This window comes from Acinetobacter bereziniae LMG 1003 = CIP 70.12 (genome assembly GCF_000368925.1).
GTDB classification, from domain to species: Bacteria; Pseudomonadota; Gammaproteobacteria; order Pseudomonadales; family Moraxellaceae; genus Acinetobacter; species Acinetobacter bereziniae.
Map to the genome: position 1 here is coordinate 78,125 of NZ_KB849756.1, position 57,671 is coordinate 135,795.

General features: G+C 37.0%; 61 protein-coding genes and 2 pseudogenes (1 of these 63 cut by a window edge). 23 read left to right on the forward strand and 40 right to left on the reverse strand.

Features of this window, described 5'->3' with window-relative positions; genetic code table 11:
• Window positions 1-404: 404 nt before the first annotated feature.
• Window positions 405-2,609, reverse strand: coding sequence for an OsmC domain/YcaO domain-containing protein (locus tag F938_RS10505; RefSeq protein ID WP_005031645.1), 2,205 nt, complete (start codon window positions 2,607-2,609; stop codon window positions 405-407).
• Window positions 2,610-3,234: 625 nt separating this feature from the next.
• Here F938_RS10505 and yddG point away from each other — a divergent pair.
• Window positions 3,235-4,161, forward strand: a complete 927-nt coding sequence (gene yddG / locus F938_RS10510; protein WP_004830705.1) for an aromatic amino acid DMT transporter YddG — start codon at window positions 3,235-3,237, stop codon at window positions 4,159-4,161.
• 193 nt (window positions 4,162-4,354) lie between these two features.
• Here yddG and F938_RS10515 read toward each other — a convergent pair whose 3' ends face one another.
• Window positions 4,355-5,410 (reverse strand): aromatic ring-hydroxylating oxygenase subunit alpha, encoded by a 1,056-nt coding sequence (locus tag F938_RS10515; protein WP_005031647.1) that lies wholly within the window; start codon window positions 5,408-5,410, stop codon window positions 4,355-4,357.
• A 289-nt stretch (window positions 5,411-5,699) separates the two neighbouring features.
• Between F938_RS10515 and F938_RS10520 the strand changes: the two genes are divergently transcribed.
• Complete coding sequence (locus F938_RS10520; protein WP_004830702.1) at window positions 5,700-6,632, forward strand: LysR family transcriptional regulator; 933 nt, start codon at window positions 5,700-5,702, stop codon at window positions 6,630-6,632.
• A 171-nt stretch (window positions 6,633-6,803) separates the two neighbouring features.
• On the opposite strand, the gene hpxO is transcribed toward F938_RS10520, so the two are convergent.
• Window positions 6,804-7,961, reverse strand: coding sequence for an FAD-dependent urate hydroxylase HpxO (gene hpxO / locus F938_RS10525; protein WP_004830701.1), 1,158 nt, complete (start codon window positions 7,959-7,961; stop codon window positions 6,804-6,806).
• A 212-nt stretch (window positions 7,962-8,173) separates the two neighbouring features.
• On the opposite strand from hpxO, the gene alc reads away from it, so the two are divergent.
• Both alc and F938_RS10535 read left to right on the forward strand, forming a co-directional pair.
• The gene (gene alc, locus F938_RS10530; RefSeq protein ID WP_005031649.1) at window positions 8,174-9,181 is read left to right on the forward strand and encodes an allantoicase; all 1,008 of its coding nucleotides are present in this window, start codon (window positions 8,174-8,176) and stop codon (window positions 9,179-9,181) included.
• Between the two features lie 4 nt (window positions 9,182-9,185).
• Window positions 9,186-9,680 (forward strand): ureidoglycolate lyase, encoded by a 495-nt coding sequence (locus F938_RS10535; protein WP_026040376.1) that lies wholly within the window; start codon window positions 9,186-9,188, stop codon window positions 9,678-9,680.
• Window positions 9,681-9,828: 148 nt separating this feature from the next.
• On the opposite strand, the gene F938_RS10540 is transcribed toward F938_RS10535, so the two are convergent.
• The 15 genes from F938_RS10540 to ureE form a co-directional block, all read right to left on the reverse strand.
• Window positions 9,829-10,551: an outer membrane protein OmpK gene (locus tag F938_RS10540; RefSeq protein WP_010591391.1), complete on the reverse strand. Its 723-nt coding sequence runs from the start codon at window positions 10,549-10,551 to the stop codon at window positions 9,829-9,831.
• A gap of 145 nt (window positions 10,552-10,696) precedes the next feature.
• The gene (gene uraH, locus F938_RS10545; protein ID WP_005031656.1) at window positions 10,697-11,017 is read right to left on the reverse strand and encodes a hydroxyisourate hydrolase; all 321 of its coding nucleotides are present in this window, start codon (window positions 11,015-11,017) and stop codon (window positions 10,697-10,699) included.
• Window positions 11,018-11,041: 24 nt separating this feature from the next.
• Window positions 11,042-11,548, reverse strand: coding sequence for a 2-oxo-4-hydroxy-4-carboxy-5-ureidoimidazoline decarboxylase (uraD, locus tag F938_RS10550; RefSeq protein WP_005031658.1), 507 nt, complete (start codon window positions 11,546-11,548; stop codon window positions 11,042-11,044).
• 66 nt (window positions 11,549-11,614) lie between these two features.
• Window positions 11,615-12,598, reverse strand: coding sequence for an allantoinase PuuE (puuE, locus tag F938_RS10555; protein WP_005031660.1), 984 nt, complete (start codon window positions 12,596-12,598; stop codon window positions 11,615-11,617).
• A gap of 80 nt (window positions 12,599-12,678) precedes the next feature.
• Window positions 12,679-13,734: a hypothetical protein gene (locus tag F938_RS10560; RefSeq protein WP_005031661.1), complete on the reverse strand. Its 1,056-nt coding sequence runs from the start codon at window positions 13,732-13,734 to the stop codon at window positions 12,679-12,681.
• 17 nt (window positions 13,735-13,751) lie between these two features.
• Window positions 13,752-14,333 carry a histidine phosphatase family protein gene (locus F938_RS10565; protein WP_005031663.1) on the reverse strand — a complete coding sequence of 194 codons (582 nt, stop codon included), beginning with the start codon at window positions 14,331-14,333 and terminating at the stop codon, window positions 13,752-13,754.
• 81 nt (window positions 14,334-14,414) lie between these two features.
• Complete coding sequence (locus F938_RS10570; protein WP_005031665.1) at window positions 14,415-15,008, reverse strand: lysozyme; 594 nt, start codon at window positions 15,006-15,008, stop codon at window positions 14,415-14,417.
• A gap of 144 nt (window positions 15,009-15,152) precedes the next feature.
• Window positions 15,153-16,853, reverse strand: coding sequence for an urease subunit alpha (gene ureC, locus F938_RS10575; protein WP_005031666.1), 1,701 nt, complete (start codon window positions 16,851-16,853; stop codon window positions 15,153-15,155).
• Entirely contained in the window at window positions 16,853-17,176 is a 324-nt protein-coding gene (locus F938_RS10580) for an urease subunit beta (RefSeq protein ID WP_004830685.1), read from the reverse strand. The genes ureC and F938_RS10580 overlap by 1 nt, the downstream gene beginning before the upstream one ends.
• Window positions 17,177-17,205: 29 nt before the next feature.
• The gene (gene ureA / locus F938_RS10585; RefSeq protein ID WP_004830684.1) at window positions 17,206-17,508 is read right to left on the reverse strand and encodes an urease subunit gamma; all 303 of its coding nucleotides are present in this window, start codon (window positions 17,506-17,508) and stop codon (window positions 17,206-17,208) included.
• A gap of 73 nt (window positions 17,509-17,581) precedes the next feature.
• Window positions 17,582-18,451: an urease accessory protein UreD gene (locus F938_RS10590; RefSeq protein ID WP_005031667.1), complete on the reverse strand. Its 870-nt coding sequence runs from the start codon at window positions 18,449-18,451 to the stop codon at window positions 17,582-17,584.
• A 50-nt stretch (window positions 18,452-18,501) separates the two neighbouring features.
• A complete protein-coding gene (locus F938_RS10595) occupies window positions 18,502-19,068 on the reverse strand; it encodes a HupE/UreJ family protein (RefSeq protein ID WP_004830681.1) in 567 nt (188 codons plus the stop codon).
• 51 nt (window positions 19,069-19,119) lie between these two features.
• Complete coding sequence (ureG, locus tag F938_RS10600; RefSeq protein WP_004830680.1) at window positions 19,120-19,734, reverse strand: urease accessory protein UreG; 615 nt, start codon at window positions 19,732-19,734, stop codon at window positions 19,120-19,122.
• A gap of 66 nt (window positions 19,735-19,800) precedes the next feature.
• Window positions 19,801-20,466, reverse strand: coding sequence for an urease accessory protein UreF (locus F938_RS10605; RefSeq protein ID WP_005031668.1), 666 nt, complete (start codon window positions 20,464-20,466; stop codon window positions 19,801-19,803).
• The gene (gene ureE, locus F938_RS10610) at window positions 20,453-20,935 is read right to left on the reverse strand and encodes an urease accessory protein UreE (protein ID WP_005031669.1); all 483 of its coding nucleotides are present in this window, start codon (window positions 20,933-20,935) and stop codon (window positions 20,453-20,455) included. Before ureE ends, F938_RS10605 begins: the two co-directional genes overlap by 14 nt.
• A 365-nt stretch (window positions 20,936-21,300) precedes the next feature.
• Between ureE and F938_RS10615 the strand changes: the two genes are divergently transcribed.
• Both F938_RS10615 and F938_RS10620 read left to right on the forward strand, forming a co-directional pair.
• On the forward strand, window positions 21,301-21,762 hold the full coding sequence (locus F938_RS10615) for a universal stress protein (RefSeq protein WP_004830675.1): 462 nt from the start codon (window positions 21,301-21,303) through the stop codon (window positions 21,760-21,762).
• A gap of 33 nt (window positions 21,763-21,795) precedes the next feature.
• Window positions 21,796-22,239 (forward strand): universal stress protein, encoded by a 444-nt coding sequence (locus tag F938_RS10620; protein WP_004830674.1) that lies wholly within the window; start codon window positions 21,796-21,798, stop codon window positions 22,237-22,239.
• 65 nt (window positions 22,240-22,304) lie between these two features.
• Here the strand turns inward: F938_RS10620 and F938_RS10625 are convergent, their stop codons facing one another.
• Window positions 22,305-22,538 carry a hypothetical protein gene (locus F938_RS10625; protein ID WP_004830673.1) on the reverse strand — a complete coding sequence of 78 codons (234 nt, stop codon included), beginning with the start codon at window positions 22,536-22,538 and terminating at the stop codon, window positions 22,305-22,307.
• A gap of 387 nt (window positions 22,539-22,925) precedes the next feature.
• Between F938_RS10625 and F938_RS10630 the strand changes: the two genes are divergently transcribed.
• Together F938_RS10630 and F938_RS10635 are read left to right on the forward strand one after the other, a co-directional pair.
• Window positions 22,926-23,405, forward strand: a complete 480-nt coding sequence (locus F938_RS10630) for a CinA family protein (RefSeq protein ID WP_005031670.1) — start codon at window positions 22,926-22,928, stop codon at window positions 23,403-23,405.
• 130 nt (window positions 23,406-23,535) lie between these two features.
• Entirely contained in the window at window positions 23,536-24,009 is a 474-nt protein-coding gene (locus F938_RS10635; protein WP_005031671.1) for a hypothetical protein, read from the forward strand.
• Window positions 24,010-24,152: 143 nt separating this feature from the next.
• On the opposite strand, the gene aroC is transcribed toward F938_RS10635, so the two are convergent.
• From aroC to F938_RS10650, 3 genes are all read right to left on the reverse strand, one after another.
• On the reverse strand, window positions 24,153-25,247 hold the full coding sequence (aroC, locus tag F938_RS10640; RefSeq protein WP_005031676.1) for a chorismate synthase: 1,095 nt from the start codon (window positions 25,245-25,247) through the stop codon (window positions 24,153-24,155).
• Window positions 25,248-25,259: 12 nt separating this feature from the next.
• Window positions 25,260-26,270, reverse strand: coding sequence for a 50S ribosomal protein L3 N(5)-glutamine methyltransferase (gene prmB, locus F938_RS10645; RefSeq protein WP_005031679.1), 1,011 nt, complete (start codon window positions 26,268-26,270; stop codon window positions 25,260-25,262).
• Window positions 26,271-26,384: 114 nt separating this feature from the next.
• Complete coding sequence (locus tag F938_RS10650) at window positions 26,385-26,768, reverse strand: lysozyme inhibitor LprI family protein (RefSeq protein WP_004830668.1); 384 nt, start codon at window positions 26,766-26,768, stop codon at window positions 26,385-26,387.
• A 211-nt stretch (window positions 26,769-26,979) separates the two neighbouring features.
• On the opposite strand from F938_RS10650, the gene F938_RS10655 reads away from it, so the two are divergent.
• From F938_RS10655 to gcvH, 8 genes are all read left to right on the forward strand, one after another.
• Window positions 26,980-27,285 carry a hypothetical protein gene (locus tag F938_RS10655; RefSeq protein ID WP_026040356.1) on the forward strand — a complete coding sequence of 102 codons (306 nt, stop codon included), beginning with the start codon at window positions 26,980-26,982 and terminating at the stop codon, window positions 27,283-27,285.
• A gap of 146 nt (window positions 27,286-27,431) precedes the next feature.
• Entirely contained in the window at window positions 27,432-28,805 is a 1,374-nt protein-coding gene (locus F938_RS10660; protein WP_004830666.1) for an ABC1 kinase family protein, read from the forward strand.
• Between the two features lie 247 nt (window positions 28,806-29,052).
• Window positions 29,053-30,339, forward strand: coding sequence for an acyl-CoA dehydrogenase family protein (locus F938_RS10665; protein WP_171067107.1), 1,287 nt, complete (start codon window positions 29,053-29,055; stop codon window positions 30,337-30,339).
• A 23-nt stretch (window positions 30,340-30,362) separates the two neighbouring features.
• Window positions 30,363-31,562 (forward strand): acyl-CoA dehydrogenase family protein, encoded by a 1,200-nt coding sequence (locus F938_RS10670; protein WP_005031685.1) that lies wholly within the window; start codon window positions 30,363-30,365, stop codon window positions 31,560-31,562.
• 116 nt (window positions 31,563-31,678) lie between these two features.
• The gene (locus tag F938_RS10675; RefSeq protein WP_005031686.1) at window positions 31,679-32,176 is read left to right on the forward strand and encodes a GNAT family N-acetyltransferase; all 498 of its coding nucleotides are present in this window, start codon (window positions 31,679-31,681) and stop codon (window positions 32,174-32,176) included.
• A gap of 234 nt (window positions 32,177-32,410) precedes the next feature.
• The gene (locus F938_RS10680) at window positions 32,411-32,860 is read left to right on the forward strand and encodes a MaoC family dehydratase (protein ID WP_004830661.1); all 450 of its coding nucleotides are present in this window, start codon (window positions 32,411-32,413) and stop codon (window positions 32,858-32,860) included.
• A gap of 93 nt (window positions 32,861-32,953) precedes the next feature.
• Complete coding sequence (locus F938_RS10685; protein WP_005031687.1) at window positions 32,954-33,985, forward strand: AraC family transcriptional regulator; 1,032 nt, start codon at window positions 32,954-32,956, stop codon at window positions 33,983-33,985.
• Between the two features lie 117 nt (window positions 33,986-34,102).
• The gene (gene gcvH / locus F938_RS10690; protein ID WP_004830659.1) at window positions 34,103-34,477 is read left to right on the forward strand and encodes a glycine cleavage system protein GcvH; all 375 of its coding nucleotides are present in this window, start codon (window positions 34,103-34,105) and stop codon (window positions 34,475-34,477) included.
• A gap of 81 nt (window positions 34,478-34,558) precedes the next feature.
• Here the strand turns inward: gcvH and F938_RS10695 are convergent, their stop codons facing one another.
• The 7 genes from F938_RS10695 to F938_RS10725 form a co-directional block, all read right to left on the reverse strand.
• Window positions 34,559-35,614: a 3-deoxy-7-phosphoheptulonate synthase gene (locus F938_RS10695; protein WP_005031688.1), complete on the reverse strand. Its 1,056-nt coding sequence runs from the start codon at window positions 35,612-35,614 to the stop codon at window positions 34,559-34,561.
• Window positions 35,615-36,072: 458 nt separating this feature from the next.
• Window positions 36,073-38,214: a sensor domain-containing protein gene (locus F938_RS10700; RefSeq protein WP_005031689.1), complete on the reverse strand. Its 2,142-nt coding sequence runs from the start codon at window positions 38,212-38,214 to the stop codon at window positions 36,073-36,075.
• A gap of 326 nt (window positions 38,215-38,540) precedes the next feature.
• The gene (locus F938_RS10705) at window positions 38,541-39,407 is read right to left on the reverse strand and encodes an MBL fold metallo-hydrolase (RefSeq protein ID WP_005031690.1); all 867 of its coding nucleotides are present in this window, start codon (window positions 39,405-39,407) and stop codon (window positions 38,541-38,543) included.
• Between the two features lie 6 nt (window positions 39,408-39,413).
• A complete protein-coding gene (locus F938_RS10710; RefSeq protein WP_005031691.1) occupies window positions 39,414-39,824 on the reverse strand; it encodes a DUF6691 family protein in 411 nt (136 codons plus the stop codon).
• Window positions 39,825-39,826: 2 nt separating this feature from the next.
• The gene (locus F938_RS10715; protein ID WP_010591261.1) at window positions 39,827-40,243 is read right to left on the reverse strand and encodes a YeeE/YedE family protein; all 417 of its coding nucleotides are present in this window, start codon (window positions 40,241-40,243) and stop codon (window positions 39,827-39,829) included.
• Between the two features lie 202 nt (window positions 40,244-40,445).
• Entirely contained in the window at window positions 40,446-41,198 is a 753-nt protein-coding gene (locus tag F938_RS10720) for an ATPase (RefSeq protein WP_005031693.1), read from the reverse strand.
• 7 nt (window positions 41,199-41,205) lie between these two features.
• Complete coding sequence (locus F938_RS10725) at window positions 41,206-41,463, reverse strand: hypothetical protein (RefSeq protein ID WP_005031694.1); 258 nt, start codon at window positions 41,461-41,463, stop codon at window positions 41,206-41,208.
• Between the two features lie 232 nt (window positions 41,464-41,695).
• Between F938_RS10725 and F938_RS10730 the strand changes: the two genes are divergently transcribed.
• The 5 genes from F938_RS10730 (at window position 41,696) to F938_RS10750 (ending at window position 46,473) form a co-directional block, all read left to right on the forward strand.
• The gene (locus F938_RS10730; protein ID WP_004830638.1) at window positions 41,696-42,007 is read left to right on the forward strand and encodes an ArsR/SmtB family transcription factor; all 312 of its coding nucleotides are present in this window, start codon (window positions 41,696-41,698) and stop codon (window positions 42,005-42,007) included.
• Window positions 42,008-42,124: 117 nt separating this feature from the next.
• Window positions 42,125-43,852 (forward strand): SulP family inorganic anion transporter, encoded by a 1,728-nt coding sequence (locus tag F938_RS10735; protein WP_005031695.1) that lies wholly within the window; start codon window positions 42,125-42,127, stop codon window positions 43,850-43,852.
• Between the two features lie 169 nt (window positions 43,853-44,021).
• Window positions 44,022-45,218 carry a serine/threonine transporter SstT gene (gene sstT, locus F938_RS10740; RefSeq protein WP_005031697.1) on the forward strand — a complete coding sequence of 399 codons (1,197 nt, stop codon included), beginning with the start codon at window positions 44,022-44,024 and terminating at the stop codon, window positions 45,216-45,218.
• 31 nt (window positions 45,219-45,249) lie between these two features.
• Window positions 45,250-45,924, forward strand: coding sequence for a YoaK family protein (locus tag F938_RS10745; RefSeq protein WP_005031699.1), 675 nt, complete (start codon window positions 45,250-45,252; stop codon window positions 45,922-45,924).
• A 15-nt stretch (window positions 45,925-45,939) separates the two neighbouring features.
• Entirely contained in the window at window positions 45,940-46,473 is a 534-nt protein-coding gene (locus F938_RS10750) for a DUF2058 domain-containing protein (RefSeq protein WP_004830633.1), read from the forward strand.
• Between the two features lie 263 nt (window positions 46,474-46,736).
• On the opposite strand, the gene F938_RS10755 is transcribed toward F938_RS10750, so the two are convergent.
• The 6 genes from F938_RS10755 to F938_RS10780 all read right to left on the reverse strand — a co-directional run bounded on the left by F938_RS10755 (window position 46,737) and on the right by F938_RS10780 (window position 51,187).
• Window positions 46,737-47,477 (reverse strand): adenosylcobinamide-GDP ribazoletransferase, encoded by a 741-nt coding sequence (locus F938_RS10755; protein WP_005031701.1) that lies wholly within the window; start codon window positions 47,475-47,477, stop codon window positions 46,737-46,739.
• Entirely contained in the window at window positions 47,474-48,085 is a 612-nt protein-coding gene (locus F938_RS10760) for a histidine phosphatase family protein (protein ID WP_005031703.1), read from the reverse strand. The genes F938_RS10755 and F938_RS10760 overlap by 4 nt, the downstream gene beginning before the upstream one ends.
• Window positions 48,086-48,109: 24 nt before the next feature.
• On the reverse strand, window positions 48,110-49,162 hold the full coding sequence (cobT, locus tag F938_RS10765; RefSeq protein WP_005031705.1) for a nicotinate-nucleotide--dimethylbenzimidazole phosphoribosyltransferase: 1,053 nt from the start codon (window positions 49,160-49,162) through the stop codon (window positions 48,110-48,112).
• A 71-nt stretch (window positions 49,163-49,233) separates the two neighbouring features.
• Window positions 49,234-49,755 carry a bifunctional adenosylcobinamide kinase/adenosylcobinamide-phosphate guanylyltransferase gene (gene cobU, locus F938_RS10770; protein WP_005031707.1) on the reverse strand — a complete coding sequence of 174 codons (522 nt, stop codon included), beginning with the start codon at window positions 49,753-49,755 and terminating at the stop codon, window positions 49,234-49,236.
• Window positions 49,743-50,411, reverse strand: coding sequence for a 2'-5' RNA ligase family protein (locus F938_RS10775; protein ID WP_005031709.1), 669 nt, complete (start codon window positions 50,409-50,411; stop codon window positions 49,743-49,745). The genes cobU and F938_RS10775 overlap by 13 nt, the downstream gene beginning before the upstream one ends.
• Window positions 50,412-50,512: 101 nt before the next feature.
• Window positions 50,513-51,187, reverse strand: coding sequence for an HAD family hydrolase (locus F938_RS10780; RefSeq protein WP_005031711.1), 675 nt, complete (start codon window positions 51,185-51,187; stop codon window positions 50,513-50,515).
• A 161-nt stretch (window positions 51,188-51,348) separates the two neighbouring features.
• Between F938_RS10780 and F938_RS23805 the strand changes: the two are divergent.
• Window positions 51,349-51,757, forward strand: a pseudogene (locus F938_RS23805) (hypothetical protein); the annotation flags it as partial.
• A 53-nt stretch (window positions 51,758-51,810) separates the two neighbouring features.
• Here F938_RS23805 and F938_RS10785 read toward each other — a convergent pair.
• The 3 genes from F938_RS10785 to F938_RS10795 all read right to left on the reverse strand — a co-directional run bounded on the left by F938_RS10785 (window position 51,811) and on the right by F938_RS10795 (window position 53,798).
• Complete coding sequence (locus F938_RS10785; protein ID WP_005031718.1) at window positions 51,811-52,038, reverse strand: hypothetical protein; 228 nt, start codon at window positions 52,036-52,038, stop codon at window positions 51,811-51,813.
• 38 nt (window positions 52,039-52,076) lie between these two features.
• On the reverse strand, window positions 52,077-52,871 hold the full coding sequence (locus F938_RS23455; protein WP_005031721.1) for a hypothetical protein: 795 nt from the start codon (window positions 52,869-52,871) through the stop codon (window positions 52,077-52,079).
• A 201-nt stretch (window positions 52,872-53,072) separates the two neighbouring features.
• Window positions 53,073-53,798 (reverse strand): DUF4145 domain-containing protein, encoded by a 726-nt coding sequence (locus F938_RS10795; RefSeq protein ID WP_005031724.1) that lies wholly within the window; start codon window positions 53,796-53,798, stop codon window positions 53,073-53,075.
• Window positions 53,799-53,990: 192 nt separating this feature from the next.
• Between F938_RS10795 and F938_RS24940 the strand changes: the two are divergent.
• Window positions 53,991-54,110: pseudogene (locus F938_RS24940) on the forward strand (DNA adenine methylase); the annotation flags it as partial.
• Window positions 54,111-54,477: 367 nt separating this feature from the next.
• Here the strand turns inward: F938_RS24940 and F938_RS10805 are convergent.
• Both F938_RS10805 and F938_RS10810 read right to left on the reverse strand, forming a co-directional pair.
• Complete coding sequence (locus F938_RS10805) at window positions 54,478-55,728, reverse strand: MFS transporter (RefSeq protein WP_005031728.1); 1,251 nt, start codon at window positions 55,726-55,728, stop codon at window positions 54,478-54,480.
• A gap of 130 nt (window positions 55,729-55,858) precedes the next feature.
• Window positions 55,859-57,671 carry the 3' portion of a TonB-dependent receptor gene (locus F938_RS10810; protein ID WP_005031730.1) on the reverse strand. Its footprint extends 443 nt past the window's final position, so 1,813 of the gene's 2,256 nt are visible here — the last part of the coding sequence; the start codon falls outside the window, past its right edge; its stop codon occupies window positions 55,859-55,861.

Below are 57,671 nucleotides of genomic sequence, written 5' to 3' on the forward strand. Positions count from 1 at the left end.
ACATAACGCCCAATACAATACGTTTTGGTTTTTTCTAAATTAATCATATTATTTCCAGTATTTTTTAATTCTGATTTTGCAAAGGTAAAATTTATAGCAAGCATACAAAACGTAAACATGACATAACAACGTAACTTACTCATGGATGCTCCCTTTTTAGCTAAACGCGCTCCTGTGTAAGCTTGACAATTCGACATAGTAAAAAGATGATTTAACTATTATTATGAAGCGCTTATTTTTAATTTAGGAAAACTTAACACAAAATATATATTTTCTCAAATATAAATGATCATTATTTTCATTTAAACTTTGACTATATAAAAAAATTAAAATAATACATTGATTTAAAATAAAAAAACCCAAGTCAAATCTTGGGTTTTTTAAAATGTTTAGACTCACATAATTTAATATGTATGAGCAACTGCTTGAGCACGTGCCTTATGCAATTTTTTATAACTGTCAATCAAACGTAAATGACGGTCTAAACCCTCTAGCTTCATACTGGTTTCTGTCAAACCATAAAAACGAATGCTTCCCTCTAGAGAGCCAATCACTGCATCCATACGCTCATCACCAAACATACGGCGGAAATTCGCTTCATAGTCATCCAGATCCATCTCGTCATCCAGTTCGACTTCGAGCATGACATTCATACACTGATAGAACAAACCACGTTCAACGGTATTGGTGTTGTATTGAAGGAACTGTTCCACCAAGTCTTTGGCTTCTTCAAACTGCTGTAAAGCAAGATAAATTAATAGTTTTAACTCAAGAATAGTGAGTTGTCCCCACACTGTATTATCATCAAACTCAATACCAATTAACGTCACGATATCGGTATAGTCATCAACCTCAACTTCTTCAAGACGCTCAACCAAAGCTTCAAGCTGATCATCATCCAAACGATGTAAATTTAAGATATCTTCACGGAACAACAAGGCTTTATTGGTATTGTCCCAAATTAAGTCTTCGACCAAATAAATTTCAGAATAATCTGGCACGATAATACGGCATGCAGTTGCACCTAAATGCTCATAGACCGCCATATAAACTTCTTTACCCATTTGTTCAAGAATGCCCATCATGGTTGCAACTTCATCAGCATTGGCATTTTCACCTGTACTGCTAAAGTCCCACTCGACAAAGTCATGGTCAGCTTGAGCACTAAAGAAACGCCAAGACACCACACCACTTGAATCAATAAAATGTTCAACAAAGTTATTCGGTTCAGTCACGGCATTACTGCTAAAGGTCGGCTTAGGTAAATCATTTAAACCTTCAAAGCTTCGACCTTGTAATAACTCAGTCAAGCTACGCTCCAAAGCCACTTCAAGCTTAGGATGCGCACCAAACGATGCAAATACGCCACCTGTACGCGGATTCATTAAGGTGACACACATCACTGGAAATTCACCACCCAACGATGCATCTTTAACTAAGACTGGGAAGCCCTGTTCTTCTAGACCTTTAATACCCTCAACAATACGTGGATACTTGGCTAAAACATCTTCAGGTACATCAGGAAGAGTAATTTCACCTTCCAGAATTTCTCGTTTAACTGCACGTTCAAAAATCTCAGATAAACATTGGACTTGCGCTTCGGCTAAAGTATTTCCAGCACTCATACCATTACTTAAATATAAGTTTTCAATCAAATTAGAAGGAAAATAAACCACTTCCTGATCAGACTGACGTACAAAAGGCAACGAACAAATCCCGCGTGCAGTATTGCCTGAGTTGGTGTCATAGAGATGCGTTCCCAACAATTCATTGTCTGGGTTATAAATCTCTAAAGTATATTCATCCAGAATTTCTTTAGGGAGTTCACCATTTGGACCTGGTTGAAACCATTTTTCATCTGGATAATGCACAAACTCAGCATTGGCAATCTCTTCCCCCCAAAACTGATCGTTGTAGAAGAAATTACAGTTTAAACGTTCAATAAATTCGCCCAAAGCCGATGCCAAAGCGCTTTCTTTGGTTGCACCTTTACCATTGGTAAAACACATAGGTGACTGTGCATCTCGAATGTGTAATGACCACACATTGGGAACAATATTTCGCCAAGAGGAAATTTCTATTTTCATGCCCAAACCTGCCAGAATCTCTGACATATTGGCAATGGTTTCCTCTAAAGGTAAATCTTTACCTTCAATATAAGTTGAACTTTCTTTTGCTAAGTTTGGCATCAGCAAAGCTTGCGCATCAGCATCAATGCTTTCAACTTCTTCAATGACAAATTCAGGATCTGTTTGAATGACTTTTTTAACTGTACAACGGTCAATCGAACGTAAAATCCCTTGGCGATCTTTGTCTGAAATATCAGCAGGAAGTTCGACTTGGATTTTAAAAATTTGTTTATAACGATTTTCTGGATCAACGATATTGTTTTGAGATAAACGAATGTTATCAGTCGGGATATTTCGTGCAGCACAATAAACTTTAACAAAATAAGCTGCACATAACGCAGATGATGCCAGAAAATAATCAAAAGGACCCGGTGCAGAACCATCACCCTTATAGCGAATTGGCTGATCAGCAATAACGGTAAAATCATCGAACTTCGCTTCTTGTCGAAGATTATCGAGATAATTAACCTTGATTTCCATGTGGGCACCTAAAGAATCTTATGTGTGAACACGGACACATAAATTTAAATATTGAAAATTAAGTCAAATAACACACAACAAATTGACTTAAAAAGAAACTAACATCAACGAATATTAGTCAGAATGGGCGCTATTATAGAATTATTTTATTAAATTGATAATGCTTGTCTGGCGTTAATCGAAAATCTATCTAAATCACCCTGTGTGAGCATCAAATATTTATCTGCTCAATACTGCATAGATCAGTTGAATTTTTTATTGAATAAGAAACCAATAAGTGATTTTTTCCAAAAATATTTTTTGTAATTTCCATCTGAAAGCGAGACCTAGTATGCCTTTTCATCGAATGTTTAAGTTATAATTACTTACATTATTTTACCTTTCATAAAATTCTGTATCAATAAGGGTCTGTTGAGTAATCGTCTATGTTTGTGACTACGCCTGTTGTTTAGGTGATATTCACACTGAATACGGAATCTAGTCATGCTATATGCTGAGGTGCATTGTTTAGCAAGCTAACAACGTTGTGACAAAAATACCACTCTCCCCGCTGTGGCTTGCGTTGTAAATAAACAACGAAAGCTTTTTATGAAAAATCAACAGCCCCTAAAATCTGAAGTTTGCTATGTCAAAAAATCTCGCTACACTGATTGGTTTCAGTGCAATTTTGCAGTGGTCATCCATCGTAGGTTTACTGAAAAAAATCAGTTTTAGTATGGGCGCAGATTTAGCAGTACTACTTATGTATAGCTTAAGTACATGTATTTTGTTGCTCTTCTTTAAAATTCCAAATTTAAAACTTATTTCAAAGAAATATTTAATCTTTTCAACTTTGCTCTTTGTGATTTATGAGTTGTGTTTTTCTTATGCAATCGCTCTAGCACAAACGGCTCAACAAGCGATCGAAGTCAGTTTAGTAAATTATCTTTGGCCTGGCTTAACGGTTGCCATGTTGATTCTATTTAAAGAAATCAAATTTAATATTTTTGTTGTGGTTGGTTTAGCTATTAGTTTAAGTGGCATTGTCATGATTCAAGCTGGACAAGGCGCTTTAAACTGGACAAATATTTTATCCAATATTCAAGCCAATCCAACCAGCTATATTCTTGCTTTCCTAGGTGCATCTTTGTGGTCGTTATATTGTGTTATTACCAAAAAATACAGTGATGGACACAATCCGATTTCATTCTTTTTTGTGGCGATCAGTTGTGTACTATGGGCAAAATATTTATGGTCACATGAATTTAGCTTTAATGTAATCCAGCATTTTGAACTGTCTACCTTTGCGCTGTTAGCGATGGTGTCTTTTGTGATGGCAATGGGTTATGCCGCATGGAATATTGGAATTATCAAAGGCAATATTACCATTTTGGTGACCTTGTCTTATTTTAGTCCAGTTATTTCAACCGTGATTTCCATGACGATTTTACAAACCCGTTTACCTACAGAATTTTGGTATGGTGTGATTTTAGTGACAGCAGGTTCGCTGGTATGCTGGGTTTCAACCAACTGGCAACAACTTAAAGATAAATTCCTCGCAGTCCTTAATTAAAATATTTTTAAATTTTTTGATTTAATAATGCATACCAATTTAGCAGAACCAAATGGTTTATAAGATTATTTCTATAATTGGAAGAAAGTTTAATAAACTGACACCTAAGCTGAAAGATTTTATAAAAGATGCTTTAAAGATTTATAAGGCATTAAAAAAGCACCCGAAGGTGCAAAGCACAAAACATTAAAAATTAAATAATATAGCGTTTACTTAAGCCCCACTCAGCGAGAATCCGACGGTACATGGTAGAAGAGCGGTCTGCTTCAAAGTGGGCTTCCATTGAAATATCTAATGGAAGTTCTTCAGGTTTTTGACTTTCGATCATGTCCTGATCTTCTGCAAAAATCTGAGCGTTGAAATCATAAACCGCCTGTAAATCTCCTGTTGTATCGAAGTTACGTGTGAGTGGGACAAATAAACGGGTTTTGTTAGATGAAACGGGACAACATGCATTTAAAATTTTTAATACACCTTGTCGTGGAAATTCAACTTTTAACACCGCCGAAAATGGTGGATAAACATCAAAAATACGTTTCCACAAAAATCCTTCTGGTGCTAAATGTTGTAAGCCATGCGGATAATTACTCACACCGCTGACATATTCAGTGTGTAAACCATAAAATGTTCGTTCAGTGGTGTATTTAGGAACGATCGGATTATTTGCATCTGCAAAAGATTGGTGATGCACCCATGCAAAATGTGCAACATCAATAAAACCTTCCAGTTGACGACCACTAGAGCCTGCAATATCAACAAATGGAGGCAATATTGCTTGATGCTCTGGATCATCCCATGTATCTAAAACAGGAAAATTTGCTAGCTGTTCATCACGGCTAAATAAACTGGTCCAGACCAAACCATACTTTAAAACCACAGGAAATTTTGTCAGGCTAAAACGCTCAGAAATTTTACTGAGTTCAGGCTGTGCTGGAATCTTGGTACATTGTCCTTTGGTATTGTAATGCAAGCCATGATATGGGCAAATAATCTCCTCACCCTCTACCCAGCCTTTGGTTAATGGTACGCCACGGTGAGGACAAATATCACGAACCAATTGAATTGCACCACTTTCTGTTTGGTAGAGTGCCATTTTCACATCTAACAACTGCACTTGTTGAGGTTGCATTGAGACATCTTGAATACGTGCCACTGGATACCAGTGTTGAGCAAGTATCTCCCAGTCTTTAGGTTCAAATGTACTACATTGCGGTTGGCTAAATAGTTGAAGAACTGGAATGGCGTTCATACTAAACTCACAAATTTTATATTTAACTTCATTAACCTATGCCATGATGCAGTACTGAATTTCAGTTAAGTGCTTAAGGCATACTTTAAAATTACAAATTTAGTTAAATTCTGTCTATTAGAAAGTTTAATGTCGATCATTCTAAAAATTAGAACACATTGAAAGAATATTATTTTTATTTTAGAACGAAAAATTGGCATAGAAATCGCTTAGCTTTTCACTGACCTTGTTATTTGCTTAACTGAAAGAATGAGCAAAATGTCATCCGTATCACCATGGACAGCGTTATATGCCAATAAATATGACTTTTTCTCGATTCTCTGATTATTTTATCGCTGTTGCAAAAACAGGGAGTTTAAGAAAAGCTGCGGATCAGCTGTATATTTCTGTTTCTGCAATACACCGTCAAATTGCTTTAGCTGAAGAAGAATTTGGAATCGATCTATTTGAACGCTTACCCAATGGCTTAAAGCTCACCCTTGCTGGAGAATTACTCTATGCAGATTTAATCAAATGGCAGAAAGAATTCCAACTTACCCGTAATCGTTTTGATGAAATACAAGGGCTTTCACGCGGAACCATTGACTGTGGGCTGATTACTGCGCTCAGTGATGGTTTTGTTCTCGATTCTATTCAATATATGTATGAGAACTATCCTTGGATCAATTTTAACTTTCATATTCAAGACAGTGAAAAAGTTTCAAATATGATTATGGACGCTGAGATTGATTTTGGCATTTTGTTGAATCCTAAAGGACATCACCAACTTGAGGTTTTAGCATTTGTTGAAATTCCAATCGGGTTTGTTTTACCTAAAGATCATCCACTCACTAAAACTGAAAAAATCCATTTATCAGATACCTTAAATGATCAACATTTAATTCCAAGTGCACCATTAATCATTCAGGATTATGTGCAAACACTGTATAAACATTATCAACTTGTACCGCAACACCAGTTAGAATGTAATGACATACGAATGATAATGTCATTAATTCAGAAAAATTTAGGTATAGGTTTACTTTCTTATATCGATGCCTATCCTTATTTAGAACGAGATGAACTTTGCTTTAAACCGATTCGTGAAAAAGGTTTGTACCCCCTAACACTGGCTTTATGTGTTGCACCAAAGCGACAGCTTTCTCGTGTTTCACAAGTCATGATTAAGCATTTGATTGAACAAATAGAGCGATTTAAGCTCAAATTGATTGATTATCAATAAGTGCTGTGGGGGGAATCTGATATAAATTTTCTTTTAAGATACGCAGCAGTCTGAAGCACATCTTGTCGCATATTGAAGTTAACGTCCTTGTCAGCACTCAATAAAAGTTGATAAACATCTAAGATGTCATTAATCCAAATCAACTTTGAATTAAACCGATATAACCATATATCAATCCAAAGGATTACCGACAATATTATTAATAATACCACGCATGATATGAGGACCTTGTTCACGACGCAAATCTGCATACCATTCTTTGGTTACAGTTTCATCTTTCATATGCGTGACATCACAACGTTTTCGCGCACGCAATACCAATTCATTGGCACGTTCATTGCGTTTGTTTTGATAACGTTTTAATGCATCTTCTAAACCTAAAGTATTGATCTGCAATGCTCTTGCCAAATAGATCGCATCCTCCATGGCTTGACAACCTCCTTGACCAATATCAGGAGTGGTACTGTGTGCAGCATCGCCCATGATCACTACACGCCCTTTATAAAATTGGGTAAAAGGTTCAATATCATGAATTTCTACACGATTGGTGGTTTCTACATCTATTGCCTCAATTAGGTTTTGTACAGGGGCACACCAATGCTGAAAATATTGCTTAAATAAAGTTTTATATTGGCTTTTGTTATTGTCTAAACCTATAGGTAATGGAACATCAAAGAAAAAGTAAAAGCGATTTTCAGCAATCGGCATCAACGAAACTCGTTTTCCATCACCAACAAATGTTGTCCATTGATCTGCTTGTGCCAATTGATCAGAAATTTCAACCAAACCATTCCAGTTGACATATCCCGCATAGCGTCGTTCAACCTGCTCACCCAAAACATACTGGCGTGTCAAGGAATGTGTGCCATCAGCACCAATCACCAATGCTGTAGTAATTTCAGTTCCATCTGCAAATGTAACCTGAACATGTTGATCGATTTGTTTTAACGCCACCATTTTTTTTCCAAGGTGAATATCGTCTCGACCAAATTCATCCATCAACATATTTTGTAAATCTGCACGCGAGACTGGATACGGACGTTGTCCAACCTCTTCAATTAATGGCAATAAACTAAATTGCGTCATTTTATCGCCAGTTAAACCATCGAAATAGGCCAAATGATCCATTTGACCACCAAGTTTGGCAATTTGTTCCGTTAAGCCCAAGTAATTTAAGCACTTCACACCATTTGACCATAACGAAATTGCTGCACCTACAGCCCTGATCTGCTCAGTTTGTTCGTAGATGGTGACCGTATGACCGAATTTTTTTAGTGCAATACCAGCGGTTAGTCCTCCCATACCTGCACCAATAATTGTAATCTCCATCTATTTCTCCTCTGATTGTTTTCTCGCACTGTTGCCTAAAATGCTAAAAACGTGCCATTTATATAAAAATCCATACATTTTCAGAGAAGAATTGGCATAGGCTGTGCATGATAAGTGCCATAAGATATTGTTTTTATGAGTGCTTATAAAATATTTGTCACTGATAACAACGCTTCTATTAATGTGAATAGTAATATGAATGGTAAATAAATATGGCAACTTTACTTGCACCAAATTTTGAACTTCCTGCACATTTACAGCGATATACAAATTTGGCAGATCCCCGAATTGGGGCAAAAGTACTTGAATGTTCAGATGATTTTTTTGCTGAGGCTTCACGAATGTTGCAATTCGATGCGCCTGTTTTCGTCGAAGATAAATTTGATGACCATGGTAAGTGGATGGATGGTTGGGAAACCCGCCGTAAGCGTCATTCAGGTTATGATTGGGCAATTATTGAATTGGGAGTTGCAGGTAAAATCAGTGCCTTTGACATAGATACTACTTTTTTTACCGGCAACTACCCTGCATCGGCTGCTATAGAGGCATGTTATGCACCAAATGGGAACCTGAATGATGCACTGTGGCACCCAATTTTAGCCAACTCTATACTTGGACCTAGCCAACATCATCTCTTCAATATGAAAAGTGAAGATATTTTTACCCATGTTCGATTAAATATTTTCCCAGATGGCGGCATTGCACGTTTTAGAGTTTATGGTGAAGTGAGTATTCAGATTCAAGACCAAACACAAACTTTAGACTTATTGGCATTGGAAAATGGTGGGCGGGTAATAGCTTATAGTGATGCCCATTTTGGACATCCTCGTAATTTGATCAATCCAGGACGTGGAATCAATATGGGAGATGGCTGGGAAACAAAACGCCGTCGAACCCCTGGCTTTGATTGGTGTGTTTTAGCACTCGGCAAAAATGGTTTGATTGAAAAAATTGAAATCGATACTGCACATTTTAAAGGCAATTACCCTGCTCAAGTCTCCATTCAAGCCACTTATATTGAAAATGCGACAGACCCGCAATTAATTCCACAAAGTATGTTTTGGTCGTATTTATTACATCCCCAAGATATGCAAATGGATCATATCCATCTATACATCGATGAAATTTTAAAACATGAAAAAATTTCTCATATCCGCGTCAACATGATTCCAGATGGGGGCATCAGTCGGATTCGTCTATGGGGGAAAATCATTGATTGATCTCATGAACTATATCCAAATTCAGCCACTCAGCAAAGATGCTTTTGCACCTTTTGGTGACGTGATTTCCTGTGAAGGCAATGATTTTTTTCCGATCAATAATGCGCTAACCGAACGTTATCATGCCTTAGCTTTAGCACAAACCAATACAGGACAAGTCGGTTTAAGTATTTTTCGGAATATTCAAAAAACAACTGTTCCCTGTACAATCAAAATGCTTGAACGCCATCCTCAAGGTTCACAAGCCTTTATTCCGATGCATGGTCAATCTTTTTTAATTGTCGTTGCAGCACAACTTGACCAAAATACGCCTGATCTAGCACACATTTATGCATTTATCAGTAATGGAAAACAAGCCATTAATTATCACAAAGGAACTTGGCATCATCCATTATTGACGCTCGAAGCACCGAGTGATTTTGTCGTGGTCGATCGTATTGGAGAGGGTCATAATTGTGATATCTTTCCATTCGAAGAAAATATTGTGTTAACTTTTTAATCATCGGCTTATTGCTAAACCATTGGGTTCAGTAATAAGCCAAAGTAACATAGATTTATGCGACACAAACGCTATAAAACCATAATTTAATTATCATAAAGACCAGTATCCTCGATTCCTTTTCTCAGGCTTCAATGCATTTAAATCATTAAAAATGATACTTAATCAATGCACTGACATTATTTTCATCTTTTCCTGAGATACCATATTTATTATTCCAAACCGAATATTCAACACCTAAATATAATTTAGTATTGGGTGAAATATGTTTGCCCGCATTCCATTTCCATTGTGTGGTCCAGTTTAACTCACTGGCATGGTCATCTTCAGCAGTTGACCAATCCAGAAAACCATCGATCAAGAAATCTTCAGATGCAACTGTAAATGGCACACCAAAGACGAAAGTCAATTGATAGTCATCATCTGTATTTTTATAATTGTCTGCTTTATAAAAATTTAATTGGGCATATTGAAAATATGGAATCGCCAAATCCACACCGATCCCATATAAGTAATTATTAAAACCTTCTCCACCTTCCCAAGTAGTTGCAATCAAAACATCTTTAATTGGACCAGCCTCTAACTTTCGCCCTGAAATCGCCCCTAAGCTCAAGCGTGGTGAAACTTCAAAATAGGTTTCATTACCAGAAACGTCATTATTGGTGCGGTCAGCAAATGCAAAAAAATCACCATATTTCAATTTTGCCGCGTACTCAAAAGTAATTGTAGACTGATCATCTTCTCGAGCAATTAGTTCATAGTTTTTACCGTATAACCCTGTAATACTAAAATCTTGCCAGATTGGAGCAGCTTGTGTGCCAAAAGCAGTACATAGCAAAGTTGTGAACGCAGCAAACTGTGTCAATTTCATTTTATAAATTCCCCACAAGAAACAAAGATAAACACCACAATAGATAAGCAAAAATAAAGCCAATATTTTTATAATTGGTAAAAAACACATAAAAAAAGCTCAAATAAATGAGCCTTAAGTCCTTGATAAAATTTATTTTTATATTTCAACTTCCACGATATGTAGAATATGCAAAAGGACTGATTAATAAAGGAATATGATAATGCTGATTAATATCGTTTACAGAAAAGTCAATCACAACTTTAGGAAAAAAAGTATTTAAATCAAAGCGATTAAAATAATCTGCAGTATAAAATACTAAACGATATTGCCCCGTTTGTATTTCACTTAAATTAAAATCTGCAACACGCCCGTCATTGTTCGTTTTAGACTCAGCAATCAACTGCTCCTGTGCATCAAATAATTTGATCACAACATCTGTTGCAGGTTTTCCCAAATGTGTATCTAAAATATGGCTACTAATCATCGGATTTCCTTTATGACTCAAATTCTAATGTTCAGACAATGCCTGCGTTAAACGTAAAATTGCGATTTCACTCAACTGTTGTTTCACGATACGTTGTTCTGTTTCAACATCATTCAATAAACGGTATTTCAATGCCTGTAAGATTTCACTGTGATCCAAACCTAATGCACGAATCAAAAACAGAAATCCAAACTTTTTTTCATAGGACAAATTGCCTTTTAATAAAGCATCTTCTACTTCGCTGCTGTGTTTTATTGCAGATTGTTCACGATTGGAAAATTCACGTTCTTGTTCAGTCAGATTCGCTTTAGCCTTTTTTTCACCAATTCGAGGATGATTGTTTAACGCTGTTAAAATCTCATCCCAAGTCCAAGTTAATGCCTGTTTTTTGGCATAATCCAAAAGGTCATCTAAACTTGTAAATGGACGTGTAGAAACAATATCTTGTGTCCAACGTGGAATCTGTACACAATGATTAAGCATTGCTTGAGCTTGTTGTTTTGAAATTTGATTAAATTCATTTAAATTCACAAGTTATACCTATCATTCAAAATGACTAAAGACTGAAGCGCTTTTTTAAAGCTTTTCTGCTCATTTTTAACATTGCGTTGATGCCTCTTGCGCTGGATGATATTTAAACCAATGTTCTGCAATATCTCCACGCCGACATACCCAAACATTGTCATGTGACTGAACATAATCCAAAAAACGTTGGAGTGCTTTAAAACGTCCCGGGCGCCCTAATATACGACAGTGCATGCCAATCGAAAGCATTTTTGGCGCTGTTTCGCCTTCCGTATAAAGCACATCAAAAGCATCTTTAAGATATTGATAAAACTGTTCTCCGCTATTAAAACCTGCTGGTGCACAGAATTTCATATCATTACTTTCTAAGGTATAAGGAATAATTAAATGAGGTCGGCTTTCACCATGTGCATTGGTTAAATTTGTCCAAAATGGCAAATCATCACCATAGTAATCACAATCATATTTAATCTGAGGAAATTCTGCCAATAATTGCCGTGTGTTGGGGCTATCTCGACCTGTATACCAACCGATTGGGGCTTGTCCAAATAATGCTTCAAGCACACTGATCGCTTGATCCATATGTTGACGTTCTGTGTCTATATCGACATTTTGGTAGTTGAGCCATCGTTGACCATGTGAAACCACATCATAATTGGCATTTTTAATTGCATTGACGATATAGGGATTGCGCGCCAATGCCATCCCGACTCCAAATATGGTCATGGGTAACTTTCGTTTTTGAAATTCATGATGAATGCGCCAAAAACCTGCCCGAGAACCATACTCGTACATTGAATCCATAGACATATGTTTATCTGGGAAGCTTGCAGCACCGACAATATCGGATAAAAATTGCTCAGAACCAATATCACCGTGTTCAATATGATTCTCAGCGCCTTCTTCGTAGTTCAGGACAAACTGTACTGCCAGTCGAGCTTGGTTGGGCCATTCCACTTTAGGAACTGAACCGTGATAACCAATCAAATCCCGTGAATAAGAAGCATTTTGAATTTGATCAATAAGTGCTTGACCACGTAAATAAGTTTTACTCACTCAAACCGCCTTTAAACTTTTCAATCATCATTTTTTAGTGTGAATGATTAAGCAGTTTTTATGCCAATTTCCGTGATGCGCTATTGCATGGGTTGAGAACTTAACTGCAAATGCTTTTTATCTCCACTAAAAATATATTGGTGTTTCCCAATTTGAAAACTGTAATTGCTCTGCTGATTTTTACCCAATTGATTCGGTACAATTTTTGAGTTATTTTCAGTAAATGCTTTGACTAAAAATTGATAAATTTTCTCAGTCATTTCTGGATCTAATAATTTATTCACGATTCTATTTTGAAGATATTGATCTAAGCGCTGAGTAAAAATTTCAATTAAATCTTTATCACTTGAATTAAAAATAGTTTTAAATTCATTCAATGTAGCAACATGCTTATCGAGTATTTTTAATCCTGTTGTTTGTATGGCATTCACTTCAAATTGATCTGTACGCTCAAAAACTGCATTTAGGCTTTTTTTAGCATCTGTAAAATTTGGATCCTGATCAGAATATTGCCGATAAATCTCGTCAAAAAGCTGCTGATATTTATATGAAATCGAAGCATAATCAGACAATCTAAAATATTGCTTTTGATTTAAATACACTAAATCATCTGAACATTTCTTTCCACATTGTGCTTTCTGTTGTTTGCTTATTGCACTTGTTTGGAGATACTGCTTATAAAAATGATCGGCATCATCAAGGTATTGTGGATTGTGCGTCCATTTGTATTTCACCAAACTTGCATCACCTGCGGCAAGATAAGTTTCATATCTCACCACTTTTCTATCCTTAGATAAGTCTTTCTCCCATAAATCACGATATTGGTTCAATATCTTAACGCCAGCAATGGTAAAGTCAGAAGCAGCTAAGGCACAATTTTTATTGTCTAGATAACCTAAAAAATCAGAAACAAAAATAACATCCATCTGATAAACATCTATTTTTTCTGAATTATCACTTTTTAAAAATTCACCCAACACTTTAAGAGGCAAATAATCAATTCCCTTACATTGTGTTTGCAGTGGTTGTGCAAGTTGAGTTAAATCCGCCTTTAAGGTCACAATATCTGCATATGTGGACAGCGATATACTCCCCAGTAATCCCAATAAAGCTATTTTTCTCATCATAGATTTCATGATGTTCTTCTCATGTTTTATTTGTAAATAAAAAACTCAGCATTGCCTAATTGATTATTGAGTAAATCATAGCGAAATTCACGCATCAATGTTGAGCTCAATGCTTGCTTCTGTGCCATCATGATTTTTAATAGTTGTAGAAACTGACCGTGACTAAAGACCAGCAAATGTTGATCGGTGTAAAACGATTTAAGTGCATCTAAATGTTGCATAAAATCTGTCACGCGGTGATAAAAATTGGCAAAAGATTCAGCATCATCACTTGTGATTAGATTGACATCGGCACGACTCCAATAGTCGTCTACCCATGGTTTACGTTCTTCTAAAGTGGTATTTCTACAACGTCGATCTGATAAATATGAAAATTCTTGAATATTCAAAACTTCAGGCGTAATTTGATCCCGAAGTAAAACAGGTTCGGCAGTCAGTCGTGTTCGCAAAAAAGGTGAAATATAGATTTGCTTGGCTTTTGGCAGAGTATTCGCCAGATTTTGAGCCTGTTGATGTCCATATTCTGTCAAAGGAATACTGGCATGCGATTCTACTCTTCCATTAACGTTTCCTAAGCTTTGCGCATGGCGAATTAAATAAATACTCATTTAAACTTTGCTCTACTTTGTTTTATTATAAAAAGTACTTCATATTTTTTTGATGTTCAGCATTTAAGCAAAAACATGCAATCAATGTTTTAAAAATAACGCTTTCTCGACCGCTCTACGGTTGACTAAACCTTGTACAGTTTTTCCACCTGCTTTAATCCATACATCGAATTGCTGAGCTGCAGCAATATAATCCAATGTATTTAGTCGCTTCAATAAGGTCGAATTTTGAAAAGCATTGATTCCAATGTTATACGCCAATGATACCAATGCATCAAATTGATTTTGACTCAATGGCACTTGAACAGCACGACTCACGGCTTGTTCAAAACGTTTCAGGTCAAATTGCATATAACTTTTAGCTTGTTCAATGCTACATTGATCACCATATTGAACAGCTTTTCCATTCGGATAACGGGTTGTGCCATAACCAATTGTAATTACACCGACTCCATCATCATAAGCTTTCAACTTTAAGCCCTCAAAGCTACAAATCAAATCAATACCTTTGGAACTTATCCGAGTGATTTTATCTTGGGCAAAACCAATGATATTGTTATCAGAGTCAATAGCGATACCGATATTTGAATTAGAGTAATCGGTCTTAGGTTTATTCGATTTATGCTGCGTTTTGTTAAATAAGACTTGAAACCATTTGGACCAAAAGTGAGACATGGAGAAGACTCTGAAAATTGATGAGACATAGCTTTGGTCTACATTCTATACAGAGCTTTGTGCTGAAATATAGTGGTGTTTGTCATGTTTTTTTAAAACTCCTTTTTGACTAAAAAGGAGTTTTAAGCTTTTTACCCATAATGATTAAAACAGAAAATAACGCTGTGCCATCGGTAAAACTTCAGCAGGCTCACAAGTCAAATGAACTCCGTCTGCACGAACTTCATAAGTTTCAGGGTGTACATCCATGACAGGACAATAACAATTATGTTTCATGTCATTTTTACTGATATTTCGGGTATTTTTACAGGGAGAAATCAGCTTTTTCAGTTGCAACTTTTCTGCAACACCCTGATCAATCGCAACCTGAGATAGGAAAGTAATACAGGTATTATGAACACCTCTTGGATATGCGCCAAACATCGGACGATAATGAACGGGCTGTGGCGTAGGAATTGAAGCATTAATATCGCCCATTGGCGCAGCAGCAATCATTCCACCTTTAATAATCATCGATGGTTTAACCCCAAAAAATGCAGGTTTCCACAACACTAAATCTGCCAACTTTCCTTCTTCAACTGAACCTACCTCATGGCTTAAACCATGAGTAATCGCAGGGTTGATGGTATATTTTGCAATATAGCGCTTTACACGATTGTTATCGTGATATTGATTATCACCCTCCAATGGTCCACGTTGTACTTTCATTTTATGCGCGGTTTGCCATGTTCTTAAAATCACTTCCCCCACACGTCCCATCGCCTGTGAATCCGATGACATCATCGAGATAGCACCGAGATCTTGCAAAATATCTTCTGCGGCAATTGTTTCCCGACGAATACGGCTTTCTGCAAAAGCGACATCTTCAGCAATTGCTGGATCTAAATGATGACAGACCATCAGCATATCTAAATGCTCATCAATGGTATTGATTGTATAAGGTCGTGTTGGGTTAGTAGAAGATGGCAAAACATTCGCTTGCCCAATGGCTTTTAAAATATCAGGTGCATGTCCACCACCTGCACCTTCTGTATGATACGTGTGGATTGTACGATTTTTAAAAGCGGCTAATGTTTCTTCAAGAAAACCACCTTCATTTAAAGTATCGGTATGAATCGCAACTTGTACATCATACTCATCTGCGACAGTTAGGCAATTATCAATTGCAGCTGGTGTAGAACCCCAGTCTTCATGAAGTTTCAGCCCAACCACACCGGCTTGAATCTGTTCTGCAATGGGTGCAGGCTGACTCAAATTCCCCTTGCCTAATAAACCGATATTCATAGGCAAGTCATCTATCGCTTGTAACATCGTCGCAATATGCCACGGACCTGGGGTTACAGTTGTGGCTGAAGTTCCTGCTGCGGGACCTGTACCACCGCCAATCATTGTAGTCGTTCCCGACATCAATGCTGTTTCGACTTGCTGCGGACAAATCCAGTGGATATGTGTGTCTATTCCCCCTGCTGTTAATATTTGCCCTTCACCCGCAATAACTTCAGTTGCCGCACCTAGTGGAATGATAATATCTGGCTGAATATCAGGATTACCTGCTTTGCCTATCTTCCAGATTCTACCATTTTTTAAGCCAACATCTGCTTTGATAATTCCCCACCAATCGACAATCAAAGCATTGGTAATCACGGTATCAGCAACCTGATCTGCCAACAGTTGTGACTGCCCCATACCATCACGAATGACTTTACCACCACCAAATTTAACCTCTTCACCATAGGTGGTTAGGTCCTGTTCAACTTCAATAAATAGCTCAGTGTCTGCTAATCGAACACGATCTCCTACTGTAGGACCAAACATTTCAGCATATGCGCGACGTGACATTTTCATTATTCATTATCCTGTTGGTCTAATTTGCCCATGACGCGACCTGCAAAGCCATATACTTCACGTTTACCTGCAAGTGCAACGATTTCTACATCACGACTTTGCCCCGGTTCAAAGCGTACTGCCGTGCCTGCGGCAATATTCAAACGAAAGCCTTTGGCACGCTCTCGATCAAATTGCAAAGCATCATTGGCTTCATAAAAATGAAAATGCGAACCGACTTGAATCGGGCGATCGCCTAGATTTGCTACACTTATTTTTAAGACTTCTCGTCCAACATTCATTTCAATATCACTATCAGGCGTGATCATTTCACCGGGTATCATCGTCTTGCTCCCAAATTTAGAATTTTATTTTATTCAATCGGTTGATGAACGGTGACTAACTTTGAGCCATCTGGAAAAGTTGCTTCAACCTGTACTTCAGCAATCATCTCTGCCACACCATCCATCACGTCTTCGCGACTGAGTAATGTCGTACCATAGTGCATCAGTTCGCTGACCGTCATGCCATCACGTGCCCCTTCAAGCAATGCTGCGGAAATAAAAGCAATCGATTCTGGGTAGTTCAGTTTTAATCCACGTGCTTTACGTCGTTCTGCAACCAAACCAGCGGTAAAAATCAGAAGTTTGTCTTTTTCTGTAGGGTTGAGTTCCATGATTTATTCCTAGCTAATTCATTTGTTGTACATGCAATATCTATGCAACAATATTGAGTATGATTGAAAATTTTCACGTTCGCCAAATTCTTGGAAATTCCTCATCTAAATCAAACCAAAAACGTCTTAATTTGGCACGAATTGCAGCAAAAGCATCATGACAATGTCGAACATCATCACCGAGATAACGAGCACAGACCACATCCCCCAGTAAGGTTAAAGTGACGGGCAGATTCATTCTCATGATCAATTCTCGGATTAAGTCGATGTGTTGATCCAAATAAAAACTCGAACGAAACTTTTCAGGGGCTACCGCCCAAAAACTCCCCATCACTGCATAATGATTCATTCCTAGACTAGAACTTAACCAACGATCATCGCCTCTAAAATGCAATGTATCTGCGACCAATAATTGTTCATTGCGTTTCAGTTTAAATTGATTTTTATAAGCACCTGTTTGAAATTTTTCTTCACGTGCCTGTCGCCCAATCACCAACATATCCCAACCAATGAAACTCGCCCGTGAATCAAGTTGAATAATGGTTTCTGAGCGCGCATTCGCACCATCAAACAACATGGTTTCTTGTGGCAACCATTCAAAAACTGCATCATTTTCTACGTGGATAAAAATATGTTGGAATGCCTGTTTGGCATTGGTTCGGTACCATTTCCCTGCGCCCGGCGTAGTGACCAATGCATGTGCGGAAGCACCCACATGAATATCAAAGGTTAAATGATCTCCGCCTGCAATACCCGCAGGCGGATGAACAATAATGGCATGACAAATTCCTGTTCTTTCTGGCCAAAGCATTTTTTGAACACGTACAGGACCATAATGCTTGCGATGACTCAGTACGGTTCGATCAGCCTGTACCTTAAAGCCCAATTCTAATTTGGCATACCACAAAGAATCATGGCATGGTTGGGTAATTAAATTTGTCATGACCATTTATACATTTTATACATCAAAGGCTTTTAAAGGTTTATTGAACATCAAGCCAATCCAATCACAGCGACTAATGCTGCCAATGTGCCAATGATCTGCTTGCCATAAGGCACATATTTTTTAATCAATGCACCAATGCCTAATCCACCTGCATAAATCAGTGCCATTGCTGTGACCATACCCAAAACTAAAAGACTGGCATGACCAGATTGACCTAATTCTGTGCCATGTGCGACTCCGTGAAAACTTGCCAATAACACAGCTGCAATCGGCAAGGCTTGATTGGATTTACTCCACAGCGCGATCGCCAATAAAACCAAAGAAGCGATAATGCCATATTCAGCAACTGATGACGGAATTAGATCTTGACTGCCAATCATAAAGCCTCCGACCATTGCGATGGCAAGACCAATCAAACCAAATAATTTCCAACGCTGGTTCGCTGTCCACATCAACACGCCAAAAGCGATTGCCATCATCAAATGATCCAAACCTGTAAATGGGTGAATAAAACCAGCCCAAAAGCCTGTATGATGATCATGTCCAGGATGAGCCAAAGCAAAAACAGGGATATATGCGATCAGTGTAATCAAACTTTTTTGAATTAAACGCATGTTAATTCTCCTTCAATTTTTATTAACTTTTTACAATATTTAATCTATGAATTAAGCTTTAAATAAGCCCTGTTTTTCAATAAACTCAATGATTTGATTTAAGCCATCTTGCGTTTTCATATTCGAAAATAAGAATGGTTTTTCACCCCGCATACGCTTTGCATCTTGATCCATGACGTCAAGATTCGCCCCAACCATCGGTGCTAAATCTGTTTTATTAATAATCAATAAGTCTGATTTGGTTATTCCTGGTCCGCCTTTGCGCGGAATTTTCTCACCGCCTGCAACATCAATTACATACAAGGTTAAATCTGATAATTCTGGGCTAAATGTAGCTGCTAAATTATCACCACCACTTTCAATAATAATCAGCTCCAGTCCATCAAACTTTTCACATAGATCATCGATTGCCGCAAGATTAATGGAAGCATCTTCACGGATTGCAGTATGTGGGCAGCCCCCAGTTTCAACACCTACGATTCGGTCAGGCGACATGGCTTCATGACGTGTTAAAAAGTTGGAGTCTTCTTTGGTGTAGATATCATTGGTCACCACAGCCATATTATATTTGTTACGCAATGCTAAACAGAGATTTAAAGTTAAGGCTGTTTTTCCCGAGCCTACAGGTCCACCTATTCCGACACGCAAAGGGCTACGTTCTGTCATGATTTTTCCTTTTTTTGTGTATGATACTGAGTTATCAAAAAGATACTTTAATCAGTATGTGTTTAACTATGATCTAAATAATCGTGAATATTGCGTTTCATGCGACATACTTAACATCGCATAGTTAGGTAAAGCACTGCTCAATTCATCATCTTCAAGTTGTAATGCTCGTTCTATTGCTTGAGGAATTAAACTGTGTAGATGCCATAAAATTCTTTGTCCACTCATTTGTCCAAGTGGAACAGTCTTTACCGTTGCAAGAACTTGGTTTTCTAAAACAGTGAATGTGTAAGCGGTCAGTACATCATGCAAATTCAGTTTTAGACTGCCACATAAATGTGCATAGACAGGGACAAAACCAAATTGCTTTTTCACTTCAACTTTTTGCAAAAGCACATCTCGAATCCATGCATTTAAGGAAAATGCCAATTGCTGTGATTCAGCCAACAATTCTTTGGATTCACGGCTCGCTCGATAAAAATTCGCCCAAACTAAAAACTGTTCATCATTCGAATAGTGTTGCATCAAGCGTTTTAAAATTGGCAATTCAAAACGCACCAACAACATCTCTAACACTTCATTAAAATAAGCAATACTTGACACTTCATCATGAATTAAGCCTTGCTCAATTGCACTTTCTACACCTTGCGAATAGCAATAGGTACCAATAGGCAAAGCTGTAGATGACAGCGTGAGTAAGCTGAGTAATTGCGTTGCATTAGTGATGGACATGGTGCAAAGCCTTAATTGGGCTTAAACGATGATCATGCTGATGTTGTGCATAAGCCCCACTTTCAGGCTCAAACGGATGTTCAACTTCATTCACTGTTAGACCAAGCCCTATAATCATTTCAGCGAGCACATGATCTGGTTCAAAGTAAAGTGCCGTTGGGGTCAGCATTAAAGGCACATGGCGATTACCCAGATGATAAGCCGCTTTTAATAAATCAAAACTATTCGACGCAATAACTTGCATCAACTTTTCAGGTTTTGCATCTATTCTCAGCACTTCTCCTTGTTCAGTTGCGATATAAGAGCCACTACGCAAAATACCTGTTCTTGGTAAATCTGCACCAATATCGTGCCCATTATTCAAAGTTGCACGAAAACGGCTCTTTTGCCGAGTATCAAAAGTGAGCGCTACACTTTCTACTGTCTTATCTGGGTGTATGCTTTCTAAACGTTGTGTATAAATTTTCATGCTCATCCACTTTGATTAGACATCACATTTAAAATGTTCCAAATTGATGCCAAAAATTTATTCATTCATATTGCTTTGCATTAAATTAATGCATTTATCATGCCAATTTTTGTTTTGTATAGATCAATGACAGCATATTTAAAACTTTAACGATAAAATGAAATTCATATTTTTTATAAAATTATCCAGTATTTTGAAATGAAAAGTTAAGATTACAAAATAAAACCATAAAAAAAATATGTGTATTTCACAAAATATTGAAATAACAGATATTTAATCAAATTTAAATGCAATTATCGAATTGCGACAATGGCTACAATGTGTTATCAATGAATCAAGAATCAGATAAAAAGGAGACACTAATAATGGCTTATCAACATATCCTTCTTGCTGTAGATGACTCTCCTATTTCTTATGCTGCAGTTGAACATGCTGAGAAACTTGCACTTGCTTTTAACTGTAAAATTACCGTAACCAGCGTGATTGCTGTCGACCCATTTAAGGGAGTCGACTTCTATAAAGTTGCGCCTGCGGTGACACAATATTTACTCGAAGCTGAGAAAAATGCGCTTGCACGTTTAAAAGATATTCAAGAAACATTACTGCACCATGGCGTGAGTGCTGTGGATACCAAAGTTGTTCGTGAAGTTCCTCCAGCAACCGGTATTTTGAATGCTGCTGATGAATTGAATGTAGATCTTATTGTTATGGGATCACATGGGCGTACAGGTTTCAAAAAATTCTTTTTAGGTAGCGTTGCTCAGGAAGTTTTATCGATTTGTCCACTGCCTGTACTGATTATTAAATCAACACTCAGTGAAGATTAGTATTTTCAAGCTCAATAATTAAAAGGTGAAATTATGTCTTATCAAAATATTCTTGTTCCAGTTGACGGTTCAGACATTTCTTTCTCAGCAATCAAGCATGCTGCATCTATTGCCAAAGCATTTGGCAGTAAACTTACTGCGATCAGTGTTGTTGCAGATGATCCATTTGCAGCAGCGGACTTCTATTATTCTCCAGATATGCTGAAAGAATATATTCAAGAAGCAATCAAAAATGCTGAGGAAGCTTTAAGCAAAGCGAGACAGCTGGCAGAACAACAAGGTGCACAAATCGAAACTCAAGTGGTGAGAAATTCGGTGTCTGCAGAAACCTTCATTAAGACAGCGGAGTCATTGAACACTGATCTGATTGTTATGGGATCACATGGACGAAAAGGCTTCCAAAAGTTTTTATTGGGAAGCTTCGCTCAAGACGTACTTGGACAAACTCAGTTGCCAGTGTTAATCATTAAACAATAAATTTAATTTGTTCAATATTAAAGCCCACGATATCGTGGGCTTTAATAATTAAAACGAATAGAAAATTATGTGATTGCAATCACTTTGACTAAAATGGTTTGCGACTCTTCGAAATCATCAAAAATTTGTTTTCGATTTAGCTCTTTTGACTTGACCTTGAATTCGTGATTTTGATAATGAATTACATCGGGTATTTGATCAAAATAATCACCTTCAGCTTCAATACTTTCTTCAAATAGAGGTGTGCCAAGCTGATATTCTCTGCTCTTTAAGACAACATATTTAACTGTTGTTTTCATTATTCACACTCCTTTTTCATATGCACTTTATTTTTATTTATATCACTTTTTTAGCTGTTTGAAAGATAAAATTTGATAATATTGAATAGTAATTCTCCAAATGGCATAAAAAGGAAAACCCACTGATTAAAAGTGGGTCGGCTGTAGATACAGACGTTTACGCTAATTATATTTTTAACTGATTTTGTAATTATCTTTTGTTTTTATTTTGTCTGAGTAAAGTATCGCAAAGAAATATGACAGTGTTATTTCAAAATCACGGAGGCACATTCAGACTGATTATTTTTTACTCACAATAGTACACTATTCAGCAGGTTGATAAAATTTGCTATTATTTCTGCATTCAACTGATTGAATACAATATAATTCATCAAGAGTTCAGAACCAATGTCTTTAGTACAGTGTTGTAACCTTCTCGAACAAAAAGGTTTAAAAGTCGCCTTTATTGAAAGTGCCAGTTCTGGCTATTTATGTAGTCAATTTTCAATTTATAAACATAGTGGTGCTGATATTTTATTGGGTGGATTAGTCAGCTATGATCCGTCTATTAAAGTTTCTGTGCTGAAAATCGCTCCTTCTCTTATCGAACAGTATACAGCTGAATCAGCTCAAGTAACTGAGGCAATGGCGGTTCATGGCAAGCAACTGTTTCCTTTGGCAGATATCATGGTGAGTTGTACTGGTTTGCTTAAACCAGGAGGTAGTGCAACGGCTGAAAAACCGGAAGGTACATTTTTTATTAGTATCCTTTATCAGCAACGAAAATACAGTTACCAATATTTCATCGATGCAACGCCTGTTGCTCGCTTAGAGCAATTAACCGCCAATGTCGCCAGAGAAATTTTGAATATTTTAACAACTGATTAACATAACTGCTTCAAATATAGGCGCTGTACAATTTACTGAAATATTTTAATTCACTTTTTTACTAAAAAGCGGTAAATTTTATATACATTATGAACAATCAATAACACGAATGAACTTATTAGGAAGCGTTATGAAACTTCAATTTGCTTTAATTTCTTCTTTAGCATGCTTAACTTTGGCAGGTTGTGCTGGTTCTTATCCAGAAAGAGTCGTGACCAAAGGACCTTTAATCTGTGAAGCAAATGAAGTTTGCCCTGAGCTTTCGATGCGTTGGAAAGATGAAATCCGTGATGGTTTTAAGATTACTGCAGAAATCGATAATCCAACCAAATATGATATTACTCAGTTCGTTTTCCTTGTTGATGGTCAACCTTATACCTACTCAACCATCAATAGCACACAATACGCTGGTACAGTGTCATCAAACTCAATCAATGTTCCAGTAAGTTTCCTAAACTCGTTCCGTAACGGTAAAGAAATTTCGCTTAAATTGGTTACTAATCAAGGTGATGTAGAACGTTCAATTTTAAAAGCTGATGGACAACAGTCTTCTGCTTACTTGACTTTCTTAAAAGGTTATACAGGTCAGATCGTTGAAAAATAATTAAATTTTCAATGCTTTGAATAAAAAACCAGACATCAAGTCTGGTTTTTTATGTATAGAAGTTACCATTTTTATGCAACTTCTCATACTTTTCAAAATCATAAGGGGTATTTTTAATTAAAAAATACCCCCGAATATTGAAATCATTTAGGCTCAATTGGCGCAAAAGGAGCAACGACATCCGCATTCTGTGCGCGATGACGCATAAAGTGATCCATCAACACAATTGCCAACATTGCTTCAGCAATAGGCGTTGCACGTACCCCCACACAAGGATCATGGCGACCTTTGGTTAATACATCCGTATCTTCACGATTCAAATTAATGGTTTTGCCAGGAGTCGTAATACTTGCAGTAGGTTTGAGTGCAATCGCGACACGAATGGTCTGACCAGAAGAAATTCCACCCAATATGCCCCCTGCATGATTGGCAAGAAAGCCATCTGTGGTCAACTCATCACGTGTTTCATGACCAAACTGTTCTGCAACAGCAAAACCATCACCAATTTCTACGCCTTTGACTGCATTGATTGACATCATCGCATGTGCAATATCTGCATCTAAACGATCAAATACAGGTTCACCCCAACCTACAGGCACTTTTTCTGCCAGGATCTCAAGTTTTGCCCCACAACTTGTGCCTTGTTCTCTTAAAGAAGTCACTAAGGCTTCAAAACGAGGCACTGCATTGATGTCACCACAAAAGAAAGGGTTATTAGGTACTTCATTCCAATCCAATGTTTCTGTTTTTTCAGTGCCGATCTGCGTCACATGCCCACGAATCACAATACCAAACTTTTCAGCAAGGAATTTTTTAGCAATCGCGCCCGCAGCAACACGCATTGCTGTTTCACGTGCGCTTGAGCGACCACCACCTCGATAATCACGGAAACCATACTTTTGCGTATAAGTATAATCAGCATGCCCTGGGCGGAAGGTTTGTGCGATATTGCCATAATCTTTGGATTTTTGATCTGTATTGCGAATCAATAAGCCAATTGACGTACCTGTCGTTTTACCTTCAAAAACACCTGAAATGATTTCTACTTCATCTGGTTCTTTACGTTGTGTAGAAAACTTGGAAGTCCCCGGTTTACGTCGATCCAGATCAATTTGTAAATCTTCGGCAGATAATTCCAATCCGGGCGGTACGCCATCCACAATTGCCATCAATCCTACGCCATGAGATTCACCACAAGTCGTTACACGGAAGAGCTGTCCAATACTATTACCTGCCATGTTTACAACTCCTTATGCTTGAATCGATTGAATAAATAAATCACGGAAATTGCGACACTGTTGAGCAGTAAGCGCAAATATGCCTGAACCACCTTTTTGGAACTGTAACCAATAGAAATCAATCGTATTAAAATTCTGTTTCATTGCCCATTCAGAATTACCGACTTCGATGACAATCAAACCATCTTCAGTCAAGTAATCTGCCGCTTGAGCCAACATTTTACGGACTAAGTCCAAACCATCCTGACCAGCTGCCAACGCCAATTCTGGCTCATGATGGAATTCTTCTGGTAAGTCAGCCATATCTTCAGCATCCACATATGGTGGATTAGAAACGATTAAATCATATTGATTTTCAGCAGGAATTTTTGCAAACAAATCTGATTCAAGTAATGCAACTTGATACTGCTTGTTATGATGTTCGGTATTGATAGAAGCAACTTCTAAAGCCTCTTTAGAAATATCAGTGGCATCAACCTCTGAATCTGGGAATGCATATGCCAATGCAATCGCGATACAGCCCGAACCTGTGCACATATCTAAAATGCGTTGAGGCGTTTTTGGATTTGGATTTTCTGGCAAATTATTTTTAGCTTCAAGAAGCTGTCCATTTTCATCCAAACAATAGGGTGCAAAACGATTTTCAATCAATTCAGCAATCGGTGAACGTGGAATCAATACACGTTCATCGACATAAAAAGGTTTACCAAAGAAATAAGACAAGTTTAATAAATAAGAGGTCGGAATTTTTTCATTGATACGACGTTCTAATAAATTAAGAAATTCAGCTTTTTCACTTGGCAACAATTTTGAATCTAAAATTTCAGCATCAGCATTCCACTCTAGAGATAGTGTTTGTAAGACCAGTGCAGAGCTTTCAGCAAAATAATCTTCTGTACCTTGACCTAAATGTGCATCGTATTGACGTAAAGCTGTAACCCCAAAACGAATAAAATCACGAATTGTTGAAAGGTTTTCAGCAGCTTCCTGTAAATGTTCAGGGCTAATAGTCGGTCGATCCACTTAGGGTTTCTCCAAGGTCATAATTTCAAACGCCTTATGATACCTTGTTTTCAACCAGATTTATAATCCTTTACTACAATTTACTTGCCAATTATTTATCCACTTTGTCAAAATTTACAGGCGATAAGTGAGTTTTTCTAGACTATTCGCGCGGTTTACAGTTTGTTTCAGGGCGCAATTGTAATATTTCATTTTATAATCGTCTGAAACAGATTTTTGAGCTTTATCACACTGTTGACTACGTTGTTTTAACCATTGTTTTTGATATTTTTTTTGCGCTTTCTTTTCTTTATCCGAATACAGATCAAGGGTCTGTTTAAAAAGTGATTTTAAACGATCATCTTGTTTGCTAAATTCACTTTGCATACAATTTGCTAGGCTTGCGGAATGTGTACCAGCAGCATTCATACAACTTATATAATCTGTACTATAACCCATTGCCTGTGCCTGAATCGGCAAAGCCAAAACCAATCCCAATGCCCAATATTTTAAATACATCAAATTCCCCATAAACAAGTTATTCTAATTTAAGTGCTTAAAATAGCAGTTTAAAAGATTTCAAATAAAATACAATCTCCTCATGTTTGTCTAGATTTTCAGTATTGAAATCGTTAAGCAATCGACTGCAAGTAAGGCTTCGCTTGAAATTATATGGATTCGCCTTTATATATAGAAATGCCCTCAAATTTATTCTGAATTTAGTTAATTTATGAGTTACAAACACAACAATCTCATGGCCATGCGGCAATCTTGGTGGAATGATGAATCTACAGCAACTGTAAAAGCTGAAAAGCAATTTTTTCAACAAACACTCAGTGAAAAAGGTGTTTATGAAACCCCTTCACTTGAAGATGTAAAATATTTTTTCTTTAGTCTGCCGAGTATCATTATTGTCAAAGGTTATGCACTTGGATTTACAAGCCAACAAGTTAAAGACATGATCAGCCAACATATTGAAGTCAATCGACTAAGCTTATCTGCTCGGAATGAGATTAAAATTCAGTTCAGAATGTAATCATTTATTTTGCTGACGGTCTATTGAATCAATTTAATTCCCCCATTCAGCGAATTGAACTATTTAAATACAGCCATTCCATGTAATATTCCTTACACTTAGTTCTTATTTATCTTTTCGAATCGCTTATAAAGGATTTTATCTTCATGTCAGATCAGAACGAAAAGCTCAAACAGTTAAAAACCTCGTCAATGGATCGCCGTTTATCAATTGCAAAAGCATCCTTATTGGCTGGTACACGCTGGGCAGCTTCAAGTGCGAGTTCAATCTTTTCAAGTGAAGAAGAAAAAGAGAAAAAACGTAAACAAGCGATGAAAGAACAAGCCAATTATCTGGTTCAGGAAATTGGCAAGTTAAAAGGCTCGATCGTCAAAATTGGTCAAATGATGGCACTCTATGGCGAACACTTTTTACCTGAAGAAATTACTCAAGCGCTCAATACATTAAACAATCAAACCGTTGCACTTGCTTGGCCAGCAATTAAACAACAATTGGTCAGCCAGTTAGGCTCCAAACTGAATGATTTAACCATCGACCACGAACCCATCGGTACAGCTTCCCTTGCCCAAGTTCACCGTGCAACGCGTAAATCTGATGGTTTAGAACTGGTTTTAAAAATTCAATATCCAGGCGTTGCGGATGCCATCGACTCAGACATGAGCCTATTTAAAAATATGCTCAAGTTAACGCGTATGGTTCCGCAAACACGTGAATTTGATCAATGGTTTGATGAAGTTCGCGAAATGATGCATCGTGAAGTAAATTACGAGGTCGAAGCGGCAACAACTCGACGTTTCGCACAACGACTCAAAGAAGATCCTCGCTATGGCGTTCCACAAATTATAGATGATTATTGTACCAATCAAGTGTTGTGTATGACATTTGAACGTGGTGTGCCGATTAACAGCCCTGTTATGCTGTCATTACCTCAAGAAAGACGTAATCTTTTGGGTGAAGCTTCACTCGAAATTGCAGTGCGTGAACTCTTTGAATGGGGTGAAATGCAGACAGACCCGAACTTTGGTAATTATTTGGTTCGTTTAGGTAATGGAGAAGACATCAAAGATAAAATCATCTTGTTAGATTTTGGCGCGATTCGTCAGTTTGATAACCAACTTCTTAAAGTTGCCTGTAATTTGATTAAAGCAGGTTATCACCATGATGCTGAAGCGATGGTCAATGCAATGTCTGGCTATGAGTTTTTTGATGCAATGCCGCTCAGTATTAAACCCGATATGGCAAAAGTTTTCTTATTGGCAACAGAAGCATTCAGCACACCACTAAATAATCCTGATCTACCTGCTGGTGTGATGGATCAACATAATCGTTATGACTGGAAAAAAAGCCAATTACATAGTCGTGTGATGCAGCGTGCTTCCAAATCAATGGCATCACGTTATTTCAGTGTGCCACCGAAAGAGTTTATGTTTATTAGCCGTAAATTTATTGGTGCCTATACCTTTATGACTGTAATTGAAGCCAAAACCAATGTACGTAAAATGATTACTCCGTTTCTGTAGGTCAATCTTAAAGTTCTTTAAAGTGACTTTGCAAAAATGTCACTTTTACCAATACCCAACATTTGTTGGGTATTTTTATTTAAAAATAATTAAATAAATACAACATATTAAATCTGATAAATCAACTTTAACAACCATTCATCTACGGTCAATCAGTTTGTCATCTATGACATAGTTTTTTCTTTTTTTGCATGTCAGGATGATCGCATACCAACACTAGAATACAGGGTATTTCGGAATGACCAATATGGTAAATAAAGCTCAGGGGTTGGGCTTAAATCTAATTACAAAAATTGCAGGCAGCGATTTACTTGATCAATTTAAATTGCGCAAATTTATTGAAAGATCACTTTATCAAGGATCAAAAGCAGGTTTTAAAACGCTCAGTGCCACGCAAAAAGCCTTTAAATCAGATCCAAATGTGTCTAAACAAAGACTGCCCAACCAACAAAAATCGCTTTTTGATCTAAGCTTGACAGAAGAACAGCAAATGACTGTTGATGCAATGGATCAATTTGCCGCAGAAGTACTTTATCCATTGGCGCATCAAGCCGACCATCATGAAAAATTTCCTGTAGAACTCTGGCAGCACAGCATCGACTTAGGTTTGAATTACTATGCGTTGCCTGAAGCCTTAGGTGGAGTTGCTTCTGAGAAAAATATTGTCAGTAATATTTTGATTGCCGAGCGCTTAGCAAAAGGTGACTTTTCTCTTGCAGCGGGATTGCTCTCAACATTTAGTGTGATTAATGCAATTACGCAATGGGGTTCTGAGAAATCACAATCGCTTTATTTACCTAGTTTTGCCAATGATACTGAAATTCAAGCCACTTTTGCGGTACAAGAAGCAACCCCTGCCTTTAATCCAATGCGTTTAAAAACCAAAGCAACATCACAAAATGGTCAGTTTAGCTTAACGGGTGAAAAAACGTTGGTTTTGCTTGGTGAAACGGCTGATCTACTACTGGTTAGTGCTGAGTTTAATGGTAAGCCTGATGTGTTTATTGTCAACCGTGACTCCAGTATTACGGTGAAAAAAACACCGGCAATGGGTCTAAAAGCGACGGAAACAGTGACCCTTAAGTTTGATCAAACGCCTGCACAACGATTGGGTGATGAGGACTTTAACTACCCTGCCTTTTTAGATTTAGGTAATTTAATGTGGTGTGCACTGGCTGTAGGAACTTGTGAAGCAGTCAAAGAATACAGTATCAAATATGCCAATGAACGCACTGCATTTGGTGAACCTATTTCACATCGTCAAAGTGTAGCTTTTATGATTGCCGATATGGCAATAGAAATTGATGCAATGCGTATGCTGATCCTCAACGCTGCAAGTTTGGCAGAATCAGGGCAACCTTTCCATCGTGAAGCATATTTAGCACGCTTACTTTGTGCTGAAAAGTCGATGAAAATCGCCACAGATGGCGTACAAATTTTAGGTGGACATGGTTTTACCAAAGAGCATCCTGCTGAACGTTGGTACCGTGATCTGCGTGCTACAGCTGTTTTACATTCTGGTTTACATGCTTAAAACGAATAAAAAGGATATTACTCATGAATTTACAAAATCCAAAAAAATTCAAAATGCTTTTAGACCAAGCACATGAAACAGCTGTTAATGTATTACGTCCAATTTCACGTAAATACGATAAAGCAGAACATGCCTACCCAAAAGAGTTGGATATGCTTGCCTCTTTACTTGATGGTATGAACGATGGGGGCGATGGCTTAAATGCTGGTGCTGCAATCAACAAACGTGGTGACCATGACAACAGCAATAAAAATGGGACCAATATGTCAACCGCCTTAGGCATTATCGAAATGTGCTATGGCGATACTGGTTTACTTCTGTCTATGCCACGTCAAGGTTTAGGAAACTCTGCGATTGCTGCGGTTGCCAATGATGAACAGCTAGAACGATTTAAAGGTACATGGGCAGCAATGGCGATTACTGAACCGGGATGTGGTTCTGACTCCGCTGCTATTCGTACCACGGCAACACAAGACGGTGACGAATATATTCTCAATGGCGAGAAAATCTTTGTAACTTCAGGTGAGCGTGCAGATTCTGTGGTGGTCTGGGCAACATTAGATAAAAAATTGGGTCGAGCTGCGATCAAATCTTTTGTTGTACCTAAAGGTACACCAGGCATGAAAGTTGAACGCTTAGAACATAAACTCGGAATTAAAGCATCAGATACGGCTGCAATCAGTTTTATTGACTGTCGAGTACCTGCCGCGAATTTACTTGGCAATGCTGAAATTGATGTCGCAAAAGGCTTTGCAGGGGTAATGGAAACCTTTGATAATACTCGCCCTCTGGTTGCAGCAATGGCTGTAGGTTGTGCCAAAGCATCTTTAGAACGAATCAAGGAAATTTTTAAAGATGAACTTGATGCTGACTATGCCACTCCATATTTACAGAGCTCCAATTTAGCAGCGCAAATTTATCGAATGGAAGCGGAATGGGAAGCTGCTCGTTTACTCACCATTAAAGCCACTTGGATGGCGGATAATAAAAAACCCAACTCGCGCGAAGCCTCAATTGCCAAAGCTAAAGCTGGACGTATTGGCAATGAAATTACATTGAAATGTGTAGAACTCGCCGCAAGTGTGGGCTATAACGAAGATGAACTGCTTGAAAAATGGGCACGTGACTCAAAAATTCTCGACATTTTTGAAGGTACACAACAAATTCAACAGTTGATTATTGCCCGTCGTGAATTAGGAAAATCATCCAGTGAACTGAAATAGTTTCGAATGGTTGATCAAACCTCAACTGCTATAGTTTTGATCAATTAAATTATCAACTGATCACAAAAGGTAGAATTTTTGCTATAAAAATTCTACCTTTTTATTTTCATATTCATATGTATCAAATTCGAACCATACAAATACAAGATAATGCTGCGATTGCACAAGTCATTCGGGAGGTATCTAAAGAATTTGGTCTTGCACCTGAGTCTGGCTTTGCTGTTGCCGATCCTATTCTGGATGATTTATATCAAGTATACGCACAAGACAATGCACAATATTGGGTGATTGAGGATGGCAATGGTCGAATCGTTGGCGGTGGCGGTATTTCACCATTACAGGGCGATTCCTCTATTTTAGAAATTCAAAAAATGTATTTTTTACCCGAACTTCGTGGTCTGGGATTTGCAAAAAAGATCCTTGAACAATGTTTTGAGTTTGCCCAACATCATGGTTTTCAAGCCTGTTATTTAGAAACCACTAAAAACCTGTGGCAAGCGATAAAACTCTATGAAAAATTAGGCTTTGAGCATTTGCCCGCGCCTAAAGGCAACACAGGTCATAGTCATGCTTGTGAAGTTTGGATGCTTAAAACATTTGAACCTAGCACTTAATTAACTTTAGTCGTATTTTCATTGCTTTAAAGTCATTGGACAATGCGAAGATTAGAATTGTTTAAAAACTGAAATGTATTTTTTAATGCGACTTAAAAAAATGAATCCTTGGCAAAACAGTCATTGAAATTGCTTAACGGTAATTTACAATGAAAATGTTTAGATAATTTAATTTTTATACTTAGAAATTCATGATTTATAAGTATCTTGTGAAATTAAGGGAATGTATAAACAATGTTGTATTTGGAAGATTTAAACGTAGGTGATCATTTTAAAAGTCGTGAATACGAAATGACTTTGGATGAAGTTTTAGAATTTGCACATAAGTATGATCCGCAAGTGTTCCATACCGATGCAGAAAAAGCCAAAGATCATCCAATTTTTAAAGGATTAGCAGCAAGTGGCTGGCATACATCGGCAGTCACCATGCGACTCTGGACTGAATGCTTCCCTGTTGCATATGGACTGATTGGTTCAGAGTCCAGCTTACGATGGCCCAGACCTACACGAGTTGGCGATCGAATTCATGTCGATGTTGAAATTGTTTCGATTACCCCTTCTAAAACTAAAAATGATCGTGCTATTGTGACCTATATCACACAAGCTAAAAACCAAAATGATGATGTATTACTTATTTCAACCACCAAAATCGTGGTATTTAAACGTAATTTTGATGCGCATTAATCCTCAATTTGTCTTACAATATTTAAGGGTTTTTCCATATCATGACAATATGATGAAACAAGTAAAAGCAATGTTCAGAGCAATGGAAAGCACATGAAAACAGTCTCAGCTCGCCAAGATCAGGGAATTCCTGGTGTTTATGGACTATTATTATTAGATATCGTTTCGCGTTGGGGATATAGTGCGGAAACATTATTTGCACCGTTTAACTTTACCAGTGAACAGCTCGCAGAACCAGAGTGTCGAATACCTACACCACTTGCCAATGAGCTCATTAAACATGCGCTGAAACTGACAGGCGAAAGCACATTAGGCTTTCACCTCGGAACACAGATGCGTATTTCAATTCATGGCTTTATTGGCTATGCCATCATGACTGCCAATGACATTACTGATGCATTGGTACTGGCAAACCGATTTATTCAATTGCGTATGCCCTTTTTGCAATTGTACTTCTCAACATTCGGTGAAAAAGCGACATTACAGTTGCAATGTGATATTGAAATCGAACCTTTGCGCACTGAAATTGTGATGGGTTTGACTTTTGGGATCATGACCATGGCAAAGGCATTAACTGGAATTAATGACCTGCATGGTGATATTGATTTTGACTTTCCAAAGCCAGAAGGTTTTGACAAATACGTTGAAAAACTGTCAAAGCAATATACTATGCGTTTCGAACAGCCACACTTAATTGCCAGTTTTGACAAAGCTTATTTGGGTTTAAAGATGGTCAATGCCGACCCAATTGCCAGTCAAATTGCGATTAACCAATGTGAAGCAGAACTTTCCGCTTTAGGCGAAAGACGCCGTTTAGCAATGCGTGTGCGTGATATTTTAACTCATTCAGAACAGCATTATCTCAGTATCGAAAATGTTGCAGATCGCCTACATATGTCCGATCGTACCTTAAAACGTCAATTGGCAGCTGAAGGAACTTCTTTTTCAACATTGGTTGACGAAGTTCGTTACCGTCACGCAACTTCGTTACTTTCACGTACCGACTATACCCTTGAGCAAATTGCTGATGAACTTGGCTACAGTGATGTAGCAAATTTTAGTCGTGCATTTAAACGTTGGAGTGGACGCAGTCCTAGCAGTTGGCGTAAAGATCCTTACTTATAATATGCTTTGCACTGATTATTGATTTATATGAATAAGTTTATCAGTATCTCTGCTTTTTGTTTTGTTTGAAAAAGCGGTATAACTCGTGGCAAAAATAAATGGATTAATGGAGTCATTATGAATCATCCTTCTGATTTGAAGTATGCAGCAACACATGAATGGGTAAAAATTGAGGGTGATCTCGTGATTACCGGTATTTCAGATCATGCTCAAGATGCTTTGGGTGACCTTGTTTATGTTGAAGCTCCAGAAGTAGGTAGCCGTGTAACTGCTGGCGCTCAGGCAGGTGTTGTTGAATCAGTGAAAACTGCTTCTGATATTCATGCTCCTGTCTCAGGTGAAGTGGTCGAAGTAAATACCGCGCTTGAAGATGATCCAGATTTTGTCAATGATGACCCATATGGCAAAGGTTGGATTTATAAGATTAAGCCAGACAATATTGCTGATGTTGAAAAGTTACTCAGTAACACTGAATATGAAGCTGGACTTTAATTTTTAAGCACTTTATAAAAAGACCAGAATTTTCTGGTCTTTTTAATTTCATATCGAAAATTAGTACAGTTCTACAACTTATTAAGCCGAACACGCTAAAGTCTTTTCAGAAAGCTGTTCAGCAACTTCCAAAAGCAACTGCTCAGTTTTGCTCCAACCTAAACAGCCATCCGTAACAGATTGACCATAAGTCATATCACAAGAAATTTTTTGATTGCCATCAACCAAATGACTTTCCAACATCACACCACGAACATGAGTTAAATGTCTTTCTTCAATAATTTGCTGTAAAACCAACGGTTGCTTTAAAGGGTCTTTACTGCTGTTACCATGGCTACAGTCAATCACCAGCGCAGGTAATTTTCCTTGATGTTGATGGCGAATCTGCTGAATCGATGCAGCATCATAATTGGTTCCTTTGTTAGAACCACGCAAGATGATATGCGCTAAAGGATTGCCCTGACTATGTATGATGCACGGTGTACCTTTTTGACTCATGGCAAGGAATTGATGAGCATGGCTTGCAGATTGGATTGCATCTAAAGCAATTTGAATTGAACCATCTGTACCATTTTTGAAGCCGATACTGAAAGGCATGTGACTTGAAATTTCACGGTGAATTTGTGACTCACTGGTACGAGCACCAATCGCACCCCAAGCCAACAAATCATCAAAATAAGCTGTTGCCATCGGGCTTAAAATTTCGCTGGCAATCGGTAAACCTTTTTCAATAATTTGCAAATAAAGTTGGCGTGACTTCTCTAAACCCAATTGCATATTGGCAGACCCATCTAAATTTGGGTCGTATAAAAAACCTTTCCAGCCCACTGTTGTGCGTGGCTTTTCAATATATGCACGCATCACTAAAAAAATATGATCTGAAACTTTTTCTTGGAGTTGAATTAAACGATCTGCATATTCAAGTGCAGATTTTTCATCATGAATTGAGCATGGACCTGTGATCACAAGTAAACGATGATCTAAACCATTGAGAATGTTTTGAATTGTTTGACGTTGTTCAGCAACTTGAAAAGCAAGTTTATGTTGTAATGGGAATTTTTCTTTTAACTCATAAGGCAAAGCTAACTGAGTTTCTATCGTTTGATTTTGTTGTAAAGCGATATTTAGAGCATTCATAATGTATTCCTTTGGACTCTCACTCAGTCCTAACTTTTATTTGAGCGTATGGGATCTATTCAAATGGGCAATCAAATTGTTCATTTGACCAAAGTAAAACCAATAAAAGTTGCTAAAATATACAGCGTTAAATTTCATCATGACATTCTCCAAAACTTTAAATTCAATCTATTTTAAAAGGTTAATATATAGGCATAAAAAAACCTGATCAGGGTTGCCGATCAGGTATTAACTTTGATGGGCAACCATTTCAGTGCCCGAACGACTTCAGGCAACTATCTAAAGAATTGCCAAAAATAATAAGAAGTAGCGATTACAGGTTGCTTTAACATCTTTATGTCGTTCATAAAAATCTATCTTGAATTCACAATACTCGCTGTGCCATGACTTTTCAAGCTATTTTTAAAAATATTTTGATTTTATATAAATGCGCTGAATAAACTGAATTAATTATGCATTTAATGATACATGTCCGGCGAAACGAGAATCTGTTTGCCTAACATTTTTTGTACTTGATCTGCGTTGATCGCTTGGCTAAATAAGAAACCTTGACCGAATTTGCATCCTATCGCGATTAAACTGTCCAATTGTTGTGTGGTTTCAATTCCTTCAGCGACAATATCTAGTGATAAAATTGGACCAAGCTTGGCAATTCCTTCGACGATCGCCTTGATTGAATCTTCCTCATGCATACGGTTAACAAAATTATAGTCAATCTTGAGGCTATCTACTGGATAATCTCGGATATGTGACATTGAAGAATGCCCTGTCCCAAAATCATCTAAAGCAATACGAACCCCTGCATGTTTAAGTTTTTTTAATGCCCGAACCACATATTCATAACCACGATCTGCAAGTACATGCTCCGTTATTTCGATTTCAATCAAATGTGCAGGAATTGCATAGTTTGTCAGTCGTTTTAATAAAGTTTCGGCATAATTATCTCGCATAAACTCTACAGGTGAGGCATTAATCGAAATGGGAACAACCTTTAAATCCAGGTTCATCCAATGCGACATATCGGTAAAAATACGATCATGCATAATTTCACTGATTTTAGTGGCCAATTCAAAATCATTAAACGCCTCTGCTACGGTAGAGGGGAAATAGACCTCTCCTTCTACATCTCGCCACCGCAATAATGCTTCAAAGCCAATAATTGAACAATCATCCAGTTTTACTTTAGGCTGGTAAAATGCCTCAACCTGATTACTTCGTATCATGTATCGTGCAGTATGTAATTGTTTAGCTTTACGTTGTGCAGTCTCCAACATATCAGCCCCAAACATACGCACACCACCACGTCCACGCTCTTTTAAGTCATTCAATGCTGTATCGGCACATTTTAAAAGACCCGATCCATCTTTAGCATCATCAGGGTAAATTGCTCCACCAATACTCATACCGCCGTTTAATAACTTACCAGTATAAGTAATTGGCGCTTCTAATTGTTTTAATAATTTTTTTGAGACTGTTTCAATTTTTTGATTGTTTTCTACATTTTCAACCACTACAGCAAACTCATCCCCCCCCAGTCTCGCAATATAGGCATGTTCATCAAGACAATTGGCTAGTCGTTTCGATAAAACTTTGAGTAAATGATCCCCTGCTGAATGCCCTAAAGTATCATTAATGTGTTTAAAATGATCGAGGTCAAGTAATAATAATCCAATTTTGCCACGGGAATCTCGGGCTTTACTGATCGAAGATTTTAGCCTTTTTTTGAATACACGACGGTTCATCAAACTCGTCATTTCATCAAATTCACTGTTTAATCGTAGCTTTTCTTCAGCAATGCGTTGTTTCGTAATATCTCTTGATACACACAAAATACTGGTCGTTTGCCCTTGTGCATTGACAATAGGCGTCAATATATTGTCCCAATACATGGTGACATTATTTAAAATACTCTTTCCAGCAAATCGGGCATTTTTTCCTTTAGCCGCTTCTTTGATTGCTTTTTTACCTTGCTCACGCACTTCAGGGGGCAACAATCCCAACCATTCCATACCAAAACTTGTGACTTTTTCTTGTCCGAGTAGTGCGAGACTGCCCGATTTATTCATGTGTAAAACATAACCATCTGGGCTAATGATTTTGATACAGTCAACACTCGCATCGAGCATGTCAGTATTGGCTTTTAATAATTGTTGAGTTTCCTGTAATTTTGAAAGGCGTTCATGAATATTGCTACATGTGATTGTCCAATCAAAATATTGCTTTTGATATAACGCACTTTGTGCGTTCAATAAAAACCATTGATATTTACCATCATGGCGTCGGATACGGCATTCTTGTTCAAAACGTTGACCTGTTTTGTATGCTTTCATCCAAATGTTTTGCATCAGCGCTCTATCTTCTGGATGTAAAAACTCCATCCATTGATGAGCGTCAATCTCATTATGATCAATTCCGAAATATTGTTTTAAAGCAGTATTACAATAGCCTTCACCAAATTTAGTCATCCAAATTAAATGTGGAACTTGGTCTAAGGCAAACTTAACTTCATTTGAAATTTGCACACACTGCGGCTTTATAGAATTCCGAGACGAACCCACCTGATTTATATTTCGATCATAAGGTAAATGTGCGCCAGCCATAGATTAATCCTATAATATCAGTGCAAATTCAATATAAACTCTTTTTCTAGATGATATATTTTAGCCACATGTTTATTTTGCAATCATTAACAGAAATGTTAACCCTTTCATTTATCAGAAAATAAATTGAATCAAGTCACATTTATAATAAAAGAATGCGAAATTATAGACAAATTTATCAATAAAATCTATGTTTAAATTATTGTCTACTATTTTTCTAATTTATCTTCATCAGATTAACACTGACATGTTTATTCACAATAATCAATTGAAGTTTGTCGGATAATATTTGAAACAATTGACTATTGTTTAAAATCACTTTTTTATTATTTAAAATAATTTAGCGGCAACTTCAAGTATCGAACCCCATTACTTTCAGCTTCAGGAAACTTCCCTGCATCCATATTGATTTGGATCGCAGGAAGAATCAATTTAGGCATGGATAAGCTAGCATCACGCTGTTCACGCATGCGAATAAATGCTGGTTTTGTGACACCGCTATGGATATGAATATTTTCTTGGCGTTGAGTTTTAAGATCCGTTTGGCAAGCATAGTCTGTACGTGACTCAGAAAGATAGTCATGGCATAAAAAAATGCGAGTATCATCAGCTAATTTAAAAATCTGCATGACAGAATCATAAAGTTGTGCCGCACTACCTTTTGGAAAGTCACAACGAGCAGTACCATAATCTGGCATAAACAATGTATCACCAACAAATGCCGCATCTCCGATCACATAGGTTAAACAAGCAGGAGTATGACCAGGTGTCGGAATATTATAAGCCTCTAATTGACCTATTTTAAAAACTTCATGATCTTTAAATAAATAGTCAAATGACTGATGAGAGTTTAATGCCTTTATATCCAGATGATAAATTTGGCTAAAAGTATCCTGTACGATAGCAATCTTTTCACTCATTGCAATTCGTCCACCAAGCTTTTGCTTTAAGTATTGTGAAGCCGTTAAATGATCAGCATGTACATGTGTTTCCAAAATCCACTCAACACAAAGTTGGTGTTGTTGAATATATTCAATGATTTGATCTGCATGCGTGGTGCTGGTGGTCGCTGATGCTGTATCATAATCCAATACACTGTCAATAATTGCACAACATTTGCTTATTGGATCAGTCACAACATAACTGAACGTATTGCTGTTTTCATCAAAAAAATCTTGAACAATTGGATTCATCACCAACTACACTCCTACAACCTTACGGTGAATAAGGACACCAGCCAACATTGCGATAATAAAGTACAGTGCGGGATAAACACCTGCGCCGATCAAAGTAAATGCAGGAGCTGGACATATACCTGCGATTCCCCATCCTATTCCAAAAAGCACAGCGCCGAGGATCAACTTTGTATCGATTTTCGTATTGATCGGTAAGTCAATTTTTTCATTAAATAAAGTGACTGGCTGACGTTTCACCTTCTGAAATGGTAAAAATGCGACCATGATCGCGCCGATCATGACAAAAGCCAAACTTGGGTCCCAATGACCAAATATATCTAAAAAACCAATCACTTTTGCAGGATTCGACATGCCTGAAAGCATGAGACCAATTGCAAATAAACCACCAAAAACAAAAGCAAATATATTTTTCATGTTCATGCTCCCAACACATGACGCATCACATAAACAGTCATGAATCCTGTCAGCATAAAAGTACAGGTTGCAACGAATGAGCGTTTAGATAAGCGACTAATCCCACAAATACCGTGTCCACTGGTACAGCCTGAACCCAGTCGCGTACCAAATCCAACCAAAAGACCTGCAATGATCAATAAAATTGGATCTGTAGTCATCATTTCAATTTGAGGATGAACCATAGAATTATAAAAAAATGGCGTAATCAACAAACCTAATAAAAACCATAATGCAGGCGTTTTTAATAGGGTTTTAGGGTTTAATACTTGTGCAACTAAACCACTAATACCCGCAATACGACCATTCACCAATAAATAGCCGACAACAGCCAGCCCAAGTAAAGTGCCACCAATGAAAGCAAGGATAAAGTCATGCATCATTTTAAACCCAAACAATATATATTTTTATAATATATGTTTTAATAATTTATTCAATATCATTGTTGTATATCGATATAAACTTTTCTGCAAACACATGAATAATATAAATTTTCAAAATTAAGCGCTATGAGTTTGGCTAGACCAACTCATAACTCGTTGATACATTGACAGACCTTTGAATGAAAAATTGAATACAGAATCATTCTTCATTAAATTCATTCAATACTTTATCAACAAACCATTTGGGAAAATAATGGACAGCTGGATTTAATTTTAATACTTCGGCATTCTCAATTTCAGCAATAAAAGAAGCTTTTTCACCATCACTTGAATTATCAAAAATATATGCGCGATCAGAAACCTCAATAGCGGACATCAATAAATCTAAACTGCGATAGTATCGTTCATAGATCTTATGTTCTGGAACATCATGTCCACCGGCATAAACACGATACTTAACACGTGCAATATTTATTTTAGGATCTACTGTTGCAACATAATATAAATATGTTTTGAACCCTTGACGTTTTGCTTCACCTAAGAATTCGACTTTACTAGCATGTGACATCACTGTTTCAAATGTAAAGCTTATTTTGAGCTTTAAAAACTCCATTCGAATAAAATCAATGATGCGCGCACAAAGATATGAATCTACTTCATCTAATTCAAAAACAATCACTTGATCATGTATGATTTTAGGTTGAGTGAATAATAGAGGTACTAATGTTTCATTTCTTTTACGTTTATTTTGTTTTAAAAACGTCAATAAGGCAGGAGCTGATAAAGCTGCATGGTAATCATTTAAACAGAGTTGCTGAGTAGCAAGCAACTGCTTTTCCAGTTCATCAGCATTTAAATACGCTCCAATTTGATTCGGAGCTAAATAATCTTTGATGGTACTTTTACCTGATCCATTCGGACCAGCAAACATTCTTATTCGTGGTGGTCGCATGTAAAAATTATGCCAAGACCTCTTGTTTCTTTTTACGCTTTAAAACACTACGTTTTAATTTAGGTAATATATATGCTGTAGATAAATCTTGAATAACGGTGACTTCACCATGCAATTGTTGAACAAGTAGTCGATCTTTAACATAGGTGACACCCGCATCAGACAAACTCGCCTGCCTAAATGCATCATGAAATGCATCAATAGCAAGCATTGGAATTGTTGCTTCTTCCCGTAATGAAGTTTTCATGACTGTAAATTGACTCATGGAAAAATCCCCAGTCTGTTTGCGTTGTTTTCGTTATCATAACATAAGACGTATTTTTGTCTATTTATTCAACATCTTTCATACATGTCAAAATACCGCTAAATATTGTATAAATATCAACATGTATATATTTATAAAATTGATTTAGAAATTCACGAAAAAACATATGTTCGAACCCATGCGACATGCTTGGACACAGTTATACTAAGCCAAACCATGATGGAAATGTTTTATGCCCAACGATCTTAAAATTGATGTCATGCGTGACTCTGCCTCATCAGTTGTTACAATCCTAAAATCTTTGGCGAATACTGATCGTTTACTCATTTTGTGTCATTTGGCTCAACAAGAGTTGAATGTTTCACAAATTGAAGAACATACTCAAATTAATCAACCAACACTCTCACAACAATTAATGATGTTACGTAAAAGTGATGTGGTTGCGACACGTAGAGATGGAAAACAGATTTATTATTCGATTAAAGATGACAAACTCACCACTGTTTTAAAAATGCTGTATGACCTTTACTGTCCTAAAATTTAAACTTTTCTATAATTTTAAAAATAAAAACAGAAACTTATCTCTTAAGCACTTATTGTCGCTATTTTTCTTAGCATTTTTTCTGCATAATATATATGAAAATGTGATATTGAAAATCCAATGGCTACTCCTAGATTGCAATTTAGTAAAATGCTTCCTGCTTGGCAATGGTTACAAGACTATACTGTTCCTAAATTTCGAGCCGATTTACTCGCCGCTTTAATCGTTATTGCCATGCTGGTTCCACAAGGAATGGCATATGCAATGGTTGCAGGCTTGCCTCCAGTCACGGGGTTATATGCCAGTATTTTACCAATGATCATCTATGCCATCGTTGGCGGAAGCCCAACTTTGTCCATTGGTCCTGTTGCACTGATTTCGATGATGACCTTTGCAACGCTTGAACCTTTGTATGAGGTTGGATCACCTGTTTATATTCAAGCCGCATGCTTATTGGCAATTTTAGTTGGCATACTTTCGACATTACTTGGCATTTTTAGGTTTGGTTTTTTAATTCGTTTAATCAGCCATCCTGTAATTAAAAGTTTTATTATCGCCTCTGCTGTGTTGATTGCACTCAGCCAAGTGAAGTTTATGTTGGATATTCCACTAAAATCAGGAAATATCGTTGAGTTTATCCAAAGTGCTTGGCAATATCTTCGATTTACCAGTATTGAAACTTTAGTTTTTGGTATCGCTGCAACACTGTTTTTGCTCTATATGCCAAACCTTTTGAAGTCAAAAATCTGCCATACCTTTTCAACTTCTGTGCAATTTTGGATCAAGGCACTGCCTCTTATATTGGTGTTTATTTCAATTGCATTGATTCATTTTTTACATATAGATCAATATGGAATTAAAACTGTCGGTGAAATTCCTTCAGGATTTCCACCGTTTGCCATGCCTTACTGGAACTGGGATTTAGTGATTCAGCTTCTGCCTGGTGCAGCCATGATTACAATGGTCAGTTTTGTAGAGTCTATATCCATAGCTCAGACGACTGCCTTTCAACAACGTAGTGAATTAAATAGCAATCAAGAGCTTATAGCCTTAGGTCTTGCCAATTTTAGTGCTGGTGTTACCTCGGCATTTCCTGTGACGGGTAGCTTATCCCGTACTGTAGTCAATGCAGATGCTGGTGCAAAAACACCGATGGCTGGAGTTTTATCATCTATTTTTATTGTTATTGTCAGTTTATATCTTACAGGATTATTTAAAGAGTTGCCTCTGGCAATTCTTGCAGCAACCATTATGGTGTCGATTTGGAAGTTAGTCGATTTTAAGCCGTTTATTGAAACTTGGCGCTATTCAAAAGCAGATGGTCTTGCAATGTGGGTGACCTTTTTTGGCGTATTGTGTATCGACATTTCTACAGGTCTAATCATCGGCATTATTTCGACATTCATTTTGTTATTGTGGCGAATCAGTCGCCCACATATCGCTGTGATTGGTCTAGTTGAAGGTACTCAACACTTTCGTAATATTTCCCGCCATGAAGTGCTGACCAGTACCAATATTGTCTCAATCCGTATAGATGAGAATTTAACTTTTTTAAATGCTAATACTTTAAAAGAATTTGTGATTTTTGAAGTCAGTCAACATCCTGAACTGCATCATGTTGTGATTAATTGTTCAAGTATCAGCAATATTGATGCAAGTGCTTTAGAAACATTGGAAGAAATCAATAATGAATTAAAGAATTTAAAAATTCAGATGCATTTTACTGAGATTAAAGGTCCAGTTATGGATCGTTTAAAACAGTCGAATTTAATCAATGAACTGAGTGGGACAGTCTATTTGACGCATTACCAAGCAATGCATGCCTTAGATGCTCAAACTTTCAGATAAAAAATCATTTAATTTATCAACAATTTTTAATATGATTGCTGAAAAAGCTATATATTTTTTAATATCTTAATTTTTATGGTGAAAATGTGGTATTTAAGTTTTCGCGTTTAGGTATAGAATAGCCGGCTTGTTCATTGATTTTAGACCAGTTTAGGCAAAAAGGTTCAATATGTTTGCTGCCCTAGCACGTTTAAGTTTAGTTACACGTATTCTTATTGCCATCATTCTTGGTTTTTTAGTTGCGTATTTATTTCCAAATTCAGCCGGATATTTCAATATTTTAGGCGAGCTTTTTATTAAAGCATTAAAATCTATTGCACCGATTCTGGTATTTGTATTGGTTCTCGCTTCAATTGCTAATTTTAAAGTGGGTGGCGGTGCAAGCAATTTAAGACCTATTCTGATTTTATATGCCATCGGAATGTTATTGGCTGCGATCAGCGCAATAATAATTAGTACATTATTCCCAAGTACACTCATTTTCACGCATGCCAGTGAAGCAGCTTTACAACCACCAGGAAGTGTGGCTGAAGTATTAAAAAATTTACTGCTGAGTTTTATTACCAACCCAATCACAGCACTACATGAAGCCAATTTTATTGGTATTCTGGCTTGGGCTGTTGGTCTAGGTGCTGCACTTCGTCATGGTTCGGAAACCACAAAACAAGTGATTACAGATGTAGCAGATGCAGTTAACAGTATTATTCGTATTGTGATTTCATTTGCGCCAGTCGGTATTTTTGGTTTAGTGGTCGCTACTTTTGCACAAGCTGGTTTGGAAACGCTAAAAAACTATGCACATTTGATTGCAGTCCTTGTGGGAACAATGTTGTTTGTTGCGTTGGTGATCAATCCATTGATCGTGGGTATTGTGATGCGTAAAAACCCATACCCTTTGGTACTCAAATGCTTAAGAGAAAGTGGAATTACTGCATTCTTTACGCGTAGTTCTGCGGCCAATATTCCAGTCAATCTTGATTTGGCGAAGCGTTTGGGTGTAAATGATACCACTGCCAACGTCGCGATTCCTTTAGGTGCGACAATCAACATGGCTGGCGCAGCAGTAACGATTACGGTACTCTCTCTAGCAGCAGTACATACCCTTAATATTCATGTTGATATTGTCACCATGGTTATCTTATGTATTGTATCTGTTTTATCTGCATGTGGTGCTTCAGGTGTTGCCAGTGGTTCTTTGCTACTGATTCCAATTGCATGTGGTTTGTTTGGGATTCCTTCAGAAATCGCGATGCAAGTGGTGGCGATTGGGATGGTCATCAGTGTATTGCAAGATTCAACAGAAACTGCATTAAATTCATCTACTGACGTTATATTTACAGCAGCAATTGACCTCTCAAAAAGGTAATTTGCCGAAGGTATGAAGAAAAGAAGGAATTATGCCTCTTCAATATTTACCAGCCTGGATTCAGCTTGGTGCTTTTATGCTTGCAGTCAATGCAGGCATAATTAATGTATTGGGCTTAATCACGGTTCTACACCAATCGATCTCTCATATGACGGGTAATGCCAGTTTGTTTGCTCAAGCACTGGTACATCAACAATATAGTCATGTTGTATATCTGCTGCTGATTATCATCAGTTATGTGCTGGGTTCAAGCTATAGTGGCTATATTTTAGGTAATAGTCATTTTCAACTTGGTCGTAGATACGGCATACCGCTGAGTCTAGTCAGTATTTTTATTTTTTTGTGTTGGGTATTTATTCCCTATCATCCGCAATACGCCTTACTTTGGGCAAGTGCCGCCATGGGTATACAAAATGCCATGGTGAGCCATTACAAAGGTACAATTATTCGTACCACGCATCTTTCAGGTGTATTAACAGATTTAGGATTAGCATTAGGCTATTTTTTCAGAGGGCTTGTGGTTGAAAAACGCCGCATAACTTTGCATTTACTGATTCTTTTTGGATTTATTCTGGGTGGAATCATTGCCAGTATTGTCCATCCTTATTTACAATTGAATGCATTCCTTATCCCTGCTGGATTAAGTTTAGTATTAAGCTTAGTGTATTGGTTTATTTATTTTCGGCATGGCTCGAAACACAGTTAATCGTTGGTTATTATTATGGTTAAAAACGCATTACAAGCGCAATTACTCAAAGCTGGCTTAGTTGATAATAAAAAAGCAAAGAAGCTTTCTAAGCAAGCACAACATGAACAGCGTACTGGTCAAAGTAATGAGGCTGAACTCAAAGCAAAAATTGAGCAAGACAAACAAGAAAAAGTCTCTAAAGACCAGGCACTGAATCAAGAAAAACAAAGAATTTTAGATGAAAAAGCATTGAAAGCATCAATCATCCAAATGATCAAGCAACATAAAATCAAAGATACAGATGGTGATGTTACCTATCAGTTTATTGATGGTTCAATTAAGAAAATTTATCTTAATCAACAAGTCTACAATGCTCTGGTTGCAGGTAGCTTAGTGATTGCACATGATCATGATGCTTATGCCATATTACCTAAAGCTTTAGCAGATCGTATCAATGAGAAAATGACTGGCTTTATTATTGTCAATAATTCTGAAAAGAATGAACAGGTCACAGATGAAGAAGATCCGTATGCAGCTTACGTCATTCCAGATGATTTAATGTGGTAATTTTGGGTCAGATTAAAACGTATTTAATTATGTAAAAAATGGATTGTGTGCTCAGGTGAATCGAAAAGAATCATCGACACAATCCAGCTTAAACAGCGCAATGAACGATCTTGAAATAAGCATTCTGGCACTAACCATATGTATTTTTGTCACGCAATCAATGCATTGGTATCAATAGATATCAAATATAGCTGTGACTTTGAAATCACTTAATCAAAAAAAGTCTTGATTAATATTCCCACACTAAGAACGATCAAGAATAATTAAAGATAAAAACCCAAAATCACAAAACTAAGCAAACAAACAGTTTCTGCAATCTCTATACTCGCACCAATCGTATCCCCTGTAATGCCATCAATTCTTTGAATAAATTTATGTCGGAGATAAATGAGCGTTAAAATAAAAATGATTGCTGTCGCTAATCCAACCCAAACAAAGTATCCGACAGCCAATAGACTGATACTAAAAATGATGATCGACCATGTTTTAGGGATGTATTGTGCAATGGTAGAACCTAAACCTCTTTCACGAACATATTCTGTGGTCAGAAATAAAAAAAGTGGCGTTAAACGTCCAAAAACTGGAAATAACACCAAAGCAGTGTAGAGTTGTTCTTGAAGTAAAACATACAATGCAGACCATTTAATGATACAAACAATGATCAGACTTAATACGCCGATTGGTCCACAGGCAGGGTCTTTCATTATTCTAAGGGTATTTTCTTTATCGCCAAAACCACCTACCCATGCATCGGCAGTATCGGCCAAACCATCCAGATGAAGTCCACCTGTTAACCAAATCCAGATCACCAGAATAAAAGTGCTTAATAAAACAACAGGTAAAATATGCAATAGGCTGGCTACTGCATAAAGCACTAAGCCAATTAATAAACCAACCACTGGATAGAATAATAATGAACAGCCATTCTGCTGCGGTGAAGGCATTTTTCTTAAATGAACAGGAACAATCGTTAGAAACTGCAATGCAATAAAAAATGGAGTCATTTACCATCCTCCAAAAGTTCCAGTTGCATGGTTTCACTGTCTAAAATAAAGCGATTTAATTGCCCTAAATCAGCAGTCATTTTTAAAATATCATCTAAAGATTGTTGCAGTGCCATACATTTTAATAACTTAATCACACCGCCATGTGTGACCACTAAAGCAGTTTGACTGTTTGATGCCAGCATATGTTGTTGAATCGAATACAATGCCTGATTGATTCGAGATTGAAAATCTAAATATTTTTCAGCATTGGGTGGGGTAAAACGAGTTGGGTACTGCCAAAAATTTGCCAAAAGTTCAGGAGAATCTGTATAAATCTGTTGAACAGAAATACCCTCCCAGTCCCCAAAATGTATTTCTTGAAGCCGTTGATCCTGCATCAACGGAATCCTGACTTGTTGTGAAAAAGACTGAGCAAATTGTGCACAGCGTTTTAAAGGAGAGCTGAACACATAATCCCACTGTGTTTGAACTGAGTTTTGATCTAAGAATATGCTCTGGTGCATTTGCTGCCAGCCCAATTCTGTTAAATCGTCATCAGTCGAGCCGCGCAAAGTATGACTTAGCGTGGTTTCGCCGTGACGTAATAGATCAACCCTCAGTTTCATTTATCTGCTCTTGTTTTGAATATTTTAAACTTTTTCACCAATCACAGCAGCTTCAGCAAATGTTGCCATATTGTTATGTAAGCTACATGCGAGTTTAATGACCCCTAGTGAGGCTCCTGCTCCACTTCCTTCCCCCAAACGCAAATTCAATTTTAATAATGGATCAGCATTGAGTTCTTGTAATATACGCAAGTGACCATATTCAGCAGATTGGTGCCCAAACAACATCCACTGACGAACTGCAGGATTCAACTGAACTGCTACCAAAGCTGCAACAGAACTGATAAATCCATCCACAATCACAGCTAAACCGACCTGAGCACAACGAATATATGCACCCGTCATTGCTGCAATTTCTAAGCCACCGACTGCACAAAGCGCCTTAAATACATCACTTTTAACATAATTTTTATGCATTTCAACAGCATTTTTAATTATATTTTTCTTATGTATCAATTGCTCTTCTCGAATCCCTGTACCTACACCTGTTAATTGCTCTGCTGGTTCATTTAATAAAAAGCTTGCAACGGCTGAAGCAGCACAGGTATTTCCTATTCCCATTTCTCCAGCAATATAAATCGAAGCATGATTGGCAAAGGCTTTTTCAACACTTTTACGTCCTAAATCCATAGCTTTAGCACATTGTTCTTCAGTCATCGCCACTTGTTTTGCAAAGTTTGCTGTTCCTGGTGCAATACAGTGACGTTCAACACCTTGATATTCGTAAGCGTCTCCGACCGTACCACAATCAATCACTTGCAATGTCGCTGCATATTCTTTGGCAATCACACTGATACATGCGCCGCCAGTTGCAAAATTTTGCAGCATTTGTCGTGTTACCGCTTGCGGATAGGCTGACACATTTTCTGCCATTACCCCATGATCACCTGCAAATATTGTAATCCAAGGATGTTCAAGCTGTGGTTTAGGATTATTTTGTAGACTTGCCAATTGCACAGCGACATTTTCTAGAGCAGCAAGTGAACCCGTCGGCTTGGTCAATTGCGATTGACGTTGTTCAGCCTGTTGTTTCATCTCTGCACTTGGAACTTTGCATGCTTCTAACCACCAACTCATTGTTTTTCTCCATATCAATCATTTTTAAACATATAAATATCAATTCGATCTATGATTTCGACCACTAGAAATCATAGAGCTTCGTTTTTTAAAACCATTGGAAAACCAGCAACACAAAATAAAACTTTATCAGCAATTTGCCCCAACTGCTGATGCAAGCGCCCAGACTCATCAACGAATTTACGGGTGATTTCTCCCATAGGAACAACACCAAGTCCAGTTTCATTACTCACCAAGATCACTTGAGACTCTAATTTAGGCAGGATTTGCAGTAGTTTTTGACATTCCTGAATCTGTAGATTTTGATCATCATGTATTAACAAATTACTCATCCACAAAGTTAAACAATCGACTAGAATCAAATGCCCTTTTTGATCATTTTTTTCCAATATATCCGCAAGATAATGTGTTTCTTCAATCAATTCCCATTCACTTGGGCGTTGCGACTGATGGTGAGCTATGCGTACTTGCATTTCCTGATCCCAAGCTTGGGCAGTCGCAATATAGATCACTTTTAAATCTGAATCTTTTGCAATCTGTTCTGCAAGTTTACTTTTTCCAGAACGTGCGCCCCCCAAAATTAGTTGCAGCATGGATTCTGCTCCAAAGATACTTTTTTAGTATTTGAGTTGAGTGAATAGTATTCTAAATCAAATAATTTGCCTTGTAGATCGTTTGCTTTATAAAAACCAAAATGCAGTTGATCTATCGTGATTTCAAACTGTTGTTGCTGTGTCATTTCAATTTCTTCTAAAATTTGTTGTGATGGAAACTCTGCCTTATAAAGTCCTAGAGTAATATGTGGACAATATTGTGTAGGTGCTATTTCTTGGGTTGAATATGATAAAATTTTTTTAATATTGCTTAGGCTATTTTGATCATCATGAATATCAACAAAAAGTGCACTGCTAAAACTATTTATCTTACCCGTCTTGAGTTTAAAAGGTTGAAGATTACTTTTCTTTAAATCTTGCAGATGCTGTTGTAATTGTTTGAATTGGAAATCATCATCGAATTGTGGAGATAAATCTGTTAAAAACCCACAAATATATATCGTGATATGAAATTGTCGTGTGTTGGGATGAAATAAAAAATTTGAAAACTTTTGTCTCAATTGATTTAGATAATCAACTAAGGCTGGATGCTTAATTTCAATGTACCATAAAGCGTAGTTTTCCCTCCCTTTGTGCCACTCAGGATAATCATATGCTTGTGTTACTACAGTGGTACTTTGGGAATGTAAGAACATGTTAAAATTCACATTCGTTTGAATGACTCTATTAAAGCATGGAATCCACTGATTTAATTACTAAATTGCATGAGTGTTGTTCAATCAAAAGAGAATTTTATTCAATTTAATTGTTCAAGCTTACTTTTAAAATCTTTCATTGACTCAAAATAATCATCTGCCATGTCCAACATGCGCTGATTTGGCGCTTTAATATCTCGAATCAAAATAGCTACACCACTTGCATCGTGTGCTGAACGAAGCCCATTTTCTGAATCTTCAATCATAAAGCAGTTTTTTGGTGCTAAATTGAATTTTTCACACGCAGTTTTAAAAATTTCTGGATGAGGTTTTCCTTGTAATACCTCATCACCACACACTAAAAATTTAAAATAATGCTCAATATTGGCGATTTGAAGGTATTTCTCCGCAATCTCCCGCGCACTTGATGTAGCGACTGCCATGGGAATCTGACGTGAATACAAATACTTCAATGCTTCGAGTACACCCTCTTTTAATGGCACGCCATTTGACTCAATCATTGCCAATTCAATTTGAGCTGCACGTTTACGAATCTGCTGATAAGGAATATTTGCGCCATAAAATTGCTGTGCTAAAAGTTCAGAGCTTGACTCATTAAGCCCTAAGCATTGCATTAAATAATCCAGTGAGAATTCAAGCTGCATAATGTCTAAAGAGGATTGTTGTAAAGCTTTAAATCTAAGCCGTTCTGTATCCAGTAAAGTGCCATCCATGTCAAAGATCGCAGCTTGAATAATATGTTGATGAAACTTCACACTTGACCTATAGAAAATAAATAAAAGGGAGACGTATATCTCCCACACATTAAAATAGCAAACTATTGAATATTATAGCATTGCTTAAGCTTTAAATAATCATAATAATAACTCTTGGTTTTATAACGCGCATAATCACATTCTTGTTTAAAACTCCCTAAAAGCAACAAGAAAGATTTTTAAAATTGATTGTTACTATATTACCCAACTTTAGTAAAGGTGCACATGATGCTGGTGGTAACGGTGATTTCTTAGCTGAGGAAGCCATGCAAGTCAAATTCGGTGATCGTAAAAGCAATCATACTGACAGACTCATGGTACCGAGAACACACCACATTTTAAAGCTGCACTAGAAGATGGCGATATTGTGAATATGCCAACGGATCAGGACATCGTAGAAGACCATCAAGCTTTTATTATGATCAAAGGTGTGGCACGTATCCCCTCAACTGGATCAAACAGCAATGATAAAGTTCGTCAGGGGATAGTGGTATTGCACATTTATTGGCTGATTATGCGAGTAAGAATCCATCTGCCCTAATTGAATTTATTACACTTCCAAGTCATTAGCAGATTGAAATGAACCCTAATGATTTTGATAGGGTTAGTGATGTCAGGTATTTTTAATAAATTCTGTTGTACTTACCTTGAAAGATATGATCAATTTGTTCCATATATTCTAATGCTAGAAACAACTTTGGACTTTCATATTGATTGGATAGGAAATAATCAATAAGTCCATTGGCATTAACAGATACATCAATAATCTGAATTGTTGGGTCGTAATCTTTTAGTTTACTTATCTCAAAATTAATTTCGGCTAGTAAAGCTTTTTTCTCGATAGACTGCATATATATTGCTCACAAACATTTGAAGGTATGAAAAGATGTTATTCAATTTTATTGAAATAAACAAATTTTTCGTTTTCTTCTAAAGTATAAGAGTAGCAATATGTATTATTCTCTAAATCACTAAATTCAACTTTAATAACCTCATCTTTAAATATGGGATTTTTTTGATATGATAAAGTATAAAATTTTATTTTAGTAACATCAGTGGGCTTCATCTCATCTATATTTAATATTTGGCGAACTTCTAAGGTTGAATTTATTGTCATACTCCACACCTGTGATGTTATTTTAATGAATTTTATTGGAATATTTAAATTTATAAAAACTAAATAAAAAGAATTCTTAATGTTTGAATATTCAATATTTTTTATGAGGTTAGTGCCACTTAAGCTGAGTCGAGGCAAAGATTGATATTCTTTTTCTTGAAGTACACTTTCAAACTGTTTCTCAGCAAGTAAAAACATATTTTGCTGAGCTTCGACAGATTTCTGCATTTCATAAACCTGTTGCTTAAGTGTAGCATTTGAAATCTTCAACTCTTCTGCTTGCATTATTAATGCTTTAGTATTCTGTTTTAGCTCAATACCTTGTTGTTTATAACCTAGGTATAAAAATAAAAAAGCGAGTGGTGCAAATGACCCTGCTAAAAAATCACCTAGTTCATTAGATGATAGCATAAAATTTTTGCCATCACTACGAATAAAAAGAGCTGTGTAAATGACTATAAATAATAAGTAGATTACTACAAACCAGAATGACCATTCTTTATAAAAAGTTGGACTTACATTTTCAATATTAGTTTCTACAATTGAATCTTTATTAGGCCCTGACATAGAATCTTTTTCCGTCTTATTAGAAAGTTATAAAAATAAAATAATAAAACGAAGCGACAAACCTTGTTGGAGCAAGATTCGTCCCTTTGGTAAATTCACTACCGCAGGCAAAGCCTCGTTATCCTGTACAGGATAAAAAGAGGCTATCAGAAAATGAGAAGATTTTGCAGTAGGTAAGATAATCAAGCTCAACTCAATATATTAATTTTGTCTTCGAGCCATTCTTCGTTGTTGTGCATTTTGAACACGAGCAGGTTCAGTATAGACTCTCTCAAGTAAAATATAAGTGAAGTCTAGGAGATCCGCAGCATCATCCTTAGTTAGTGTGCCATCGTGTGCTGCATCATTGCCGTCATCTTTTATACCTCGAGATAAGTCTTCTAAATCTCTAGGTAAAATATTTTTAGTAAATATCCAATTCAACCGACTATGGATAGATTTATTATCATTAGCTGATGGACTTAAATTTTGATTTTGAAAAAGAATATGTTTTGTTGTTATATCTAGACAAAGTCTAAACATAGCTCCTGAAGCATTGAAACAACCTATAGCAAAACATTTAGCAGCTTCATTAAAAATTTTTTCAATATCTGAAGGAATATACTCTGGCGGTAACTCAGCATTAGGTAAAATTGGAGAGTAATTAAAATTTTCAAACCATATAAAAATATCTACATGAGAATCTAGATAATTCTTAATCTCAGTCATAATAGTTTGAAAATTATTGTGAGTGTTACGTTTTAAACTGATGGCTCTTTCTAATTTAATTACAGCATTAATCGTAAAAGTTGCATAACATGCTCTACATGTCGAAAAAAGATACCATTCTCTAAACTCATAAAGTGAAATTCTCAGTGTATGTCCTTTTACATCAAATGTGCTTTTTTTAGCATTACAGTTTGGGCAATCAAAAACAAATGTACTCATTCACAATTCTCACTGGAACCATTTCCGTCTTATTAGAAGTTATAAAAATTAATAATAAATCGAGGTGACGAATATTGTTGGTGCAAGATTCTCCCCTTTGATAAATGCACTACCGCAGGCAAAGCCTCGTTACCCTGTACAGGATAAATAGAGGCTATCAGAAAATGAAATACTTTTGCAGTAGGTGAAATAATGAAAACCAAGCCAATCGTGCCGTGGATGGGTGGAAAACGTCGTCTGGTGTCGCAATTGATGGCAAATATGCCTAAAAACCAATCTTATGTAGAATTGTTTGCTAGAGGTGCAGCATTAGTGGCGACTGATACACTTGGTCAGATGCATGGAAAATTACAAGCTCAAATTAATAATGGTTCAAAAGTTGAATGGATTGATGCTCAGACAATAGGTAGATTTGGTTACGCCTTTAGTCACGGAACGATTCGTGATAAACCCGCAAAACTAGAATTTGCAAAAATAGATAGAAATATTGGGATAAGAGAATTCTTAGCTCATACAACACAGTGCGTAGGCAAACTTTTAAAGTTATGTAAAACCTTTGCAAGAGATGAAACAGTATATTTCCTTATTTGTATCAAAAATTTCTTAAATTATCTCGTCGCGCATCACAATGCCGAAGAAACTAGTCAAATAATATGACACTGATATGACTTTATCGATATTATTTTTCTCTATTCCATTTAAAAACAATGAAATAAACATAAAATACGGCAAAAATACCAATCAATAAATAATATGGAAAAATTATGTTGAATTGATACAGTGCTGTACTCAACAAAGGGGCAAACACTAAGCTGAGCGCTTGCACCATTGTACATAAGGCTGCTATTTTCGTTTGATCATGGATTGAGACCGACTGTGATGCACCTGTGGTAAATGCAGGCATCAAACACGCCACGGCGATCCCATAAAAAATATAAGCGAGCTGAAAGATGATGATCTCTTGGGTATATGTCGACATCAACAACCCTATCAACATTGCCGATAATCCAGCCACCAATAAGGTTTGCAATGACCATTTTAACCATTTTGAAATTGCTACTTGCATAACAACCAATGCAATACCAACAATTAATGAACATTGCGAAAAATACAATGCACTTTGTTCAATACTGAACTTAAATTTATCTTGGATATAAAAGCCAGCCGTTAAATTCAGGGTAACAATGGCGACGTATAAACTGAATCCTAAGATTAGCCAGATAAAAGCTTTGTTTAACGTATGTTTATTTTGATTTTGTGCTTGATACTGCTCACCAATATCCAGTGGTTGATTGGCTAAATCTGTAGGGTTTTGATGCAAATTTTCTGGAAATTCGACCGAATTTTGATTATTTTTTTGGTAAAAGCTTACGATCAATATACTCAAGGTTGCGAGAATCACCACAGCCAACCACATGGGAATTAAGATCCCATAAACGATCAATAATGTCGTTAGAAATGGTCCTAAAATTAATCCTAAACTGTTGAATGCACCAAACTTTGCCATCATTTGGCTACGTTGTTTTTCTTCTTCATAGCGTGTCATCACATAACTTTGTAAAGCAATCTGCGGCATTGCCATAAAAATACCTGTACTGCTGCGACTTAATAACAGTAAAGCAAATAACAGTCCTGCTGGTACACTATAATGCAATCCATAACTGAGTACACCTGAGAACAGTCCCCATGTGATGGTCATACCAATAAAACCTAAACTGAGTAAATAATATTGATTTTGTAATTTAGTTTTTTTTGAGATCCACATTGCTGTTAAACTCATCAACAAAGCACTTGCAGAAACCAATAAGCCTGCTTGAAGTTCTGACATTTTAAGCTGCCGAATCAAGGGAGCAAGCAAAGGCAAAATCATGGAAAAACTCATTCCATTTGCTAGACTTGCAGCTAATAAAATCGTATTGTTTTTATTCATTTAGACCTTATTGAAATATCAGAGTGAGCAGATAATCAAATACATTATGCAATTGAGACGCATTTCCATATTGATCAAATTAAAAAGCCCCTTTTACGTGATTGATTGGCAAAAGAGGCTAAAGGTTTAATTAATATTTAACGCTATAGCTTAGACCATAGGTACGACCTTGTGCAGGTAAGCTTGAGATTGCACCATAAACAGTTGAAACAGCTTGGCTATATACTGATTTATAATCTGTATTCCAGACATTATACACACCAAATCCAAGTGTCCCAGGTCCAACTTTGGCATTAGTAATCACATCCATCGTTGTAAATCCTTTAATCTCAGCGGGTGGACGAGTTGAGCCACTGTCGATCGCATCTTGACGCGCTTTGTCTGTCCCACCTATGGCTAAGGCTTGTACTCGCACACCAATGCCATCATCAAACTGCCAATCTGAATAAACCGTTCCTTTTAATGGTGCGATTCGGATTGCATCCAATTCTTGCCATTTACCTTGAGTATTCTTATATTGCCCAGTGGTATATGCTGCTGTTCCACCGACAGTCCAATTCGATGAAATTGGATAAGAGAGATTCGCTTCTGCACCATACACACGTTCATCCGTGTCAATAACCTCTATAGCATAATTCGGTGGTCCAAATTTCAGACTCTTGTCTGAATCATTATAAAACGCAGTAATACCTGCATTTAAACCTTTGGCACCTTGAATTCTCCAACCCAATTCATAGTTATTAACTTTAATTGGATCAATCGTCTGACTACTTACTACAAAGTTTGCAGGTACATCACGCAGCATACGTTGTATGTCTGGTAAATTTGAACCTTGTGAGAAATTGGCAAAAACTTGTTGTGCATCGGTCAAATGATAGACAGCCCCAATATTAAACAAAGTTGCATCATGTTTAACCGTTCCACCATTTAAGGTTTTTGCTTGATAAGTTGGCACTATATCAGCAACGACTGCTTCTGTGTAAGGTGTTGACGAATCAACATCACTTTCAACGCGCTCATATCTTATGCCTGCTTGTAAATCAATACGGTCGGTAATATCCAATTGGCTTTGCGCAAAAAAACCCAGCTTACTGGTTTCTACATCTGGACCGAATTGATAGCGCTTAAGCGGTTTAAAGGCTAAACCATTACTTCCCATAAATGTGGCTAAATCATAACGTTGCATATCCTGACGGTCTTGCTCATTTTCATAATCTACCCCATAGGTCAGACCTAACTTACGACCTTGTAAATTAAAATCTTTTTGTAAAGCAAGTCGAGCGCCCCAAACATCAATATCTGTATCAGATTGATAGACTAAATAAGTGCTACCTGGCGTTGGTAATGCAGTATGAGCAATTGGATTCACTGCTGGATACCAACGAGCTTGCTCATTACGATAATAGGCTTCAGCATTTAAAATCTGCGTAAAGAAGTCATCATTTTGGTATTGGGTATTAAAACTATAGCGTTTGGTTCTTGGCTGATCATCGAGCTGTAATCCTTTAACGGCTTTTTGGCTCGGTTGTGCGCCAAATAAGACCGCAAGTCCTGGACCATAGTCTGGACCATAATCACTGTCTTGTTCATCGTTATAATATTGACCACCAAAACTGAGACTTTGACCATCGGCAATTTTCCAAGTCAAACGTCCATTCACATCGATGGTTTCAGTATCTTGACGATCCGTCTGCGCAACTTCAGGTCCGACTCGATCGCCATGACTGTCTTGGATTTCACCACGTTTAGCATAGCCAATACCGAGTGTTCCTTTTAGAGCGTCTTGATTGAATGAAATGCTTTGTGATGCTTCATAAGCCATTGCATCACTTTTAAAGTTGTTGCCAGACGTGACACCGACTTTAGTTTCAAAACTTAAAGGTTCTTCGCCACCATTTTTTGTGATGATATTGATGATTCCACCTGTTGCGCCAGAGCCATAA

Coding starts and splice junctions, on each gene's coding strand:
- F938_RS10580 (WP_004830685.1), bottom strand. CDS start 17,176: ATGATACCCGGTGAAATGATCACGCCTGATAGTGATATTGAAATGAAT.
- F938_RS10560 (WP_005031661.1), bottom strand. CDS start 13,734: ATGAAATCTATGATGAGAAAAATAGCTTTATTGGGATTACTGGGGAGT.
- cobT (WP_005031705.1), bottom strand. CDS start 49,162: ATGAGTTGGTGGTTAGAAGCATGCAAAGTTCCAAGTGCAGAGATGAAA.
- F938_RS10615 (WP_004830675.1), top strand. CDS start 21,301: ATGGCTTATCAACATATCCTTCTTGCTGTAGATGACTCTCCTATTTCT.
- F938_RS10750 (WP_004830633.1), top strand. CDS start 45,940: ATGGTTAAAAACGCATTACAAGCGCAATTACTCAAAGCTGGCTTAGTT.
- F938_RS10520 (WP_004830702.1), top strand. CDS start 5,700: ATGCCAATAAATATGACTTTTTCTCGATTCTCTGATTATTTTATCGCT.
- yddG (WP_004830705.1), top strand. CDS start 3,235: ATGTCAAAAAATCTCGCTACACTGATTGGTTTCAGTGCAATTTTGCAG.
- uraH (WP_005031656.1), bottom strand. CDS start 11,017: ATGATTAGTAGCCATATTTTAGATACACATTTGGGAAAACCTGCAACA.
- F938_RS10710 (WP_005031691.1), bottom strand. CDS start 39,824: ATGAAAAATATATTTGCTTTTGTTTTTGGTGGTTTATTTGCAATTGGT.
- F938_RS23455 (WP_005031721.1), bottom strand. CDS start 52,871: ATGTCAGGGCCTAATAAAGATTCAATTGTAGAAACTAATATTGAAAAT.
- F938_RS10685 (WP_005031687.1), top strand. CDS start 32,954: ATGAAAACAGTCTCAGCTCGCCAAGATCAGGGAATTCCTGGTGTTTAT.
- F938_RS10625 (WP_004830673.1), bottom strand. CDS start 22,538: ATGAAAACAACAGTTAAATATGTTGTCTTAAAGAGCAGAGAATATCAG.
- ureE (WP_005031669.1), bottom strand. CDS start 20,935: ATGAAAATTTATACACAACGTTTAGAAAGCATACACCCAGATAAGACA.
- F938_RS10735 (WP_005031695.1), top strand. CDS start 42,125: ATGGCTACTCCTAGATTGCAATTTAGTAAAATGCTTCCTGCTTGGCAA.
- F938_RS10695 (WP_005031688.1), bottom strand. CDS start 35,614: ATGAATGCTCTAAATATCGCTTTACAACAAAATCAAACGATAGAAACT.
- F938_RS10675 (WP_005031686.1), top strand. CDS start 31,679: ATGTATCAAATTCGAACCATACAAATACAAGATAATGCTGCGATTGCA.
- F938_RS10655 (WP_026040356.1), top strand. CDS start 26,980: ATGAGTTACAAACACAACAATCTCATGGCCATGCGGCAATCTTGGTGG.
- F938_RS10725 (WP_005031694.1), bottom strand. CDS start 41,463: ATGAGTCAATTTACAGTCATGAAAACTTCATTACGGGAAGAAGCAACA.
- F938_RS10515 (WP_005031647.1), bottom strand. CDS start 5,410: ATGAACGCCATTCCAGTTCTTCAACTATTTAGCCAACCGCAATGTAGT.
- F938_RS10755 (WP_005031701.1), bottom strand. CDS start 47,477: ATGACTCCATTTTTTATTGCATTGCAGTTTCTAACGATTGTTCCTGTT.
- alc (WP_005031649.1), top strand. CDS start 8,174: ATGGCAACTTTACTTGCACCAAATTTTGAACTTCCTGCACATTTACAG.
- F938_RS10700 (WP_005031689.1), bottom strand. CDS start 38,214: ATGGCTGGCGCACATTTACCTTATGATCGAAATATAAATCAGGTGGGT.
- F938_RS10605 (WP_005031668.1), bottom strand. CDS start 20,466: ATGTCCATCACTAATGCAACGCAATTACTCAGCTTACTCACGCTGTCA.
- cobU (WP_005031707.1), bottom strand. CDS start 49,755: ATGCTGCAACTAATTTTGGGGGGCGCACGTTCTGGAAAAAGTAAACTT.
- F938_RS10730 (WP_004830638.1), top strand. CDS start 41,696: ATGCCCAACGATCTTAAAATTGATGTCATGCGTGACTCTGCCTCATCA.
- F938_RS10785 (WP_005031718.1), bottom strand. CDS start 52,038: ATGCAGTCTATCGAGAAAAAAGCTTTACTAGCCGAAATTAATTTTGAG.
- F938_RS10705 (WP_005031690.1), bottom strand. CDS start 39,407: ATGAATCCAATTGTTCAAGATTTTTTTGATGAAAACAGCAATACGTTC.
- F938_RS10535 (WP_026040376.1), top strand. CDS start 9,186: ATGAACTATATCCAAATTCAGCCACTCAGCAAAGATGCTTTTGCACCT.
- ureG (WP_004830680.1), bottom strand. CDS start 19,734: ATGACAGAACGTAGCCCTTTGCGTGTCGGAATAGGTGGACCTGTAGGC.
- F938_RS10565 (WP_005031663.1), bottom strand. CDS start 14,333: ATGAGTATTTATTTAATTCGCCATGCGCAAAGCTTAGGAAACGTTAAT.
- F938_RS10570 (WP_005031665.1), bottom strand. CDS start 15,008: ATGTCTCACTTTTGGTCCAAATGGTTTCAAGTCTTATTTAACAAAACG.
- F938_RS10650 (WP_004830668.1), bottom strand. CDS start 26,768: ATGTATTTAAAATATTGGGCATTGGGATTGGTTTTGGCTTTGCCGATT.
- F938_RS10715 (WP_010591261.1), bottom strand. CDS start 40,243: ATGCATGACTTTATCCTTGCTTTCATTGGTGGCACTTTACTTGGGCTG.
- F938_RS10630 (WP_005031670.1), top strand. CDS start 22,926: ATGTCTTTAGTACAGTGTTGTAACCTTCTCGAACAAAAAGGTTTAAAA.
- F938_RS10805 (WP_005031728.1), bottom strand. CDS start 55,728: ATGAATAAAAACAATACGATTTTATTAGCTGCAAGTCTAGCAAATGGA.
- F938_RS10595 (WP_004830681.1), bottom strand. CDS start 19,068: ATGCGTTTAATTCAAAAAAGTTTGATTACACTGATCGCATATATCCCT.
- sstT (WP_005031697.1), top strand. CDS start 44,022: ATGTTTGCTGCCCTAGCACGTTTAAGTTTAGTTACACGTATTCTTATT.
- F938_RS10760 (WP_005031703.1), bottom strand. CDS start 48,085: ATGAAACTGAGGGTTGATCTATTACGTCACGGCGAAACCACGCTAAGT.
- ureC (WP_005031666.1), bottom strand. CDS start 16,853: ATGAAAATGTCACGTCGCGCATATGCTGAAATGTTTGGTCCTACAGTA.
- aroC (WP_005031676.1), bottom strand. CDS start 25,247: ATGGCAGGTAATAGTATTGGACAGCTCTTCCGTGTAACGACTTGTGGT.
- F938_RS10795 (WP_005031724.1), bottom strand. CDS start 53,798: ATGAGTACATTTGTTTTTGATTGCCCAAACTGTAATGCTAAAAAAAGC.
- F938_RS10660 (WP_004830666.1), top strand. CDS start 27,432: ATGTCAGATCAGAACGAAAAGCTCAAACAGTTAAAAACCTCGTCAATG.
- F938_RS10680 (WP_004830661.1), top strand. CDS start 32,411: ATGTTGTATTTGGAAGATTTAAACGTAGGTGATCATTTTAAAAGTCGT.
- F938_RS10620 (WP_004830674.1), top strand. CDS start 21,796: ATGTCTTATCAAAATATTCTTGTTCCAGTTGACGGTTCAGACATTTCT.
- hpxO (WP_004830701.1), bottom strand. CDS start 7,961: ATGGAGATTACAATTATTGGTGCAGGTATGGGAGGACTAACCGCTGGT.
- F938_RS10775 (WP_005031709.1), bottom strand. CDS start 50,411: ATGTTCTTACATTCCCAAAGTACCACTGTAGTAACACAAGCATATGAT.
- ureA (WP_004830684.1), bottom strand. CDS start 17,508: ATGGAACTCAACCCTACAGAAAAAGACAAACTTCTGATTTTTACCGCT.
- F938_RS10670 (WP_005031685.1), top strand. CDS start 30,363: ATGAATTTACAAAATCCAAAAAAATTCAAAATGCTTTTAGACCAAGCA.
- F938_RS10635 (WP_005031671.1), top strand. CDS start 23,536: ATGAAACTTCAATTTGCTTTAATTTCTTCTTTAGCATGCTTAACTTTG.
- gcvH (WP_004830659.1), top strand. CDS start 34,103: ATGAATCATCCTTCTGATTTGAAGTATGCAGCAACACATGAATGGGTA.
- F938_RS10720 (WP_005031693.1), bottom strand. CDS start 41,198: ATGCGACCACCACGAATAAGAATGTTTGCTGGTCCGAATGGATCAGGT.
- F938_RS10665 (WP_171067107.1), top strand. CDS start 29,053: ATGGTAAATAAAGCTCAGGGGTTGGGCTTAAATCTAATTACAAAAATT.
- F938_RS10590 (WP_005031667.1), bottom strand. CDS start 18,451: ATGACAAATTTAATTACCCAACCATGCCATGATTCTTTGTGGTATGCC.
- F938_RS10745 (WP_005031699.1), top strand. CDS start 45,250: ATGCCTCTTCAATATTTACCAGCCTGGATTCAGCTTGGTGCTTTTATG.
- F938_RS10505 (WP_005031645.1), bottom strand. CDS start 2,609: ATGGAAATCAAGGTTAATTATCTCGATAATCTTCGACAAGAAGCGAAG.
- F938_RS10540 (WP_010591391.1), bottom strand. CDS start 10,551: ATGAAATTGACACAGTTTGCTGCGTTCACAACTTTGCTATGTACTGCT.